Source organism: Paenibacillus sp. ALJ109b (assembly GCF_010747435.1).
Taxonomy (GTDB): domain Bacteria; phylum Bacillota; class Bacilli; order Paenibacillales; family Paenibacillaceae; genus Paenibacillus; species Paenibacillus taichungensis.
The window spans coordinates 1-57,671 of sequence record NZ_JAAIFP010000031.1 but is presented as its reverse complement, the minus strand read 5'-3'; the positions used below and the strand labels follow the sequence as shown (position 1 = coordinate 57,671).

47 protein-coding genes, 1 tRNA gene, 1 rRNA gene and 2 other annotated features (1 of these 51 running past the window's edge) are annotated in these 57,671 nt (G+C 46.9%); of the genes, 47 read left to right on the top strand and 2 right to left on the bottom strand.

Annotation, left to right across the window (positions count from 1 at the left end):
* A protein-coding gene (locus G3352_RS31510) for a S8 family serine peptidase (protein ID WP_275898461.1) crosses the window boundary here: on the top strand, nt 1-3,943 show its 3' portion. 584 nt of this gene lie to the left of the window's left edge; 3,943 of the gene's 4,527 nt are visible here — the last part of the coding sequence; its start codon lies off the left edge, out of view; the stop codon is at nt 3,941-3,943.
* 91 nt (nt 3,944-4,034) lie between these two features.
* Here the strand turns inward: G3352_RS31510 and G3352_RS26310 are convergent, their stop codons facing one another.
* Together G3352_RS26310 and G3352_RS26305 are read right to left on the bottom strand one after the other, a co-directional pair.
* On the bottom strand, nt 4,035-5,270 hold the full coding sequence (locus G3352_RS26310; protein WP_163761114.1) for a CynX/NimT family MFS transporter: 1,236 nt from the start codon (nt 5,268-5,270) through the stop codon (nt 4,035-4,037).
* 293 nt (nt 5,271-5,563) lie between these two features.
* Nucleotides 5,564-5,637, bottom strand: a tRNA-Arg gene (locus G3352_RS26305).
* A 190-nt stretch (nt 5,638-5,827) separates the two neighbouring features.
* Here G3352_RS26305 and G3352_RS26300 point away from each other — a divergent pair.
* From G3352_RS26300 to G3352_RS26075, 46 genes are all read left to right on the top strand, one after another.
* Entirely contained in the window at nt 5,828-6,805 is a 978-nt protein-coding gene (locus G3352_RS26300) for a hypothetical protein (RefSeq protein WP_375165357.1), read from the top strand.
* A gap of 135 nt (nt 6,806-6,940) precedes the next feature.
* Nucleotides 6,941-8,269: a trigger factor gene (gene tig / locus G3352_RS26295; RefSeq protein WP_163761113.1), complete on the top strand. Its 1,329-nt coding sequence runs from the start codon at nt 6,941-6,943 to the stop codon at nt 8,267-8,269.
* A 376-nt stretch (nt 8,270-8,645) separates the two neighbouring features.
* Nucleotides 8,646-9,236, top strand: coding sequence for an ATP-dependent Clp endopeptidase proteolytic subunit ClpP (gene clpP / locus G3352_RS26290; RefSeq protein ID WP_024633993.1), 591 nt, complete (start codon nt 8,646-8,648; stop codon nt 9,234-9,236).
* 12 nt (nt 9,237-9,248) lie between these two features.
* Nucleotides 9,249-10,502, top strand: coding sequence for an ATP-dependent protease ATP-binding subunit ClpX (gene clpX, locus G3352_RS26285; RefSeq protein WP_063566713.1), 1,254 nt, complete (start codon nt 9,249-9,251; stop codon nt 10,500-10,502).
* 123 nt (nt 10,503-10,625) lie between these two features.
* On the top strand, nt 10,626-11,723 hold the full coding sequence (gene ispG / locus G3352_RS26280; RefSeq protein WP_076290795.1) for a flavodoxin-dependent (E)-4-hydroxy-3-methylbut-2-enyl-diphosphate synthase: 1,098 nt from the start codon (nt 10,626-10,628) through the stop codon (nt 11,721-11,723).
* Nucleotides 11,724-11,892: 169 nt separating this feature from the next.
* Nucleotides 11,893-13,647 carry an ATP-dependent protease LonB gene (gene lonB, locus G3352_RS26275; protein ID WP_076290794.1) on the top strand — a complete coding sequence of 585 codons (1,755 nt, stop codon included), beginning with the start codon at nt 11,893-11,895 and terminating at the stop codon, nt 13,645-13,647.
* Nucleotides 13,648-13,733: 86 nt separating this feature from the next.
* Entirely contained in the window at nt 13,734-16,073 is a 2,340-nt protein-coding gene (lon, locus tag G3352_RS26270) for an endopeptidase La (protein ID WP_163761112.1), read from the top strand.
* 155 nt (nt 16,074-16,228) lie between these two features.
* Complete coding sequence (yihA, locus tag G3352_RS26265) at nt 16,229-16,882, top strand: ribosome biogenesis GTP-binding protein YihA/YsxC (protein WP_076290792.1); 654 nt, start codon at nt 16,229-16,231, stop codon at nt 16,880-16,882.
* Nucleotides 16,883-17,145: 263 nt separating this feature from the next.
* Nucleotides 17,146-17,736 carry a non-ribosomal peptide synthetase module gene (locus G3352_RS26260; RefSeq protein ID WP_163761111.1) on the top strand — a complete coding sequence of 197 codons (591 nt, stop codon included), beginning with the start codon at nt 17,146-17,148 and terminating at the stop codon, nt 17,734-17,736.
* A gap of 571 nt (nt 17,737-18,307) precedes the next feature.
* Nucleotides 18,308-19,696 (top strand): glutamyl-tRNA reductase, encoded by a 1,389-nt coding sequence (hemA, locus tag G3352_RS26255; protein WP_076290790.1) that lies wholly within the window; start codon nt 18,308-18,310, stop codon nt 19,694-19,696.
* A 14-nt stretch (nt 19,697-19,710) separates the two neighbouring features.
* On the top strand, nt 19,711-20,538 hold the full coding sequence (gene ccsA, locus G3352_RS26250) for a cytochrome c biogenesis protein CcsA (protein WP_449011010.1): 828 nt from the start codon (nt 19,711-19,713) through the stop codon (nt 20,536-20,538).
* Nucleotides 20,539-20,543: 5 nt separating this feature from the next.
* Complete coding sequence (locus tag G3352_RS26245) at nt 20,544-21,194, top strand: precorrin-2 dehydrogenase/sirohydrochlorin ferrochelatase family protein (protein ID WP_163761110.1); 651 nt, start codon at nt 20,544-20,546, stop codon at nt 21,192-21,194.
* 2 nt (nt 21,195-21,196) lie between these two features.
* The gene (hemC, locus tag G3352_RS26240; protein ID WP_099858122.1) at nt 21,197-22,153 is read left to right on the top strand and encodes a hydroxymethylbilane synthase; all 957 of its coding nucleotides are present in this window, start codon (nt 21,197-21,199) and stop codon (nt 22,151-22,153) included.
* A 4-nt stretch (nt 22,154-22,157) separates the two neighbouring features.
* Nucleotides 22,158-23,720, top strand: a complete 1,563-nt coding sequence (gene cobA / locus G3352_RS26235) for a uroporphyrinogen-III C-methyltransferase (protein WP_163761109.1) — start codon at nt 22,158-22,160, stop codon at nt 23,718-23,720.
* Between the two features lie 107 nt (nt 23,721-23,827).
* Complete coding sequence (hemB, locus tag G3352_RS26230; RefSeq protein WP_163761108.1) at nt 23,828-24,829, top strand: porphobilinogen synthase; 1,002 nt, start codon at nt 23,828-23,830, stop codon at nt 24,827-24,829.
* A 112-nt stretch (nt 24,830-24,941) separates the two neighbouring features.
* Nucleotides 24,942-26,246 (top strand): glutamate-1-semialdehyde 2,1-aminomutase, encoded by a 1,305-nt coding sequence (gene hemL, locus G3352_RS26225; protein WP_076290785.1) that lies wholly within the window; start codon nt 24,942-24,944, stop codon nt 26,244-26,246.
* Nucleotides 26,243-27,151 carry an RluA family pseudouridine synthase gene (locus G3352_RS26220; RefSeq protein WP_163761107.1) on the top strand — a complete coding sequence of 303 codons (909 nt, stop codon included), beginning with the start codon at nt 26,243-26,245 and terminating at the stop codon, nt 27,149-27,151. Before hemL ends, G3352_RS26220 begins: the two co-directional genes overlap by 4 nt.
* 135 nt (nt 27,152-27,286) lie before the next feature.
* Nucleotides 27,287-28,762 (top strand): LysM peptidoglycan-binding domain-containing protein, encoded by a 1,476-nt coding sequence (locus G3352_RS26215; RefSeq protein WP_163761106.1) that lies wholly within the window; start codon nt 27,287-27,289, stop codon nt 28,760-28,762.
* Nucleotides 28,763-28,919: 157 nt separating this feature from the next.
* Nucleotides 28,920-29,199 (top strand) — a binding site (T-box leader).
* Between the two features lie 58 nt (nt 29,200-29,257).
* Complete coding sequence (locus tag G3352_RS26210) at nt 29,258-31,924, top strand: valine--tRNA ligase (RefSeq protein WP_163761105.1); 2,667 nt, start codon at nt 29,258-29,260, stop codon at nt 31,922-31,924.
* A 77-nt stretch (nt 31,925-32,001) separates the two neighbouring features.
* Nucleotides 32,002-33,378, top strand: a complete 1,377-nt coding sequence (locus G3352_RS26205) for a bifunctional folylpolyglutamate synthase/dihydrofolate synthase (protein WP_163761104.1) — start codon at nt 32,002-32,004, stop codon at nt 33,376-33,378.
* A gap of 56 nt (nt 33,379-33,434) precedes the next feature.
* Nucleotides 33,435-34,754 (top strand): UDP-N-acetylmuramate--L-alanine ligase, encoded by a 1,320-nt coding sequence (gene murC / locus G3352_RS26200; RefSeq protein WP_240343237.1) that lies wholly within the window; start codon nt 33,435-33,437, stop codon nt 34,752-34,754.
* A gap of 119 nt (nt 34,755-34,873) precedes the next feature.
* The gene (locus G3352_RS31635; protein WP_163761102.1) at nt 34,874-36,073 is read left to right on the top strand and encodes an SPOR domain-containing protein; all 1,200 of its coding nucleotides are present in this window, start codon (nt 34,874-34,876) and stop codon (nt 36,071-36,073) included.
* Between the two features lie 145 nt (nt 36,074-36,218).
* The gene (locus G3352_RS26190) at nt 36,219-36,461 is read left to right on the top strand and encodes a DUF4321 domain-containing protein (protein ID WP_024633972.1); all 243 of its coding nucleotides are present in this window, start codon (nt 36,219-36,221) and stop codon (nt 36,459-36,461) included.
* Between the two features lie 92 nt (nt 36,462-36,553).
* Nucleotides 36,554-37,165: a Maf family protein gene (locus tag G3352_RS26185; RefSeq protein ID WP_163761101.1), complete on the top strand. Its 612-nt coding sequence runs from the start codon at nt 36,554-36,556 to the stop codon at nt 37,163-37,165.
* A 35-nt stretch (nt 37,166-37,200) separates the two neighbouring features.
* A complete protein-coding gene (radC, locus tag G3352_RS26180; RefSeq protein ID WP_024633970.1) occupies nt 37,201-37,890 on the top strand; it encodes a RadC family protein in 690 nt (229 codons plus the stop codon).
* A 192-nt stretch (nt 37,891-38,082) separates the two neighbouring features.
* Nucleotides 38,083-39,117, top strand: a complete 1,035-nt coding sequence (locus G3352_RS26175) for a rod shape-determining protein (RefSeq protein WP_076290777.1) — start codon at nt 38,083-38,085, stop codon at nt 39,115-39,117.
* 188 nt (nt 39,118-39,305) lie between these two features.
* The gene (gene mreC, locus G3352_RS26170) at nt 39,306-40,178 is read left to right on the top strand and encodes a rod shape-determining protein MreC (RefSeq protein ID WP_163761100.1); all 873 of its coding nucleotides are present in this window, start codon (nt 39,306-39,308) and stop codon (nt 40,176-40,178) included.
* Nucleotides 40,178-40,711, top strand: a complete 534-nt coding sequence (locus tag G3352_RS26165; protein ID WP_163761099.1) for a rod shape-determining protein MreD — start codon at nt 40,178-40,180, stop codon at nt 40,709-40,711. The genes mreC and G3352_RS26165 overlap by 1 nt, the downstream gene beginning before the upstream one ends.
* Nucleotides 40,712-40,784: 73 nt before the next feature.
* Complete coding sequence (gene minC, locus G3352_RS26160) at nt 40,785-41,447, top strand: septum site-determining protein MinC (RefSeq protein ID WP_099858127.1); 663 nt, start codon at nt 40,785-40,787, stop codon at nt 41,445-41,447.
* A gap of 3 nt (nt 41,448-41,450) precedes the next feature.
* Nucleotides 41,451-42,245, top strand: a complete 795-nt coding sequence (gene minD, locus G3352_RS26155) for a septum site-determining protein MinD (RefSeq protein WP_053783092.1) — start codon at nt 41,451-41,453, stop codon at nt 42,243-42,245.
* A 226-nt stretch (nt 42,246-42,471) separates the two neighbouring features.
* On the top strand, nt 42,472-43,356 hold the full coding sequence (locus G3352_RS26150; RefSeq protein WP_163761098.1) for a M23 family metallopeptidase: 885 nt from the start codon (nt 42,472-42,474) through the stop codon (nt 43,354-43,356).
* Nucleotides 43,349-44,209 (top strand): M50 family metallopeptidase, encoded by an 861-nt coding sequence (locus G3352_RS26145; RefSeq protein WP_163761097.1) that lies wholly within the window; start codon nt 43,349-43,351, stop codon nt 44,207-44,209. The genes G3352_RS26150 and G3352_RS26145 overlap by 8 nt, the downstream gene beginning before the upstream one ends.
* Nucleotides 44,210-44,315: 106 nt before the next feature.
* Nucleotides 44,316-45,566, top strand: a complete 1,251-nt coding sequence (locus tag G3352_RS26140; protein ID WP_163761096.1) for an Rne/Rng family ribonuclease — start codon at nt 44,316-44,318, stop codon at nt 45,564-45,566.
* A 56-nt stretch (nt 45,567-45,622) separates the two neighbouring features.
* Nucleotides 45,623-45,707 (top strand) — a sequence feature (ribosomal protein L21 leader region).
* Between the two features lie 14 nt (nt 45,708-45,721).
* A complete protein-coding gene (gene rplU / locus G3352_RS26135; protein WP_062328098.1) occupies nt 45,722-46,033 on the top strand; it encodes a 50S ribosomal protein L21 in 312 nt (103 codons plus the stop codon).
* 13 nt (nt 46,034-46,046) lie between these two features.
* On the top strand, nt 46,047-46,376 hold the full coding sequence (locus G3352_RS26130; protein WP_079347324.1) for a ribosomal-processing cysteine protease Prp: 330 nt from the start codon (nt 46,047-46,049) through the stop codon (nt 46,374-46,376).
* 23 nt (nt 46,377-46,399) lie between these two features.
* The gene (gene rpmA / locus G3352_RS26125) at nt 46,400-46,711 is read left to right on the top strand and encodes a 50S ribosomal protein L27 (protein WP_024633959.1); all 312 of its coding nucleotides are present in this window, start codon (nt 46,400-46,402) and stop codon (nt 46,709-46,711) included.
* Nucleotides 46,712-46,862: 151 nt separating this feature from the next.
* Nucleotides 46,863-47,600, top strand: coding sequence for a Spo0B domain-containing protein (locus G3352_RS26120; protein WP_063568125.1), 738 nt, complete (start codon nt 46,863-46,865; stop codon nt 47,598-47,600).
* A gap of 17 nt (nt 47,601-47,617) precedes the next feature.
* Nucleotides 47,618-48,928 carry a GTPase ObgE gene (gene obgE / locus G3352_RS26115; protein WP_163761095.1) on the top strand — a complete coding sequence of 437 codons (1,311 nt, stop codon included), beginning with the start codon at nt 47,618-47,620 and terminating at the stop codon, nt 48,926-48,928.
* Nucleotides 48,929-49,160: 232 nt separating this feature from the next.
* Nucleotides 49,161-49,598, top strand: a complete 438-nt coding sequence (locus tag G3352_RS26110) for an ACT domain-containing protein (RefSeq protein WP_024633956.1) — start codon at nt 49,161-49,163, stop codon at nt 49,596-49,598.
* Nucleotides 49,599-49,692: 94 nt separating this feature from the next.
* Nucleotides 49,693-50,979: a homoserine dehydrogenase gene (locus tag G3352_RS26105; RefSeq protein WP_076290955.1), complete on the top strand. Its 1,287-nt coding sequence runs from the start codon at nt 49,693-49,695 to the stop codon at nt 50,977-50,979.
* A gap of 126 nt (nt 50,980-51,105) precedes the next feature.
* Complete coding sequence (thrC, locus tag G3352_RS26100; RefSeq protein ID WP_064635832.1) at nt 51,106-52,176, top strand: threonine synthase; 1,071 nt, start codon at nt 51,106-51,108, stop codon at nt 52,174-52,176.
* On the top strand, nt 52,173-53,141 hold the full coding sequence (gene thrB, locus G3352_RS26095; protein ID WP_163761094.1) for a homoserine kinase: 969 nt from the start codon (nt 52,173-52,175) through the stop codon (nt 53,139-53,141). Before thrC ends, thrB begins: the two co-directional genes overlap by 4 nt.
* A complete protein-coding gene (gene pheA / locus G3352_RS26090; RefSeq protein ID WP_163761093.1) occupies nt 53,138-54,019 on the top strand; it encodes a prephenate dehydratase in 882 nt (293 codons plus the stop codon). Before thrB ends, pheA begins: the two co-directional genes overlap by 4 nt.
* A gap of 139 nt (nt 54,020-54,158) precedes the next feature.
* The gene (gene ilvE, locus G3352_RS26085; protein ID WP_163761092.1) at nt 54,159-55,043 is read left to right on the top strand and encodes a branched-chain-amino-acid transaminase; all 885 of its coding nucleotides are present in this window, start codon (nt 54,159-54,161) and stop codon (nt 55,041-55,043) included.
* A 204-nt stretch (nt 55,044-55,247) separates the two neighbouring features.
* Complete coding sequence (locus tag G3352_RS26080) at nt 55,248-56,864, top strand: LysM peptidoglycan-binding domain-containing protein (protein WP_163761091.1); 1,617 nt, start codon at nt 55,248-55,250, stop codon at nt 56,862-56,864.
* Nucleotides 56,865-57,404: 540 nt separating this feature from the next.
* Nucleotides 57,405-57,671, top strand: a 16S ribosomal RNA gene (locus G3352_RS26075); the annotation flags it as partial.

Genomic DNA, 57,671 nt, shown 5'->3' with positions numbered 1-57,671 from the left:
TCTGGGATACAAAGGAAAAGGCGTCAAAGTTGGAGTTATTGATACAGGAATCGATTATGAACATCCTAATTTGCAAGACGCCTACAAAGGTGGATGGGATTTCGTTGAAAATGACAATGATCCTTATGAGACAACACGTGAAGAATGGAAAGTATCTGGCGCACCTGAATTTAATGCCAATGGAAGCGCCTATTACACATCCCACGGTACTCACGTAGCCGGTACCATTGCTGCTCGTGAAGCAGGGGACTACGGCATTGTCGGGGTTGCTCCTGAAGCCGATGTCTATGCATATCGTGTTCTTGGGCCCTACGGAAGTGGTCAAACTTCATGGGTGCTTGGTGGAATTGACCGTTCCGTTGCCGATGGCATGGACGTAATCAATCTCTCGTTGGGTAACGTTGCCAATGATCCAAGTTATATCACTTCAGTTGCACTTAATAATGCCATGCTGTCTGGCGTGACTGCAGTTGTGGCAAGTGGTAATGATGGTCCGAATCGTTATACATTAGGTTCTCCAGGAGCATCGGCTATGGCAATCACTGTAGGTAACTCCACGGGGCCTAGCCAAAGCATTACAGCCAACACTCATTTCTGGATTGGTGAGGAAGGTGAAGGTACGCTTCCTGAAGAACAACCTGTCCCTGAAGTTGAGCCGTCTCCTGAACTGGGAACAGCACCGGGTGCTGATACTCCTGAAGTTCCGGCTCAAGGTGAACCATCCACCACAACGGAAGATGTGACCGGTGAGGTAGCTCCATCAACAAACGAAGCTGCATTGTCTGAATCAGCATCTGACGATGATACAGCTTTAGATGTGGAAGCCAGCCAATCAGAAGAGGGTATTCAGCCAGCCTCGCCTTCGGCACCAGTCGAAACCTCTCCGGAGGTTGCACTTGTGAAAGAAGAGCCTGCGATTGCTCCAACTGAAACGGAGCAAAATCCATTGGCTGTTACTGAGTCGGTGTACCGACTTGATGTAATGGGCTGGAGTCTTTCAGCAGATCCCGAATCGGTTTTGACGGAACAATATGATCTTGTATTTGCAGGATTGGGTAAACCGACCGATTTTGAAGGCAAGGATTTTACAGGCAAAGTGGCTTTTGTACAGCGCGGTGAGCTGGCATTTGTAGAGAAAGTAGCCAACGCCAAAGCTGCTGGTGCAGTTGCTATTATCGTATATAACAATATTCCAGGCCCGATCGGTGTGAGTTTGGGAGATAATTTTGAACTTATTCCAACCTTGAGCATGTCGAAGGAGGATGGAGAAAGTATCAAGGCTGAGCTGGATGCCGGTCAAAGCGTTGAAGTGAGCTTCAGTGACTTCGTTAAAGGTCAAACGGCTGGCGATGAAATGAATCCATCCAGCTCCCGCGGACCAGCCAAGGTGACTCTGGATATCAAACCGGATATAGTTGCACCGGGTACCAGCATTCTGTCTACTGTTCCTGCCTATGGCAAGGACGAGCCTGAAGCAGATTATTCACAGGCTTATGATCGTAAATCAGGTACAAGTATGGCCACACCTCATGTTGCCGGACTAGTTGCCCTATTGATTGAGAAGCACAGTGACTGGACACCATTTGATATTAAAGTAGCACTCATGAACAATGGTAAAGTGCTCGACACAACCAATTACGATGTGTTTGATCAAGGTGCAGGACGTATTCAAGCAGTGAAAACGATTGATCCTGCTGCATTTGTTAAAGTATTGGATGTAACGAAATATACAGAGAATGGCGTGGCTGTCGAGAAACCAAATGTTACAGGTAGTGTCAATTTTGGCAACTTCCTCAGCACGGACGAAAAAAACGTCAGCAAAACGATCAAAGTGGAGTCGCTGAATGGCAGCGGTGGAAACTACACTGTAAGCGTGAATCCAACACGTACTATCCCTGGTGTATCCGTTGCGGTGGACAAGAGCTCTTTTACACTGAATGGTGAGGAAGAGTTACAGGTTACTATTACAGTTCCAAAAGGTGTTACTGCGGTAGCAGAAGCGCAAGGATACCTTCAGTTGTCTAATGGAACGGACACATTTAGTGTTCCATATGTCGCACATTTCAATCTTACATTGGCAGGCGTTAAATACATTGAGACTGTGAAAGGTACAGAAAAGAACCCGTTCCATTATCCATTGAAGTCTGATGGTACGTTGGATAAACTCAATGTAGCTATGGAATTCTACAATCCTATGAATTTTGCCCTTATTGAGATCTTTGATGGCCTTAACCCGGATGGGGGCTATTATGGAGATGGATATATTGGATCTATTTTTGGAAACTACTATAGTTTCGCTGCTAACACAAGATATAATCTGGAGTGGGATGGACAGTATGCAGACTACACTACCGACGAGGTAACAAATATTCCAGATGGTCTTTATACGGTTGACATCACTACAATCGGTGTTGATGGCAAAACGTATATCGAAGATACTTCTCCATTTTTGGTGAAAAAAGCAGCGCCTGTTGTAACAGCACCAGATAAGTTGGAAGTGGTGCAGGCGGACAAAGAAGCTTTGACAGGTAATGTTGATGATCTTTATATCGTAGCCGCTCCAGCGCTAAAAAATGGATGGGATACTGAACTTGATGTAACAGCTTCATTGAAGGCTGGGTACACTGTGAAAGATACATCGAATAAGAAGATTGATGAAGGTGCCTTTGAAGTTGAAACAGACGGTTCATTCACTCTTAGACTCGGCAAGTTGTTAGCTGGGGAGTACATTGTGGAAATGTCTGTTGAGGACTTACAAGGTTTGACTGGAACAGCGTCTACATCACTTCTGGTGAAAAAAAATCCTGATCCGGAAGTTCCTAATCCTGGTACACCATCACCGGGCTCTGGTTCAGGGTCTTCAGGCGGATCGAGTTCTTCCAATTCTTCTCCATCACCTGCACCAACGCCTACAATTAAAGGTGACGCATCTATATCTGAAAAGAAAAACGCTGACGGAACTACACAAGCTACAGCAGCGATTTCCGAAACGGTAATCAATACACAGTTGCAGGATGATAAGAGGGAAATCAAGCTGGATTTATCAAGTGTTGAGTTTGACAAATATAGTCTAGTAGATCTGACAATCAGTAAGGCCACTGCATATAAAATTCAAGCCTCAGGTAAAAATCTGATTATTGAGGGCAAAACGTTCAATGTGAATATTCCTGCTGCTTCTTTAACGGATTACGTCACAGATACAGGATTTAGCTTGAAGTTGCATGTTGCAGAAGGTAAGGATAGCAAACAAAACGAGAACATTGTTTCTCAAATTGTGTCTATTGATCTTGATGCTGACAAATTCAAGCACAATATTGGACTTACTTTGAAGTATGATGTGAAGTCTGTAAAAGACGTACGTAAAGTTATTGCTTATCATCAGACAACAACAGATACTTGGCAGCCTGCATCTTTGTCCAATGCGTCTCAAAAAGGACAATTGGAATTCAATGTAACACAACCAGGTTCTTATGTTGTTGTAGAAAATGCTGTAACTTTTGGAGACATCAACAGCCACTGGGCTAAAGATGAAATCGAAGTTATAGCCTCTCAACAAATTGCTAAAGGTATTAGTGCTAGCACATTCTCACCGAATAGTACCATTACTCATGCAGAATTTGCGACGTTGCTAGATCGTATTTTCGAAACGGGAATCGATTGGGAAACACGTAGTAAAGAAGCGAATGCGCAGGACCAATTGACACGCGAAAATATGGTTTTGATGATTGCAGATGCTTTGGAAATAAAACAAGGAGTAACATCCATTGGATTCAAAGATGAAGATCAAATTTCAGATGGAGCGAAATCAGCTGTTCATTTTGCTGTAGAGAATGGTTTGGTAAAAGGTATGTCTGGCAACAAGTTTGCTCCAAAAGCTACATCAACTCGTGCTCAAGTATCTGTCGTTCTATACCGTCTACTTGAATATCTGGATAAGCTTTAATAACTATTCTGATCACAGTGTGAGTTTATCAAAAAAAGAGACCTTTCCATTAGAAAGGTCTCTTTGCTTATATAATGGAAGGGCCTATTCATCATGAACCAATCAAACGGTTGGCACTTGCTTTCAATCCCATGAAAAGTAACAGAACAGCAAGTGTAACTTGCAAAAGCAATGGAAGGGTCCATCCTTGTGTCCAATCATGAAGCACCCCGAACAGCAACGGCCCGACGGCTGCCAGCATATACCCAAAGGATTGAGCCATACCTGAAAGTCCCGCAGCCTGTCTTGCATCAGACGTACGCAGTACAAAAAACATGGTTACAAGTCCGAACGAAGCCCCGGCTCCAACGCCGGCCAAAGCAACACCGACGGTTACGAGAGAGGAGATGCCGCTCAAAAGGAATGCGTACCCCAGAATCAGACATGAACCTGTAATTGCTGTCAGCCCACGTTGATCTTTCATTCGTCCAGCCAGAATGGGAACGATGAACGTTACCGGAACACTAACCATTTGCATCAGGGATAACATCCAGCCCGCTGAAGAGGAACTGAAACCCTGATCAGATAGAACCTCTGGCAGCCAGGTAATTGTAGTGTAAAAAATTAAAGATTGCAGTCCCATGAACAATGTGACATACCAGGCTAAGGAAGATGTAATAAGGCGAACCGGCTTCGCTTCCGTTTTCGAAGCCACGTAAACTTCGCCGCGACGTCCAGAACGGACGTGAGGCAGCCAGAGAATGAGGGCCAAAATGGACAGTATAGCCCACATGCCGAGTGAAGCATGCCAACCCATGGAGGTTAAGCCTGCCGCAGGAACGCTGATTCCTGAGGCGATAGCGCCCCATATATTCATGGACACAGAATAAAGTCCGGTAACGAGCCCCACTCGCAATGGGAAATCCCTTTTGATTAGACTGGGCAGCAATACGTTGCTCAGGGCAATGCCACATCCAAGGATCGCTGTTCCTGCAAAGAGAACGGGTACAGAGGGCATAAACCGGAGGGATACGCCTATGGTCACGAGGATTATGGCAGTTAACAGAGCGGTTTCTAGTCCGAATCTTCGCGCCAATTGTGGAGCGAACGGAGAGATTGCCGCGAAGGCAAGCAAAGGAAGAGAGGTGAGTAAGCCTGCCAATGTATGACTTATTCCTGTATCTGTACGGATCAGTTCCACAATGGGACCTGTTGCCGTAATAGGTGAACGCATTGTTGCTGCGATAACGATAATGCCTGCCAGCAAGAGCCCAAGTTTCATGGATGCTGACGATGAATTATCGACTGCAGAGCGGTCAGGTGAGTTTTGACGTAAAGATGATGGCATGGTAAATCTCCTATAGTTTATTTGTCTAATATGTATACTTTGATACATACATATACATAAACAAGCATAACATCCCGTGTCAACATCAGCCGATTAACGTATTCAATCATCCCCAGAACGCAAAAAAAAGCTTCCCGAAGGAAGCTTTTCTTTAATTACGTCCCAGGAGGGATACTCTCCTTGCAGTCGAGACTGCGAAGTAATCCTACCGAAGTTTATGCTCCGACGAACCATCGGGGTTTTCATCCCCAGAACGCAAAAAAAAGCTTCCCGAAGGAAGCTTTCTTTAATTACGTCCCAGGAGGGATTCGAACCCCCGACCGACGCCTTAGAAGGGCGTTGCTCTATCCAGCTGAGCTACTGAGACATGAAATTTTTCAAGCAAAATTGATTTTATCATAAATAATGATGAATATCAAACATTTTATTATAATATATTTTTCGTATATGATATTTGGCGGCGGTAACGTTTTTTTCATTATAATTAAGGTTATGTTAGAATATCAGAAGAACTCAAAAAATAGATCGACTTTCGTTTAATATACATCTATTTATGGTTGATTGCGACTGGAGATTCAGGATACAGAGGAGGTGCTCCTATTAAGGAATCCACGACCCCGGAAACCGAGCACAGTAACAATATCGTGCTGTTTCCTAAGACGCTGGACTATTACCAGATTCAATTGACGGTTATGCTAGAAAATGAACGATATGGTGAAGCGATGGACCTGCTTCGCTTTTTGCTGCAATGCCAAGGGCAGGAAGAACGGCATTACGACGAATGGCGAGCCCTGCTCGAATGGCTTGAAGCTGCATTCCCTCATTATGGGGAAGATTTACCCGAGGTTCGTGAAGAGCGTGAGGAAGAGGAAATCAGCGAAGAGGACATGGCACGTCAACATGCCCGATCCAAGCTTGAGCAGGATGACGGCTATGCGGATAAACTTCTTCGTACCGTGATGGAGGAACCTTTATCTGAACAAACGATGCTGGCGCTGGAGCAGCTTGCATATCTCGATCGGCCAGAAATTGATGATTCGCTTACCGGTTGGCTCAAAGACAAGACACTGCATCCTTTACTTCAGTTCCGTGTGCTTCAGACATTACGACGCCGAGGTGTTCAAGGCATTATTGCGTTTACTCGTGGGGAAGAGCCGGTTGAAGTGGAGATTGATACAGTTCCGCTGAGACCTGAGGATTTCCCGATTCAGATCGTTCAGATTCTTGAAAGGGTAGCAGATCAGACGGAGGTTCATGAACCTACGCTCTTTTATTTTGCACAAGAACTGTGGATTCAATATGTCATGGCCGTGTACGGAACCCGTGATTACCTGTCCATGCTGGAAGAAAATGATTCCATGACAGATATATGGGCAGCTGCTCTACATATGACCGTTGCAGACAGTCTGGGCGGTTCGCATGACGAGGAAGATACTCGCTCAATGTATGCTGTGACAGGGGCGATGCGCTTTCGTCTGGAGCAAGCATATCGATCGATGAAGCAGTTTGTTTCTGCCGGTTTGGATGGTCAATAGGACCCGGAAACGTTTTCCTCAAACCGTATCAAGGGATTCCCCTTGAAAAAGAATCTAATCTTGTTTATACTAAAATGGTTATTTTGTACGTGATTGCCTACGTGAACATGCGAATTTTGGAGGGGAAAGTATACAATGAAAGCAACTTGGGAAAAGATAGAGAAGAACCTTGGGGTTCTTGAGGTTGAAGTGGGTGCAGATCGTGTAACTGCAGCACTCGACAAAGCTTTTAATAAAGTAGTTAAACAAGCAAACGTACCTGGATTCCGTAAAGGTAAAGTTCCACGTTCGATCTTCGAAGCTCGTTTTGGTGTGGAAAGCTTGTATCAAGAAGCAATTGACATTTTGCTTCCTGAAGCTTACACAGAAGCAATCGACCAAACGGATATCTTCCCGGTTGATCGTCCTGACGTAGATGTCGAGCAATTCGCTAAAGGACAAGTATTCAAGTTCAAAGCGAAAGTAACCGTTAAACCTGAAGTTACACTGGGTGACTACAAAGGCGTTGAAGTTGCTGTAGCCAAACATGAAGTAACGGATGTAGAAGTGACTGAAGAGCTCGAGCGTCTTCAACAACGTCACGCAGAACTCGTTGTTATCGACGAAGGTGCTGCACAAAACGGCGACGTTGCTGTAATCGACTTTGACGGTTCCGTTGATGGTGTACCGTTCGAAGGCGGACAAGCTGAGCGTTATTCCCTGGAACTTGGTTCCAACACATTCATCCCAGGATTTGAAGAGCAGGTTGTGGGTCTTTCCACAGGCGACTTCAAAGACGTTGAAGTAACTTTCCCAGAGAGCTACCATGCAGCTGAACTGGCTGGCAAAAAAGCGGTATTCAAAGTGAAAGTACATGAAATCAAACGTAAACAACTTCCTGAACTGGACGACGAGTTTGCAAAAGATGTTAGCGAATTCGATACGCTTGAAGAGTACAAAGCTGACCTGAAAACGCAATTGGAATCCCGCAAAGCAGATGAAGCCAAAGCAGCTCAAGAAAATGCTGTTGTAGAAAAAGTGGCTGAAAATGCTGAAGTGGATATTCCTTCTGCAATGATTGACAGCGAAGTACAAAACATGATGCGTGATTTCGACAACCGTCTGCGCAACCAAGGTATGAACCTGGAAATGTTCCTGAGCTTCTCCGGTCAAACACAAGCTGACCTGAGAGGACAAATGCAGGAAGATGCTTCCAAACGTGTTCGTAACAACTTGGTTCTTGAAGCAGTTGGTAAAGCGGAAAACATCGAAGTGTCTGACGAAGAAGTTAACCAAGAACTCGAAAAAATGGCTGAGTCTTACAAGCGTCCTGCTGAAGAGATTCGTGGCATTCTCGAGGGTAATGGTTCCCTGGACAGCCTTCGTGACGAAGTGAAACTGCGTAAAACGATCGATGTTCTCGTTGAGAACAGCAAAGTCGTTGAAGCTGTTGAAGCTCCAGCTGCAGAAGCTGACGAAAAATAAGACAAGCTGTTATGTAATGAACAGCTGAATAAACGATAAGGCACGTGAATCATTGCGTGCCTTATTTTTAAATTATGGCATCCATTTTATAGAGGATTCAGTAATAATATGGATGGGATTCGTTGTGACATTGGTTATGCACATTCAACGTCCTATGGTTCTCCTGCAAATAAAAAAAGGTGAAACGGCATAGGATTGCTCCGATTTGCACATACATAGAAAACATGGTTAAATATGATCAGGCAAAAAAGTAAACTCACTCTGTCTTGACACCACTTGTGAAAAATGACATTGTCACAGGAACGTGTTAGAATGAATTTGGGTTTGCTTTACAGGTAGCCTATGTCTAATTACATGTAGAAAAGAGGTTGGTCTCATGAGTCTGGTGCCAATGGTTGTTGAACAAACCAATCGAGGCGAGCGGTCTTACGATATATATTCGCGTTTGCTGAAGGATCGCATTATCTTTTTAACCAGTGCGATTGATGACGATGTAGCCAATCTTGTCATAGCGCAGCTTTTGTTTTTGGCAGCCGACGATCCTGAGAAGGATATCAGCTTGTACATTAATTCACCTGGTGGTTCTGTCACCGCAGGGATGGGTATATACGATACGATGCAATATATCAAGCCGGATGTATCGACCATTTGCGTAGGTATGGCAGCAAGCATGGGCTCGTTATTGCTGACAGCCGGTGCTCCTGGCAAACGATATGCGCTGACTAACAGCGAAGTGATGATTCATCAGCCGCTTGGCGGCGTTCAAGGACAGGCTGCGGATATCAAAATTCACGCAGAATGGATTATTAAAACACGTCAGAAACTGAATCAAATATACGTCGATCGTACAGGTCAACCCCTTGAGAAAATCGAGCGGGATACAGACCGTGACTTTTTCATGAGTGCTGAAGAAGCCAAAACGTACGGCATTATTGACCAGGTGCTCAGCAGACCGATCAATTCCTAAAGGGGTGGTTTCATGTTTAAATTTAACGATGAGAAAGGGCAATTGAAATGCTCTTTTTGCGGTAAATCTCAGGAACAGGTGCGCAAGCTGGTCGCTGGACCGGGCGTTTACATTTGTGATGAATGTATCGAACTGTGCACTGAAATCGTAGAGGAAGAGCTCGGTCATGACGAAGAACTGGACCTCAAAGATATTCCAAAACCGAAAGAAATCCGCGACATCCTTGACCAGTACGTCATCGGACAGGATCAGGCGAAGAAGTCTTTGTCTGTAGCGGTTTACAATCACTATAAACGGATCAACACACAAAGCAAGATTGAGGACGTTGAATTGCAAAAAAGTAACATTTTGCTGTTAGGACCTACGGGTTCTGGTAAAACGTTGCTTGCGCAAACGATGGCCAAAATCCTTAATGTTCCTTTTGCTATTGCTGATGCAACTTCATTGACGGAAGCAGGTTATGTCGGCGAAGATGTAGAGAACATTCTGCTCAAGCTGATTCAAGCTGCTGATTATGATGTGGAAAAAGCAGAGCGCGGCATTATTTATATCGATGAAATTGATAAAGTAGCGCGTAAATCCGAGAACCCATCCATTACACGTGATGTATCGGGTGAAGGTGTTCAACAAGCGCTCCTGAAAATTCTGGAAGGAACTGTAGCTTCTGTACCGCCACAAGGTGGTCGTAAGCATCCACATCAGGAATTCATCCAGATTGATACCACCAACATCTTGTTTATTTGTGGCGGTGCCTTCGATGGTCTCGAGCAAATGATCAAACGCCGGATCGGTAAAAAAGTCATCGGCTTTAACACCGTTGCGGAACAAAAAGATCTTAAACCAGGTGAATATCTGGGTATGGTATTGCCGGAAGACTTGCTGAAATTCGGTCTGATTCCGGAGTTTGTAGGCCGTTTGCCAGTTATCTCCACTTTGGAGCCGCTGGACGAAGATACACTGGTACGGATTTTGTCCGAGCCAAAAAATGCGCTTACGAAACAATACCAAAAATTGCTTGAACTGGATAATGTAAATCTGGTGTTTGAACCAGGAGCATTACTGGCGATTGCGAAGGAAGCCATTAAACGAAACACGGGTGCACGTGGTCTGCGCGCAATCATCGAGGGCATTATGCTTGAGATTATGTACGAAGTACCTTCCCGTGATGATGTTACGAACTGTGTCATTACCGAAGAAGTCGTTGAGAAGAGAGTCGTGCCTGAACTAAGCCAATCCAAGGACGACAAGCAGGAAGAAAGTGCCTAACTAAAGGTTAATATTCCGTTTCAACACTGAAATATAGACTTGTCAGTTCTCCACTCCTGGCAGAAGGCGAATTCATGTCTCTGTCAGGGTGGAGCTTTGACGTTGTGGGGAGAGAAATCACTCATGTTTTTAAGACAAGATACACGACCCGTAAAAGTGGGTAACTTAACGATTGGTGGCAGCAACGAAGTCATCATCCAGAGCATGTGTACAACGAAAACGGCAGACGTTGAGGCGACCGTGGCAGAGATTTTGCGTTTGGAAGAAGCAGGCTGTCAAGTGGTGCGTGTAACGGTGAACAATGAGGAAGCTGCAGCAGCCATCAAGGAAATCAAAAAACGGATTAATATCCCGCTCGTAGCGGACATCCATTTTAATTATAAACTGGCGCTCCTTGCGATTGAGAACGGCATCGATAAAGTACGGATTAATCCCGGCAATATCGGTAAACGTGCAAAAGTAGAGGAAGTCGTGAAAGCTTGTAAAGAGAAGGGTATTCCGATTCGAATCGGGGTAAACGCAGGATCTCTGGAAAACCATTTGCTTGAGAAATATGGTTACCCAACAGCTGATGCTATGGTAGAAAGTGCACTTTATCACATTGGTATTCTGGAAGAACTTGATTTCCATGATATCATCGTGTCTCTCAAAGCATCGGATGTGCCGATGGCGATTGAGGCGTATACCAAAGCAGCTCAAATCATTCCGTATCCGTTGCATCTGGGCATTACCGAGGCGGGTACGTTGTTCTCTGGTACAATCAAAAGTTCTGCCGGTATGGGTGCCTTGTTATCGATGGGTATTGGTTCGACGATGCGGATATCGCTTAGTGCAGACCCGGTTGAGGAAATCAAGGTCGCTCGTGACCTGCTCAAAACCTTTGGTCTAATTTCCAATGCAGCTACGCTGATTTCCTGTCCTACCTGTGGGCGTTTGGATATCGATCTGTTCTCCATTGCGAATGAAGTGGAAGAGTATATCTCCAAACTCAAGGTGCCGATCAAAGTATCGGTGTTGGGTTGTGCCGTTAACGGTCCGGGTGAAGCCAAGGAAGCGGATATCGGTATTGCCGGTGCACGTGGAGAAGGCTTGTTGTTCCGTCATGGTAAAATGATCCGTAAAGTTCCGGAAGAAATCATGGTTGAGGAATTGAAAAAAGAGATCGACAAAATCGTGGAGTCCTATGAAACGACAGGCGTTATTCCTGGCCGCTCGCACTGATTGATTTATATATCGTTATGTAACAGTCCGTCATCATTGACGGGCTGTTTTTTGTTCTCAAACATACAATTTCCCGATCACCCGTTTACGTCTCGGTGAAAAGGCTATACTACCAAGTATTAGCATGATCTCATATGAGAATAGGGATAGAACAGGAGGATGTTGAGACATGGAATTTGGTATGGTCATAATGATGATTCAGTTATTTTTTGGTGTGGTGATCGGTTTGTATTTCTGGAATTTGCTTCGTGGGCAGAAAACGAATCGCGGTGCGGTTGAGCGTGAATCCCGCAAGGAACTGGAGAAGCTGCGGAAGTTGCGCTCCATTTCACTCACCAAGCCCCTGTCAGAGAAGACACGTCCGGCAACCATTAATGACATTGTAGGGCAAAAAGACGGACTTCGCGCCCTTAAAGCCGCACTATGCAGTGCTAATCCTCAGCATGTCATTATATATGGACCTCCAGGGGTAGGTAAAACAGCTGCGGCAAGGGTGGTTTTGGAAGAAGCCAAAAAGAATCCGTCATCTCCCTTCAAGGCCGATGCCAAATTCACGGAACTCGACGCCACAACGGCGCGTTTTGATGAACGGGGTATTGCTGACCCTTTGATTGGTTCAGTGCATGATCCGATCTATCAGGGAGCAGGAGCGATGGGCGTAGCTGGTATTCCTCAGCCGAAACCCGGTGCCGTTACGAAAGCGCATGGAGGGATGCTTTTTATTGATGAGATTGGTGAATTGCATTCCATCCAGATGAATAAACTGCTGAAAGTGTTGGAGGACCGCAAGGTCTTTTTGGAAAGTGCGTACTATAACTCGGAAGACACGCATACTCCTGCTTATATCCACGATATTTTTCAAAATGGTCTGCCAGCCGATTTTCGTCTTGTCGGAGCGACGACTCGTTCGCCCCATGAACTGCCTCCAGCCTTGCGCTCGCGGTGCATGGAGGTCTATTTCCGTCCATTGCTGCCCGAAGAGATTGGGCAAATCGCAGAAGATGCTGTTCAGAAAATCGGATTCAGTCCGTGTCCAGAAGCAGTGGATGTGGTTAAGCGCTATGCAACCAATGGTCGTGAAGCGGTGAATATCATTCAGCTCGCTGCTGGGCTGGCATTGACTGAAAAACGTGAAACGCTGCAGGCTTCGGATGTGGAATGGGTCGCTGGCAGCAGCCAAATTCAGCCCCGGCCAGATCGCAAGGTGCCTTTGCGGCCGCAGATCGGTTTTGTGAATGGCTTGGCCGTATATGGACCGAATATGGGCACCATTCTGGAGATCGAAGTATCCGCTGTTCCGGCTCTTCGAGATCAGGGACGAATTAACATCACGGGAGTTGTGGATGAAGAAGAGATTGGAGGCGGTTCGCGCACGCTCCGGCGAAAAAGCATGGCTAAAGGCTCGGTTGAAAATGTGTTAACCGTATTAAAGGCCATGGGTATTCGTCCTAACGATTATGATTTACACGTCAACTTCCCAGGTGGAACGCCAATTGATGGACCATCTGCAGGAATTGCTATGGCGACAGCCATTACATCAGCCATCCAAGGGCGTCCGATTGACCATGAGACAGCGATGACTGGCGAGATCAGTATTCATGGGCGGGTAAAACCGATCGGCGGCGTACTTGCCAAAGTGGAGGCTGCATTCCAGGCGGGTGCGAAGACTGTCATTATTCCGGCAGAGAACTGGCAGTCCATCTTTGAAAATCTGGATGGCTTACGTGTTATCCCGGTCGATACTGTTGAAGACGTATTCCGAGAAGTATTTGACTGGGTGCCTAATGAGGAGCAAGCCAAACAAATCAACCTTGCGGAGGAGACAGCGACACCTGCACCGGAGATTTTCCCACCGGCATCCGCATCCTATTTACGTGCTGACTTGCCCCGTCCAGGACAGGTTACAGATTCGGGAAGCTGCTAAGCGCTTCCCTTCATTGGTTTTTTATGTGAACATTTGATAGAATAATGAATGACTACAACCTGAGAGCCATTGGAGGTGCGAAAGCGATGGGACCGAGCAAAGCGAAAGGTCGTCGTTTTCCTTTACTGCCTTTAAGAGGACTTCTCGTCTACCCGAGTATGGTACTGCATCTCGATGTGGGCCGGGAGAAATCGGTCAAGGCTTTAGAAAAAGCGATGGTAGAAGAACATTTGATTCTCCTATGTTCCCAAGCCGAGGTAAATATTGAAGAACCAACACAAGAGGACATTTTCAGAATCGGAACCGTTGCCAAGGTCAGACAGATGCTGAAGCTTCCAAACGGGACGATTCGTGTACTTGTGGAAGGCTTGGAACGGGCTGAAATCATTGAATATACGGACAACGAGGAATACTATGAGGTTCTGGCTCAAGAGCTTCCTGAAGAGGAGAACAGTCATCCAGAAACGGATGCGCTGATGCGTACAGTTCTGAACCAGTTCGAAAATTATATTAATCTGTCCAAAAAGGTTACACCTGAGACACTTGCGGCTGTGTCCGATATTGAAGAACCAGGTCGTTTGGCCGATGTTATTACCAGTCACCTGTCTTTGAAGATCAAGGACAAACAGGAGATTTTGGAGACCATCGATGTTCGTGAACGGCTGGAGAAGTTGCTGGACATCCTGAACAATGAGCGGGAAGTGCTGGAGCTTGAACGTAAGATCAGCCAGCGCGTGAAGAAACAGATGGAGAAAACCCAGAAAGAATATTATCTGCGTGAGCAGATGAAGGCGATTCAAAAAGAGCTGGGTGAGAAAGAAGGCCGTGCCGGGGAAGTTGAGGAACTCCGAAATCAAATGGAGGCTCTTGACTTGCCGGACAAGGTGAAGGAAAAGGTTGAGAAAGAAATTGATCGTCTGGAGAAAATGCCATCAAGTTCTGCCGAAGGCGGCGTTATCCGCAACTATGTGGATTGGCTACTGGGACTGCCTTGGACGCAGATGACAGCCGACGATCTGGATATTCAAAAGGCCGAAGATGTGCTAAATGCAGATCACTACGGTTTGGAAAAACCGAAAGAACGTGTGCTTGAATATCTGGCTGTTCAGAAGCTGGTGAAAAAGCTTAAAGGACCGATCCTCTGTCTGGTTGGACCTCCAGGGGTAGGGAAAACGTCACTTGCCCGCTCTATCGCCAGATCCCTTGGACGCGAATTCGTCAGAATATCGCTGGGTGGCGTGCGAGATGAAGCAGAAATTCGCGGTCATCGTCGCACCTATGTGGGTGCAATGCCAGGTCGTATCATTCAGGGCATGAAGACAGCGGGTTCACTCAATCCGGTGTTCCTGCTGGACGAGATCGATAAAATGGCTTCGGACTTCCGCGGAGACCCTTCCGCAGCGTTGCTCGAAGTTCTTGATCCCGAACAGAACAACACGTTCAGTGATCACTTTGTAGAGTTGCCGTTTGACTTATCTAACGTTATGTTTATTACAACTGCCAACACAGTGCATAACATTCCACGTCCGCTTCTGGACCGGATGGAAATGCTCAATATTCCGGGGTATACCGAGCTGGAGAAGCTGCAAATCGCCAAAAACTATTTGCTGCCGAAGCAGAAACAGGACCATGGCCTTGAAGAAGATCAGCTGAATATCGGGGATGACAGCTTGCTGCGTGTCATTCGTGAATATACACGAGAGTCCGGCGTACGGAATCTGGAACAGCAGATGGCTTCGTTGTGTCGGAAAGCGGCCAAAAACATCGTGTCTGGTGTAGAAGGTCAGATTAACATTACACCAGATGAAGTGAAGGATTACCTTGGTCCGGGTAAATTCCGCTATGGTATGGCCGAACTGGAAGATCAGATTGGTACGGTGACGGGACTGGCGTGGACTGAAGTGGGTGGAGATACCCTCGTGATCGAGGTTACTGTTGTACCTGGTACAGGCAAGCTGACGTTGACAGGTAAACTGGGCGATGTCATGAAGGAATCAGCTCAGGCTGCATTCAGCTACACACGATCCAAAGCTGCACAGCTTGGCATTCCGTCCGACTTCCACGAGAAGAACGATATCCATATCCACGTTCCGGAAGGAGCCATTCCGAAGGATGGACCATCTGCCGGAATTACGATGGCGACTGCGTTGATCTCTGCTCTAACAAACAAACATGTCTCCAAGGACATTGCCATGACTGGCGAAATAACGCTTCGTGGTCGTGTGTTGCCGATCGGCGGACTTAAGGAAAAATCACTGGCGGCTCACCGTGCTGGTTATAAAAAAATATTATTGCCCAAGGATAACGAACGGGACCTGCGGGATATTCCGGACAGCATCAAAGAAGATGTGGAATTTGTTCCTGTAGCCCATATGGATCAGGTGCTGCAACATGCGCTTGTGGAACAGGCAGGAATAAACCTGTAGTCCGTTAAACGAGGGATCGTATGAAGAGTAAACCGTTCTGCGGAAGCTTTGGCGTCCGCTGGAACGGTTTTTTTGGTATGATAGAACAATCCATGGCATAATACCAACAGCAGCTCTAATTAAGAGCACAGGATTCAAGAGAGGACAGATACATTATGAAAGTAAATCAATCCGAATTTATTATCAGTGCCGTTCGGCCTGAACAATACCCCGAGGACGGCCTGCCCGAGATTGCCTTGGCGGGGCGGTCCAATGTAGGGAAATCATCTTTGATCAACCGTTTGATTAATCGCAAAAACTTGGCCCGGACAAGTTCTACCCCTGGTAAGACACAGCAACTGAACTATTATAAGATCAATCAGGATCTCTACTTCGTCGATTTCCCGGGATATGGCTACGCTAAAGTTTCCAAAGAGCAACGCTTTGCCTGGGGCAAAATGATGGAGAAGTACTTGTTGGGACGCGAGGAATTGAAACTGGTCATGCAGATGGTGGATATGAGACATGAGCCATCCAAGGATGACAAGATGATGAATGAGTGGCTCCGCCATCATGGCTTGCCTCTGGTAGTGGTTGCGACGAAGATGGACAAGATTCCAAAAACGCGTAGAGCCAAACATATTAAAGTCATCAAAGAAGCTTTGGATCTTCGTCCTGGCGATCTGTTTGTACCGTTTTCATCAGAAGAAGGTTTAGGTAAAGAAGAGTTATGGGAGATCATCACTCGTTTTGCCGGAATCGGTCAAGAAACAGTGGAAGAAGAGTCACAGGCTGAGAAAAATCACGAAGACAACGAAATTAACGGATAACCGGGATTACGCCATTTTGATGCAGGGAAGCGAGCAACTGGGGTGGATCTTTGATGCGATCAAGGATTAATCCATATTTTATGGATTTTCGTGAACATTCATTGTTTTATTTTGAGGCGAAATAGCTATACGGTAGTGTATAATGAGTATAGGTGCAATCGTAACAGTACCAAAGTAGCGGCCTTGCCGACCTGAAGAATTTTGAGATCACTGCCACATGTGCAGGAAACAAAACAATCGGGAAAGAATTGAGGAGATTTTTTATGGCTCAGCGATTAGCTACAGAGTATGTTAAAGCCACTTTGAAATTGTCAGAACCCCAGATGCATCAGTTTTTACGCATGACAGAAGATGGCCGGATTCATCAACGAGTGAAGGTGATGGAGAATGGCTGCCAGGAAATTGTGCTCGTAGATGTGAGTGGAGAAGAAGTTCATTTCCCTTTTGACCGTAGGGAAGGGTTTTACATCTGTGAGTTATCTTGCCGCCTGGTAAACCATTATCTGACGAACGTAGTCCGGAAGCTCTTTATGACCTTTAAGGGTGATGGCGTTGTTCATCGCATTTATGAGGAGTTCACCATGACGTATGTTTATACTCAGGGCGTTGTCCGTAAAATTGTGGAGCAGACCGGCGAGAATACCCGTGTCATCTACGAATACAAAAATACGTTGCTTGAATTGCAGCGTGTGTTCCAGGCTCGAGATATTGAACGCGAGATAAACAGGTTATACGCCGAGGTTGATTCGTTACTCGATTCAAGATTGGATGCCTATACTTCTGATCAAGTCCAGCAGATTGATGAAAAGCTTGCGCGCCACCAGAAACGGCTGTTTGAGCTTGAAGCCTACTGACCCAAAAGAGTGAATTATACAAGTACCCAACTAACCATCCCCTAATGCTCTGATCTGGCATATTCCAGGCCGAAGCGAAAGGGGATTTCTTGATTTTGGGAGCTTGATGGACACGAATCTTTTATTTTTTGATCTTCCTAAAAGGGGTTGCATTCCCTTTGGATAGATGTTATTTTTAATCTCGTTGAAATGGAAAGAATATAGGAACCAAGTACGCAAAGAAACGTGATTGAATAACGACAGCATGAATAATGTTCACATATCGGGATGGAACGAAGATCATCCCAAACCTGAATAGTCATGGAGCCATCCATGGCTATTTGTTTTATATGGGATTTTCCTGAATCTTTATCATTAAAACAAGTATTTAACGCATAACGGTGAAGATTGGTGAGACACTACAATAAATGACAATGCATAAGATGATTTACATGGGGATTTCATAAACATTTCATAAAAATGGCCCAGTCATACTATGGATGTGTGATATAATTAACCATGTCAATCATAAATGGATGAACATATGTAGAAAACACTTTGATTGGAAATTTATTAGGCAGGTGAACTTGCAATGCACATCGTTGTCGTTGGTTTGAATTATCGCACGGCGCCTGTAGAGGTTAGGGAACGATTCACATTTGCAGAAAAGGACTTGTCTGAAGCGCTGCAGCAGCTCAAGCTGACCAAGAGTGTATTGGAAGGTGTAATCGTAGCCACATGTAACCGTACCGAGTTGTATGTTGTGGTAGACCGTCTTCACATGTGTGGTTATTTTATTCGGACGTTCATGGAACAATGGTTTAATGTTCCGCGGGAAGAATTTACGCAACACTTATATATATATGAAGATGATCAAGCCATGCGCCATTTGTTCCGTGTCATTTGTGGGCTGGACTCGATGGTTATTGGCGAGACTCAGATTCTTGGACAGGTGAAACAGGCTTTTTTCAAAGCACAGGAAGAGAAAGCTACTGGGACCTGGTTTAACATGCTGTTCAAACAAGCTGTTACATTGGGTAAACGGGCACATTCGGAGACTTCGATCGGAGAGAGTGCGGTATCTGTAAGTTATGCTGCTGTAGAACTAGGCAAGCGTATCTTTGGTATGTTCACGGATAAGAAGGTGCTGATTCTGGGTGCCGGCAAAATGAGTGAACTTACAGTAAAACATCTATATACCAACGGAGCCTCAGAAGTCATTGTGGCGAATCGGACACTTGCGCGAGCTGAGGAATTGGCAGCGAAGTTTCGGGGGACCCCTTGTACGATGGAACAGGCACTAGAGCGACTGAACGAGGTTGATATTGTCATCAGTTCGACGGGGGCCGAAAGATATGTACTGGATGCCACTGTTGTTCGAGAAAGCATGAAGCGTCGTCAATCGCGTCCACTGTTCCTGATTGATATTGCTGTTCCGCGGGATATTGATCCGGCGATCGGCGAGTTATCCAATGTATTCCTTTATGATATTGATGACTTGGAAGGAATCGTGGAGAGCAATCTGGAGATGCGTAAGGTGGAAGCTGCCAAGATCGAGAAAATGATTGAACTTGAGATGGAAGATTATTATCAATGGCTCAAAACCTTGGGCGTTCGTCCTGTTATTCGGGCATTGCAGGAAAAAGGTGCTTCCATTCATGAAGAAACGATGGATAGTTTGTTTAATAAGTTGCCTGAACTGGATGAACATCAGCGTAAAGTTATCCGCCGTCTGACGAAAAGCATCGTGAATCAAATGACGACAGATCCGATTAACCGGATTAAGGAAATGGCTGGTACCAAGCACGGTGATGAAGCGCTGCGCATGTTTACTCAGATCTTTGCTCTGGAGGATGCAGTAGAGGTGGCCGCTGAGAAAGTAAGTCAGAGTGATGCGACGGCTCTGCGCAAACCGGATGCCGTTCATCTTAACGATTCCCGGCAAGACCCCGTGCCGGCTTATGCTCCGGCAGGCGTATAAGGCGGGTGGGCAGCTTGACCCTAGCTGAACAAATCTATGAAGCTTTAATTTATATGTATGCCCTGAGCCTACTGTTCTATTTCTCGGACTGCATTCGACGCAATGCGGGGGCGAAGCGGACAGGCACAGGGTTTCTTGTTGTTGTGTGGGCGCTTCAGGTATTTCATGTCATTTTACGCATGTTAACTGAAGGGCATTTTCCAATCTATACCACGTTTGATTTTTTGTTTATCTTTTCATTTAGTATTGTGTTGATGTCTCTGGTAATGACTCGGATTCAGCGTTCCGAATTTGTCATTTTATTGCTGAACGTGGTTGGTTTCTCGGTTACGGTGTTGAATCGGTTGTGGTTTACAGCAGGTGAGATATCTCTGCATAACTGGCAGACTGTGCATGGATTGCTTATTATGCATATTACGTTGGCCAATCTTGGTTTTGCGGCTCTGACGGTGGGTGCTGTATTTGCCTTGTTATATCTGTTCTTGCACCGTAAGCTGAAGAATAAGAAATGGAATGATACCGTACGTCGTCTGCCGAGTCTCGAAGTGATCGGCAAATATATGGATGGTGCTACACTGATAGGCACACCTCTTCTTGGTGTTTCTATCATACTCGCGGTATTGTCCATTGTAGCTGAAACGCGCTGGAGCCTGCTCTTGGATCTCAAGGTTATTGCAACGGGACTTGCCATAGCCATCTATGTGGGATACTTCATCTTTAAGAGAAGAAAACAGTTTTCCACAGTCATTATGGCGAGATGGACGCTGATCGGATACGGCTTTGTCATTATCAGTTTTTTATCCAATGCGTATTCAGCGTTTCATCGTTGGACGGGAGAGTGAAGGGGATGGAACGGTACACGCCAATATTTGTGGATATATCAGGGAAATCCTGCTGCGTGGTTGGAGGCGGACGTGTTGCTGAACGTAAAATAAAAGGTTTGCTTCATGCGGGAGCGCAAATCAAGGTGATTAGTCCGGAAGTTACGCCAACGTTACAACAATTGCATCATGATTCCCGAATTCAATGGCTAGCCCGGTCCTACCGCAATGGAGATTTGCGGGGGGCCTTTCTCGTATATGCAGCAACGAACCAAGGTGAAGTGAACACAGCTGTTGTCCAAGAAGCCGAAGATGCGGGTATACTGGTTAATGACGCCATATCTTCTGAGCGAAGCACCTTTATTACACCAAGCGTGGTCAGGCGTGGCAGACTGAGCATTGCGATATCAACCGCTGGAGCAGGACCTGTGGCCGCAGCAGAAATTCGTGACACCTTGGAGCAGCAATTCGGAGATGAGTACGAAACATATATTGAATTTTTGTATCAGATGAGGACGGAAGTAAAGGCACGTGTATCTTCTTCAGGTGTCAGAGCTAAATTACTTCGTCGTTTAACCAAAATGAATGTGCTGGAAAAGATCCGTACAGGTCAGTTCAAGTGGTGGACCGAAGAACAAATTGGGGACTGGATATCCCATAATCAGGAGGACGTGTAGACATGCGGACAATTAAAGTGGGAAGCAGACAAAGCGCACTTGCTTTGACCCAGACAGGCCATGTAATTCAAGATTTACGTGATATTTGTGAACGGGAAGGATTAGCTTTTGATTTTGAAGTACATAAAATTGTTACAAAAGGAGATTTGATTCTCGACGTAACCCTGTCCAAAGTCGGAGGCAAAGGACTATTTGTCAAAGAGATTGAACAGGCGATGATGGATCGCACGATTGATATGGCTGTTCATAGCATGAAGGATATGCCTTCTGAGCTGCCTGAAGGGTTGACGAACGGTGCTGTTCCACGCCGTGCGGATCCTCGTGATGCACTGATTTCAAATGGTGGACTCACATTGGATCAATTGCCAGAAGGTGCAAGAGTGGGGACGAGCAGTCTGCGTCGATCCAGTCAACTGAAAGCATACCGTCCGGATTTGCAACTCGAATCGCTTCGTGGCAATATTGATTCCCGTCTGCGCAAGCTGGAGACAGAAGGTTTGGACGCTATTATTTTGGCTGCCGCTGGTTTGTATCGAATGGGCTGGCAGGATCGGATTACGGAGTATCTGTCAGAGGAAGCTTGTCTTCCCGCAGTTGGTCAGGGTGCACTCGGCATTGAATGCCGTGAAGATGATGCCGAACTGCTCCATCTGTTGCAGTTGTATAACGATCCGGAAACCGCATTTCCTGTGTTGGCTGAACGTCGCTTCCTTAGTGTGTTGAATGGGGGCTGTCAGGTTCCGATTGGAGCTCATGCCGTATGGGTGCCACAGCAAGATGCAGATTCCCCGAATGGACAAAACACGTTACAATTAACAGGTATGGTCGGTACGCCAGACGGTGGACTGATTCTTAAAGAAGCGATGACGGGCAAAGATCCGGTTCGTCTTGGAGAAGAAGTGGCTTGGAGATTGATTGAACGGGGAGCAGAGCAGATACTGGCAGAAGTTAGGGGATGAAGACATGGTGGGGAAGGTCTTTTTGGTTGGTGCAGGTCCAGGTGACGCCAAGCTGATTACGGTAAAAGGCTGGGAATCGATCGGTCGAGCGGATGCTGTTGTTTACGATCGGTTGGCTAGTCCAAGATTACTCAAACAAATGAAGCCCGGCGCGGTTAAGATATATGTGGGTAAACGGCCGGATCGACATACGATGAAGCAGGAAGAAATCAACCAGCTGCTGGTTGATCTCGCACTGGAAGGCAAAGTTGTGGTCCGGCTTAAAGGGGGAGACCCGACGATATTCGGACGCGTGGGTGAAGAGGCTGATCTGCTGCGCAAAAACGACGTTCCTTTTGAAATCGTACCTGGTGTAACCTCAGCAATAAGTGTACCTGCTTACGCTGGAATACCTGTGACCCACCGCGACTATGCTTCCTCTATTTCCATCATTACGGGGCATGAGAGTCCGGACAAGCTTGACCGCAGTATTCATTGGGATAAAGTGACGAATGCAACAGGCACACTGGTATTTATGATGGGCGTCTCCAAAATTGGATATATCAGCGAACAGTTGATTCGTCACGGACGCCCTGCGCAAACACCAGTGGCATTGATTCGCTGGGGCACAAGAGCAGAGCAGGATACGATCACAGGTACGCTTGAAGATATCGAAGCAAAAGTCATCGCTGCGAATTTTCAACCACCCGCTGTCATTGTTGTTGGTGAGGTGGTGAACCAGCGCGAACAGTTGAAATGGGCGGAAGCACTGCCGCTGTTTGGCAAACGCATTTTGGTGACGCGAGCACGCAGTCAGGCTAGTGAATTGGTGAACCGGATCGAGGAACTTGGCGGTGAGCCTTACGAATTTCCGGTAATTGAGACCGTGATGCCATCAGGGGAGTCGGCACAGGAAAGTGTCAAACAGGCTTTTGGTGCGTTAAATACATTTGACTGGGTATTTTTCACGAGTGTAAACGGGGTGGAATTCTTCTTCCGTCATTTGCAGCAACAGGGGAAAGATATTCGCTCCATTCATCAAGCGAGAGTTGCTGCGGTGGGGCCTTCCACTGGGGATGCTTTGCGTAAGTATGGTATCGTAGCGGAAGTCATCCAAGGACCATTTCAGGCCGAAGGTATGCTTGAAGCTTTTGAAAGTGAACTGAAGGAAGGGCAAAGGGTACTTTTACCGCATGGAGATCTCGCACGCTCCTGGTTGCCTGAACAGTTAAGGGAACGAGGGCTTCTCGTTACCGAGGCGATTATCTATGACACCATTCTGGCTGGCGAGGATGACGATGAACTGCTGAAGCTGCTTGAAGAGGGCGGCATCCATGCAATGACCTTCACAAGTTCATCTACCGTCACCAATTTCATGAGCATTCTGAAACGGATGGGATTGCAGGACCCCTTGCCTTTATTGGAAAATGTAGAGGTTGCATGTATCGGGCCTGTTACAGCGAAGACGGCAGAAGCAGCAGGCTTGAAGGTCACAATGATGGCGGAAGAAGCAACCATTGAGAGTCTGATTTCTGTGTTGTCTGAGTGGAAACGAAAGCCTGCCACAGAAGCTGTATTTCCCCGTTAAACATATAAATTGAACCGCAATCGATAGATGAAGCGTGCTGAATTCGTTACGATACCGGCGCGCTTCGCTTTTTGCTCCACATCACTATTCAGGGAGGTTTCACACGTATGAGTTTTCCAATTGTGCGGCATCGCCGTTTACGTCAATCCACAGGTATTCGCAATATGGTGAGAGAGACCCATTTGACTGTGGATGACTTTATCCAACCCATCTATGTTACTTATGGTGAAAATGTAAAATCCGAAATCAAATCCATGCCGGGCGTATTCCGCTTCTCGCTGGATCGTCTGCAGGAAGAAGTGAAAGAGATTGCCGAACTGGGTATTCCGGCTGTGCTCTTATTCGGTATTCCCGAAACCAAAGACAGTGTTGGTTCGTCTGGATTTGCTGAAGATGGCATTGTACAGGAAGCAACGAAGCTGATTAAGTCCTGGTATCCTGAGCTGCTGGTTGTTGCTGATACCTGTCTGTGCGAATTCACTGATCACGGTCATTGTGGTATGGTGCACACCGTGGAAGTGGACGGTCACATTTGCGGAGATGTTCTCAATGACGAATCACTGGAGCTGCTCGTGAAAACTGCGGTATCCCAGGCTAAAGCTGGAGCAGACATCATTGCACCATCCAACATGATGGATGGATTTGTCCAAGCGATCCGTGCCGGACTGGATGAGAATGGTTTTAGTCACATTCCGATCATGTCCTACTCCGTAAAATATGCTTCGGCATTCTACGGTCCATTCCGCGAAGCTGCGGATTCCACGCCACAATTCGGAGATCGCAAGTCGTATCAGATGGACCCGGCGAACGCTCGTGAAGCATTGCGTGAAGCCGAAACCGATGTGCTCGAAGGAGCGGACATGTTGATGGTGAAACCTTCACTGTCCTATCTGGATGTCATGCGTACGATCAAGGACCAATTTGATCTTCCACTGGTTGCTTACAACGTAAGTGGAGAGTATGCCATGGTGAAGGCAGCGGCGATTCAAGGCTGGATTGATGAGAAGAAAGTGGCTATGGAAATTCTGCTGAGTATGAAACGTGCGGGAGCAGATATGATTATTACGTACTACGGAAAAGACGCTTCACGCTGGTTGGCCGAAAAATAATAGCTTGCTCCCATAACAGCTAGGATGAACAAAACGGATTAACGTTTTTCAAAATTATATAAAAGGCCTCCTCCAATAGGTTTGGGGGGCCTCATCACTAAGGAGGATGTTCATGACTGCACAACAAGGAACTCGTCGTAATGATGAGCGCTCACGCAGCGCATTTGAAGAAGCCAAGCAGTACATACCTGGGGGTGTGAACAGCCCCGTTCGGGCGTTCAAATCGGTCGGGCTTACACCGATCTATGCAGAGCGTGGCGAAGGCTCCAAAATTTATGATATAGATGGCAATGTTTTTATTGATTATGTGGGATCCTGGGGTCCGCTTATTATGGGACATGCGCATCCTGACGTTGTAGAAGCTTTGCGGGAGACAGCCCTTAAAGGAACAAGTTTTGGTGCGCCAACACTGCTGGAGACAGAGATGGCTAAACTCGTCTGTGAGCGTGTGCCTTCGATCGATATCGTACGAATGGTGAATTCCGGTACAGAAGCAACCATGAGTGCGATTCGGCTGGCACGTGGTGTAACTGGACGCAGTAAAATTTTGAAGTTTGAAGGATCATACCATGGGCATGCCGATAGCTTGCTGATCAAAGCAGGATCTGGTGTAGCAACACTGGGTCTGCCTGACAGCCCGGGTGTTCCTGAAGGTGTGGCTATAAATACGATTACGGTTCCATATAATGACCTGGAGTCCGTGAAGCTTGCTTTTGAACGTTATGGTGAAGAACTGGCTGCTGTCATTGTGGAACCTGTTGCAGGTAATATGGGAGTTGTGCCACCCGTTTCAGGTTTTCTTGAAGGCCTACGCAATTTGACGTCGCAATACGGCAGTTTGCTCATTTTTGACGAAGTCATGACTGGTTTCCGTGTAGGATTGAATTGTGCACAGGGACGATATGGCGTTACACCTGACCTGACTTGTCTGGGTAAAGTAATCGGTGGCGGGCTTCCGGTCGGCGCTTATGGCGGCAGACGTGATCTGATGGAACAGATTGCTCCGACCGGACCAATCTATCAAGCAGGTACACTGAGCGGTAATCCGCTGGCTATGGCAGCAGGTTATACCACACTCAAATTGTTGACACCGGAGGTCTATGATCGTCTGGAGACATTGTCTGCACGCTTGCAGGCTGGGTTTGAAAAGAATGCAGCGGAGACCGGCGTAGCCATAACAATTAACCGTGTTGGTTCGATGGTATGTCCATTTTTCAGTGCAGTTCCAGTTACGAATTATGATATTGCCAAAGAAAGCAATCTGGATCAATTCCGTCGTTACTTTGCGGCCATGATTGATCAGGGTGTAAGTGTCGCACCTTCCCAATACGAAGGCATGTTTGTCTCTGGCGTGCATACCGAGCAGGATATTGACGATACGATTGAGGCGAACCGTAAGGCTCTTCAATCATTATGACCATTAAAAGTTGGAAACGCCGTGGGGAATGGCTTGAGCTAATGCCAGGCAAAGCGGTGACAGGCAGTTCAGACAGGCAAACGGCTGCAGAGCAATGGCTCTTGTCTGAGCTTCAGTTACCAGAGAAAATGTTGCGTCAGCTAAAGACGAACCAAGGCATACAACTCGCAGGGGACCGGCTTCGGCTGGCCCTTTTTGCGTCTCAGCCGATCGATGTTGAACCGCGTTGGGCGGATATCGATGTTCTGTATGAAGATGACTTCTGTCTGGTTGTGCACAAACCGGCCGGAATGAAGCTTCATCCCGATGGAAGCCGGGCAGATCAAGCAATTACGCTGGATCACGCGGTGGCCTCCTATTACGAAATGAATGGGATTCAGGCGAATGTACGCCATGTTCACCGTCTGGATGAGGACACAACTGGGCCTGTTTTATATGCCAAAAATGCTTTTGCTCTCACCAAACTGGATGAAGCCATGCGGCGTAAAGACATTGGACGCCATTATGTCGCCATTGCAGGCGGTAAGATATCCACGGAGCTGAATACGATTGATGCTCCGATTGGGAAGGACAGGCATCACAAGCAACGCAGACGTGTCTCTGAAGGTGGGCAGGACGCTGTAACTCACGTGGAGATCGTGGAGGTGTGGGATAGGGCGACCCTTGTCCGGCTGACACTGGATACAGGGCGCACACACCAGATTCGGGTGCATTTAAGTTATGCAGGCCATCCCCTCGTCGGAGATGAGTTATATAGAGGCAGAAGGGATTCTATTGGTCGGCAGGCACTCCATGGTGAGACACTGAGTTTTGGTCATCCACTGACTGGGGCACGAATTGAAGTGGCAGACCCTTGGCCGCAGGATTTCGAACAACTGGCCCAACGGGAAGGCAAGGACCAATAAACTGGGAAGGTTTGCATAAAAGGTGGCATGCTCATCTCATTCAAGGCATATAGATGGGTAACGAAGGATTTGGACCATGGATCAGTCCCATGAGAAGGATCATGGTGAACATATGCCGAAAGGAGGACGCCACCTTTGTTGAATCAACCTTATGGTTTGCGGTTCGATATTTATGAGCGCGTTCATTTGTCAGAGGGAGTCCCTGCAATTGAGGAACTGGAGGAAATTGAGTTATATCCCCGCATTCAGGTGATAGGTCAGGATGATCATGCAACATTGCGAGGCCATCTTTTGCTAACAGGTGCGTATCGGGGAGAGAACGAGATCTCGGAGGAACTCAAACATTTTATTCCGGTGGAGATCACGGTACCCCTGAACCGGGTAAGATCGCTTGAGGATATTTCCATTGAGATCGAAAATTTTGATGTCGATTTGTTATCCAACCGAAGTCTAAACATTACAGGGGTATTGTCACTTCGCGGTATTGAGGGCTTTCCGGTGGAGGAACCGCAGGTCTGGTCAGCAGATGAGTTTACCGTTGTTCATTCGCCCGACCCTCAGCAGGGCGACCGTTCCGCTGAAACAGAGCAGACAGGCAGCTACCCCAATGCTTTTGCTCAGGAGTATCTGCTTCAACGGAGCGAAGAGGAGCTGCAGCAGGAACATCTATTTCAAGCTTCTACCGAACAGTTTCAGTCCTGGCAGCAAGGGGATGGGAACGCGGAGCAAAGCAAAATAGTAGCTGAAAACGAAGAGTCCTCGTCCTTGAGGGACAAGGAGGATGAAGCGCAAGCGAATTTGTTGTCCGATACGCCTTCTCCAGTTTCGTCTTTTTTGGCGGAGACAGCCGACAGGTTGGCTTCTTATCCTGAATCTGAGCCTTTGCTTCCTCTGGCTGAAGAGCCGTCTGTCTGGTCCGAGCCTTCCGTCGAGACCTTACATACGAACTTAAGGAATTCGGAGCAGGCCGATTCCAAACTGGAACTGCAGCATTCGGATGAACAGGCAGCACCGGACGTATGGCATTTTGAATCTGCCCGATCTGAACCAAAGCAGGAGGAGCACGCAGTTGCAGATATTCCGGCAGGTTCGCAGTCAGAGAACTGGCAGGATGTCTTTGCAGCGTCTGAACCGGAAATTTCGGAGGATGACAGACCTCCTCTTGAAGCGGTAGAGACGAATGAGCCCGCTGAAAAAGAATCGTTTATCCCTGAACCTGTGGCTGAGACGGAAGACAAGCCGGAGCTTAAGGTTGCTTTTGGCAGCAAGAGAGAATCTGCACCCAAACAGGAAGAGGGCGTAGGCATCTCCTCCCTGTTATCCTCTGGCAGAGTAACACGGGAGGCGGAGGCAGAACGAGAGCAAGAGGCACTTGCTGGAGTCCAGCAGGAAGAAGCATATCAGCCTGATGATGTCGAGTGGAAGAACCTGTTTCTGGGCACCATTGTCGATCAGACCCCGTTCCGTAAAGTAAAGTTATGCATTGTACAGCGTGAAGAGACGCTCGATACCATTGCAGACCGATATCAGTTAAGTACCCGAGAGCTCCAGTTGTATAACCGATTATCTGAACAGGTTGTGGAAGAAGGACAGATTCTATATATTCCTTAATCTGTGGTAGGTTTAATGACCATTTCGACCCGTGATCCCTTGAGGATGGCGGGTTTTTGCTTTGTCTGCCCTTAACCTGCATTGCAGCGCGCTTTTTCCGCTGTTGTCAGGTTGACTATCGGGCACGGGCAGGGTATGATGTGTTTAGGTTTTTTGAAGAACAACATGGATCGGGAGTAGTAGACAGTATGACCTTTCAGAGAGCGGAATTGTAGCGCTGGGAAATTCCGTAGGAACCAACTGATCGAAGTCGCCCGGGAGTTGCCTGTTTGAATACAAGGGATGAGTAACTTTAGTATCATTCATTCCTAAGGTAGGATGGGCCGGTCGCAGCCGTTATCTGCTTGAAGTGTCACGTAAGTACAGAAGGGGTAGTCTGTCTTTCTATCTGCGTGAAACAAAGGTGGTACCGCGAAAGCTAACCTTTCGTCCTTTGATGGATGAAAGGTTTTTTTGTTTTTTGGCGATGATGAATAAGTAACGGAGGAATGACACATGTCTGAACAAAAAAATTCAGCTGCAACAGAAATGCCAACCACATATGATCCGAAAGCTGCGGAGCAAAAATGGTATTCCACGTGGATGGAAAATGGATATTTTAAGGCTGGCCAGCGTAAAGATGCTGAACCCTATACGATTGTAATCCCCCCCCCGAACGTAACCGGAATGCTCCATATCGGGCATGCGCTCGACTTCACACTGCAGGATATTCTGATTCGTACTAAGCGGATGCAGGGCTATGATGCACTGTGGCTACCGGGTTCTGACCATGCAGGTATTGCTACCCAAACCAAAGTAGAGCAGAAATTGCGTGAAGAAGGTCAGACTCGTTATGATCTGGGACGCGAAAAGTTCTTGGAGAAGGTATGGGACTGGAAAGAGCAATATGCAACAACCATTCGTCAGCAATGGGGCAAAATGGGCTTGTCGCTCGATTACTCGCGTGAACGTTTTACACTGGACGAAGGTCTATCCCAGGCTGTACGTAAAGTGTTTGTTCAACTGTATGAAAAAGGCCTCATTTATCGAGGCAAACGAATTATTAACTGGGACCCGGTGAACCGGACTGCACTGTCCGACATCGAGGTTGAATATAAAGAAGTTCAGGGTCACTTGTACCATCTGCGTTATCCGCTCAAAGACGGAAGTGGGTATGTTACAGTAGCGACAACTCGCCCGGAAACGATGCTGGGAGATACGGCAGTTGCTGTTCATCCGAAGGATGAGCGTTACGCAGATATGATTGGCAAGGTGCTTGTTCTGCCTATTATCGGACGCGAAATTCCGGTTATTGCAGATGAGTATGTTGATAAAGATTTCGGAAGCGGGGCCGTGAAAATTACGCCTGCTCATGATCCGAATGACTTCGAAGTGGGCCTTCGTCATGATCTGCCACAGATTACGGTGATGGATGAGACGGGTACGATGAATGCCGAAGCAGGCAAATATCAGGGACTGGATCGCAGCGACTGCCGTAAGCAGATTGTTGCCGACCTGCAAGAACAGGGCGTATTGATCAACATCGAGGATCATACGCATCAGGTTGGACACAGCGAACGTACAGGAGCTGTTGTTGAACCGTATTTGTCGACACAGTGGTTTGTTGAGATGAAGCCACTCGCGGAGAAAGCGATTGAGAAGCAACAAAGCGGTAAAGGCGTTCATTTTGTTCCGGATCGTTTTGAGAAAACGTATCTGAACTGGATTGAGAATGTTCGTGACTGGTGTATCTCTCGTCAATTGTGGTGGGGTCATCGTATTCCTGCCTGGTACGACGAGGAGACTGGAGAAGTTATTGTATCTGCTGAAGATCCGACAACATTGCCAGAATACGCTGGACGCAAGCTGAGACAGGATGAAGACGTTCTGGATACATGGTTCAGCTCCGCATTATGGCCATTCTCTACATTAGGCTGGCCGGAAGACACGGAAGATCTGAAACGTTATTACCCGACAAGTGTACTCGTAACAGGGTATGACATTATTTATTTCTGGGTGGCGCGTATGATCTTTACCGCTCTGGAGTTCACGGAAGAGGTTCCGTTCAAGGATGTGCTGATGCACGGTCTTGTTCGTGATGCAGACGGACGCAAGATGTCCAAATCGCTAGGCAATGGTGTTGATCCGTTGGATGTGATTGAGAAATATGGTGCGGATGCAATGCGTTACATGATCTCTACAAGCAGCACTCCGGGTCAGGATCTCCGTTTCCGCTGGGAGCGGGTTGAACAGGCTCGTAACTTTGCCAATAAAATCTGGAATGCATCGCGCTTCGCTTTGATGAATCTGGAAGGGTTCACCTATGAAGATCGTGATATTAGTGGAGACCTTGGAACAGCGGATTACTGGATTTTGCACCGCCTGAACGAAACTTCTCGTGATATTACGCGTCTAATCGAAGCATATGAATTTGGAGAAACAGGCCGTTTGCTGTATAACTTTATTTGGGATGACCTGTGTGACTGGTATATTGAATTTGCGAAGTTGTCCTTCTATGGAGAAGATCCGGTTGCCAAGAAGAAAACACAATCGGTGCTTGCTTATGTGCTGGATCAGACTATGCGCCTGATTCATCCGTTCATGCCGTACATTTCGGAAGAGATCTGGCAGCATCTGCCGCATGAAGGCGAGACGATTACGTTGGCTTCCTGGCCGGTGTATGACCCTGCGTTGGAGAACCCAGAAGCGGTTGCCGAGATGAACCTGCTTATGGATACCATTCGTGCAGTGCGAAACATCCGTGCAGAAGTAAACGTACCAATGAGCAAGAAAATCGAATTGATGGTGAAAGCGAACAACACAGAGACATCCAGCATCATTGAACGCAACAGCCATTACATCAAACGTTTCTGTAATACGTCCGAGTTCGACAGCGGCCTGGATCTAAGCTCACCGGATAAAGCAATGACTGCTGTCATTACTGGGGCTGAGCTGTACTTGCCGCTGGCGGGTCTTATTGATATTGATCAGGAAGTGGCTCGTCTGGAGAAAGAGTTGCAGAACCTTGAGGGCGAAGTACTTCGTGTGGAGAAAAAGTTGGCGAACGAAGGCTTTGTTGCCAAGGCTCCTGCCAAGGTTATTGAAGAAGAGCGCGCCAAGCAAGCGGATTATTCCGATAAACGGGATAAGGTGATTGCACGAATCAAGGAACTGAAAGGTTAATATATTCGGGTCGGATGGAGTGCTTCTGCGCCATCCGGCCGCTTTTTTCAACCAAACTCAAACCAAAGGTGAATCATATGACGGAACTTAACGGGACAGAAATAGCATCTCCTTTACTTACCTATGACGAGGCCGTGAACTGGATCAATGGCCTTATTCCTTTTGGCATCCGACCTGGATTGGAACGAATCGAGGGATTGATGTCATTGCTGGGCAATCCTCACCAGCGTCTCAAATTTATTCATGTCGCGGGAACGAACGGCAAAGGTTCGACTTGCGCTTTTTTGACGTCAGTGCTTCTTCAGGCGGGATATGATGTTGGAACGTTTACATCCCCTTATATCACCAAATTCACAAACCGTTTTCAGTACAACGGTGAGGATATCCCGGAAGAAACGTTGCTCAAACTTTCAAACCGCCTGTATCCATTGGTTCAAGAGATGGCTTCAACTCCCCTTGGATCACCTACGATGTTTGAAGTATCTACAGCAATCGCCCTTCTGTATTATGCGGAAGAGTGCTACCCGGACATTGTGGTATGGGAGACAGGGCTCGGGGGAAGGATGGACGTAACGAATATTGTTACACCCGTGGTATCGGTCATTACTAATATCGGTATGGACCATACGGATGTACTGGGAGATACGATTGAGGCGATTGCTGGAGAGAAAGCAGGCATTATTAAGGCGGGGGTACCCGTTGTTACCTGTGCCACGCAGCCAGAGGCTGTGAAGGTGATCCAGGAGACGGCAGAGCGGCTGCGTTCAACCGTGTATCTGGCGGGAGATCGTTTCTCCTATCATAGACTGGACAGTGATGAGAACGGACAATCTTTTCACTTTACAGGACCGTTCCGTGATCTGGATGCTCGTATTCGCATGCAGGGCGTACATCAATGCGACAATGCAGCGGGCGCAGTTATGGTACTGGAGTTGCTTCGCCAATACATGGCATTTATGCTGGATGATGAAGATATTGCACTTGGACTGGAACATGCCTTCTGGGCAGGACGGTTCGAGAAAGTGGTTGATCAGCCCCGCGTTGTTCTGGATGGTGCGCATAATCCGGAGGGGGCCGAATCACTGGCCAAGAGCATTATCGAAGTATATCCTCACAAAAAGTTAAATTTGATGATGGGCATGCTGGCGAATAAGCATCACGAAGCGTATTTGCAGCATATACTGCCACTAGTGGATACGCTGATCCTGACCGAGCCAGATTTCCGACGCAAAATGGATGCAGCCGAATTGCTGCAGATCGTCGAACGGGTACGTCCCGCCATTGCGAAACCGGAGCTGGAAATCATCGTCGAGCCCGAATGGGCAAAGGCACTTGATCTATTGAAGTCACGGACGGAAGCGGAAGATCTGGGGGTGGTGTCCGGCACATTGTACCTGATTGCAGATGTGCGGGCAGCCCTTTTGCATCAAACCGATTCTGAAAAAGGTTGGTGAAAGTTTTGTTAAATACATCGGAACACGTTCATTTTATAGGGATTGGCGGATATGGCATGAGTGCCATCGCGAGAGTTATGCTTGAGATGGGATACACCGTTACCGGATCGGATGTCGCTTCACAGGAGTTGACCGAGAAGCTGGCAGCCAAGGGAGCGAAAATATATATCGGACATACGGCAGAGCACGTAAATGGGGCAGACCTGGTTGTCTACTCTACGGCAGCTCCAGCTGATAATGTGGAACGGGTGGCAGCTGAAAAGCTGAACATCCCGATTTTGCATCGCGCCCAGATGCTCGCACGTTTGCTGAACGAGCGCAAAGGTGTGGCTGTAGCCGGGGCTCATGGCAAAACAACCACGTCATCCATGATTGCACTTGTTATGGATAAATGTGATACAGACCCGACATACATCATTGGCGGGGAAATCATGAACGTGGGTACCAACGCGAAGGCAGGCCAAGGCGACTGGGTCGTTGCCGAGGCAGACGAGAGCGACGGTTCATTTTTGCAGTATCACCCTTGGCTCGGTATTGTAACGAATATTGAAGCAGATCATCTTGAGAACTACAACAGTGATTTTGAGGAACTCAAAAAGGCTTATGTGCAGTTCCTGAGTCAGATTCGTCCAGAAGGCACGGCCATTGTGTGTGCTGACGACGAGAATGTTCAAGCCATTTTGCCTGATCTGAAATCACGGGTAACCACATACGGCATTGATTATGCTGCTGATTATACGGCAACAGATATCGTGCTTGGCGACCGCCGAATTTCCTTCACGATGAGCCATCAGGGCAATGTGTTGGGTACGGTGGAGTTGTCAGTTCCAGGTAAACATAACGTTTATAATGCAATGGCTACGGTTATTACCTGTTTGGAAGCAGGTATTCCCTTTGAGAAAATTACAGCCGCCATTATCCAGTTCCATGGAGCGAAACGCAGATTCCAGGTGCTGGGTGAAGCGCGTGATATGTTGATTATTGATGACTATGCTCATCACCCGACTGAAATTGAGGCTACAATCAGTGCGGCCAAAGCAACGGGGAAACGTATTATTGCGGTATTCCAGCCTCAGCGTTACACACGTACGTTCTTCCTGCTTGATGCGTTCAGTCGTGCCTTTGCAGAAGCGGATGAGGTTCTCATTACCGATATCTATTCCCCTGCGGGTGAAAAACAGATTGAAGGTGTTCACTCGGCTAGACTGGTTGAACTCATCGTTCAAAACAGTAATGCTTCTGCACGTTATCTTCCGACAAAGGAAGAAGTTGTTGCAGATTTGCAGAACCGTCTTCAGCCAGGCGATCTTGTGCTCACGATGGGTGCAGGTGATATCTGGAAAGTTGGCGATACACTTGCCAAAGGGTTGAAATAATTACGATGGTAAAACCGTCTGACTTCATTGCGAAGCAGGCGGTTTTTTGCATGAAATGGAATGTTTCAGACTCTCTCCGCATATAGCTGTTATAAATGGGACAAAGGAGAGGGTACGGGGTGAGCAATGCTAGAATGACGTTTCGCTTTGGGGATAACGAGTCGGACAAGCCTGAAAACAAGGGGATGTCCACATCCAGCACATTTGCAGTTTTGAGTGAAGAAATTCCGCACAGTCCAACGCCAACACCAACGCAGTTGAATACAACGCCTTCATGGACACCAGAGGATATTCCCGGTGACTGGGGAGAGACGATGCTGACAGGCTCCACTGTACCTGAACCTTACCAAAGAACGGACAAGGATTCGAAACTCGATGAGCCCGGATACAGTTATGATCATCTAACTGCGTATCCGGGAGATGAGGACGAGAACAGGTCGGATGAGAATTATGGAGGTCATGATTGGCTTGCAAATAGTGAAAACTACTCTTATAAGCGAAATCGTCCCCCGAGGGGCTGGAAAATGATTGGTTCAGTAACGGGTGCACTTGTAACCGGGGCCCTCTTCGGCATGGTTATTCTTTCTTTTTTTAATCGGGAAGGGGCTGTAGATCCTGGGAGCAAAATCCCCGCCAATCAGGCGGTATCGGCCGTAACAGGTCAGCAGGGGGTGGCAGGTTCGGAACAGCAGCTCCAGGCAACAACTACAGGCGGCAGCTATTATGCACTGCAATATGGTGTATTCAGTTCTCCTGAACGCGCTGAACAGGCGAAGGTGGAACTGTCCCAGGCAGGCATTGCGGCAGGCTCCGATCCGGAGGATGGTAATCGGGTATATGCAGGCATTTCGGCTGACCGTGAAGAGGCCAAGCTGCTCAGCTCAAGGCTTAAGGCCGAAGGTGTGGAGCTGTACGTCAAGGAAATCGTCAATCCTGAAGTGAACCCGGCAGTATTCGGCGGAAAAGCAGAGGATGTGCAGCATTTCTTCGCAAGTGGGTCGGCTTTGGTTGAACAGCTGTCTACCCTTTCGATCCAGCAACTTGGTCAGTCTGTTCCTGAAGCCGTATCAAACGAAACGATGACCTCATTACAGAACCAGCATGAGCTCTGGCTGACCGGTATGAAAAGTATTGCACCAGGTCTGAGTGCAGACGTACAACCCTATGTATCCGCGATGGAAAAATCGATGACCAGTGCGGTAACGGCAATTACTGAATACAACAAAAATCCGGCTAATGTGCATATGTGGTCTGTACAGTCCGATCTGATGGAATATGTATTACAGCAAAAAAAATGGCTTGAAGCGATAAAACAGTAATCACCGCTTTCCCATAACACGGCCTTGAAATACCTATCCGGCAAGGAACTGGAAATAGTTCCCCTTGCCGGATTTGTGTTTGTATTGACGTACAAAACCCCGTATAATAATGTGGGTGTCAAAAAATGGCGAGGGAAGATCACCGATGAAAAAAAACTTCGGCATGTTATTGCTGTTTCTGCTGCTCGGCTGGCTGGCCGGTGCGTGGATCGCCAAGGCACTGCAGCCTGTAAAGGCCGTTGCCTTTCTAACGAAAGCCACGACCATTCGTTGGTCGCCGCAGGCTGATCTGGATATTATCAGTTATGATATTTCACTTCAATTTCAAATGAGCCTCCTTAGTCTGATCGGTATTATCGCTGCTGTATGGCTGTATCGCAGGTTATAGGAGAATGACGAATTTTGACGAAGAAACTAAAAAAATGATATCTACTAGCGTGATCCGACAGGATGTCGCCGTAGCATAAGGGGCCGGTTATTTTGGATAAAACACAACAGCGTCGCATTATTCTGGCTTCCACCTCGCCGCGGCGTAAAGAACTGATCGCATCACTCCATCTAGCTTTTGAAGTAATACCAAGTCACGCTGATGAAGATACACCCCCGGAATGGACTCCTGAACAGACGGTACAGGAGCTTGCGATGCGTAAGGCGCTTGCCGTTTATCGCGGGCTGGAAGGCCGTGAACAGGATGCTGTTATCGTTGGTAGTGACACTGTTGTCGTTCTGGACGGTGATATTCTTGGTAAACCCGTAGACGAAGCGGAAGCTGAACGAATGTTATCTCGTCTACAGGGGCGTGTACACCGTGTTTTCACGGGAGTAGCTTGTATCGATGCAAGTAATGGACAATCCATGGTTCAGTATCGGCAGACTGATGTAACGATGAAGGAACTATCTGAAGCTACGATTCGTGCGTATGTTCAGACTGGAGAGCCTTCGGACAAGGCAGGATCATATGCCATTCAGGGCATTGGTGCTTCATTGGTAGAACGTGTTGAAGGATGTTATTTCAATGTGGTGGGCTTACCATTGTCTTTGCTTAGCGATATGCTGGATGGATTCGGCGTACATGTACTGCCACGTACATGAAATTCCGCAATTGACGATCTGAAAAGAGGGAACATATGGAGTCGCCTCAATATATGATGCGCGACATCCCCCAGGAAGAACGCCCGAGAGAACGCATGATGGAATACGGGGCGGGCGCCTTAAGCCATGCTGAATTGCTGGCGATCTTACTTCGAACAGGTACAAGACAGGAATCCGCAGTGCATATGGCACAGCGGATTCTGACCGAAGCGGGTGGAATTCGCTCGTTGATGGATTTGAGCCTGGAAGAATTGACTGCAATGAAGGGAATCGGCATGGCCAAGGCTGTACAGCTGAAAGCCAGCATTGAGCTTGGTCATCGAATTGCGAAGAGCAGACTTACACAGTCAACTTCAATTCGTACCCCTCGTGATGCGGCCGACATCCTTACTGAACAATTGCGTTACTTGCAGAAAGAACACTTTGTGTGTCTTTTCCTAAATAGCAAAAACCACATTATTGCCCAGGAAACACTCTCCATGGGTAGCCTTAACGCTTCGATTGTTCATCCGCGTGAAGTGTTCCGGGCTGCCATCAAATGCAGCAGCGCCTCTATTGTGTGCGCACACAACCATCCCAGTGGTGATCCTACGCCTAGTCCAGAGGACATCCAAATAACCAAAAGACTGATCGAGGCCGGTGCAATTGTTGGCATAGACGTGCTGGATCACATTATTATCGGAGATGGAACGTACGTAAGTTTGAAGGAGAAGGGCTTAGTATAATATAATGGTTGGCGTTGATGTTTTCCTATGAATGTTGACGGCGTTGTCCGTAGAAGATAGGTTCACTTACTAATGCAAAACAATGCAACACAAAACAAATGCGAATATTAGCTCCACCACTATGGTGGGAATGAAAATGAAACGCTCTTGATTCACTGGGCGGCTATATGAGGCAGAAAAGGAGATTACGTCATGTTTGGTGGTTTTACGAAAGATTTGGGTATTGATTTGGGGACAGCGAATACGCTGGTTTATGTACGTGGAAAAGGAATTGTGGTGCGGGAACCTTCGGTTGTCGCTATACGGACAGATACAAAAAGCATCGAGGCAGTAGGTGAATCCGCCAAAAAAATGATTGGACGTACACCAGGTAACATTCGTGCCATTCGTCCAATGAAAGATGGCGTTATTGCCGATTTCGATACAACGGCAACGATGATCAAATATTTCATCCGTGAGGCGCAGAAACAACGCTCCATGTTCCAACGTCATCCTAACGTGATGGTATGTGTACCATCCGGGATTACTGCAGTAGAACAACGCGCGGTTGAAGATGCAACCAAACAGGCTGGAGCACGTGAAGCCTATACGATTGAAGAGCCTTTTGCAGCTGCCATTGGTGCAGATCTGCCTGTATGGGAACCAACGGGTAGTATGGTTGTCGATATTGGTGGCGGTACAACGGAAGTGGCTGTCATCTCTCTTGGCGGTATTGTAACAAGCCGTTCGGTTCGTGTAGCGGGTGACGAGATGGATGAATCCGTGATTCAATACATTAAACGCCAGTATAATCTGATGATCGGTGAACGTACATCGGAGCAGTTGAAGATGGATATTGGATCAGCTATGCCGCTTGAGCAAGTGGAAACAATGGAAATTCGCGGACGCGACCTCGTTACAGGCCTGCCGAAGACGATTACGATTACTTCGGATGAAATCAGCGAAGCGCTGGCGGATACGGTGAATGCCATTGTTGAAGCTGTAAAAGTAACCTTGGAGAAATGTCCTCCTGAGCTGGCAGCAGATATTATGGACCGTGGTATTGTTCTCACAGGTGGCGGCGCATTGCTTCGGAATCTGGACAAGCTGCTTGCTGGTGAGACAGGAATGCCTGTTATCGTAGCAGAGAACCCGCTCGATTGCGTTGCAATCGGAACAGGTAAAGCGCTTGAGAATATTCATTTGTTCAAGAGCAGAAGCAGTTCGGCAGTTCGTTCCAAACGTTAATTGATATATGCTATGCTTGGCTCGTTTATCGACCAAGGGGCATGATATCAACGAAGAGGACCCGGTTAACCCCGGGAGAGCTATTACCCGCATACCCGGGGAGAATCGGATGATATTCTCGATGGGACTATAAGTCTGACAGTCTCCCCGCCGGGCATGGCTCGGAAGAGAATAATGGATGTTAGAGGGTGGTCGAACTGTTTAAACTGCTGGGTAACAAAAGACTTTTTGTTTTGCTGGTGGGCCTTGTTACATTTATCGCGTTAATGGGCTTTACGCTCGGTCCGCGAACCGCTCTATCCTGGCCGGAGAAATTCCTGAAGGATTCAGTCGGATTTGTACAATACGTATTTTACAAGCCCGCTTCTTCTGTAGCGGGCTTTTTCAAAGATTTGGCGAACATGCGTACGGTATATCAAGAAAATGAAGAGCTTCGTATTGCGATGGGTCACTATACCCGGGATCGGCTGAAATACAATGATATGGAGCAGGTGAATGAACAGCTCCAGAAAGCCCTCAATTTTACCGAAGAACAAAAGAATCGGTATAACTACGGTTCACGAATTGCTCAGGTCATCAGTGCTAACTCTGACCCTAACAGCAGAACGATTAATATCGACATTGGTGAAAATGCGGGAATTAAGGCTGGAATGGCTGTTACTTCGCAAGAGGGGCTGGTTGGGGTTGTCAGTCATGTCAGTTCATACACGTCAACCGTTAATCTGTTAACATCCATGGACGCGAATGATCCTACTTCCAATGCCATTGCAGCTACAGCGGTTGGTAAAGAAAAAGTGTTTGGTATGATTGAGAGTTATGATCCAAAGACCGGCATGCTCAAAATGACCAAGATCTCGGAAGATTCAGATATCAAAAAGGGTGATGAAATCATCTCCTCCGGGATTATCAACAATTTTCCAAAGTACATGCGTATCGGAGAAGTGAAGAGTGTTGAGAAAAGTGAATATGGTTTAACACAAACAGCTACAATTAAGCCATATGCAAGCTTTCTGGACTGGAAAGAGCTGATTGTCATCATCCCTCCTGAGGTAAAAGAATAATGATAACGCGCAAGCAAGTCTTATTCCTGTTACTGTTCGTTTTGTTCATTGTTGAAGGAACGATCCTTCCGCTGCTCATTCCTTCGGCCTGGCAAATGCGTATTTCTGCCAACCTGGTCTATATCGTGATTTTGTTTATTGCTGTATATCATCATCGGCACACTGCGTTGGTGCTTGGCATATTATTTGGACTCTTACACGATGTCGTATTTTACGGCGAAATGATTGGACCATACGGATTCTCGATGGGATTATCGGCATATATGATGGGACTTATTTTTCAAGCGCCACGCGCACCACTGCCGGTTATGGTTTCCGTCGTCCTTTTGGGAAGTCTGCTGAATGACACCATGTTATTCTTTCTGTACAAGCTCTTCCAACTCAATCATGTGACATTTGACTGGGCACTGCTTGAATACATGATTCCCAATTTGTTCATTCATTTTGTGTTCGCGCTGATGATTTATGTTCCTCTTCGGAAACAACTGGAGCGGATTGGTAAGAGAAAGAGCAAAGCACAAGAAGCTTCTTGATACATTTATGGAGTGAGAAGCAGGAACTTGGGGACCCGGGCACGAAATGTAATGAGATGGGAGGGACAGGCTTATGACGGTAAAATCGAATCACGTAACGATTAAAGGCATCCGAGACGGCCTGGTTTTCCTGTTGGACGATCAATGTGAATTCGAGGAATTGCTCTACGAGCTCCGCTATAAGCTGGAACACAGCCATCAAAATATTTTGACCGGACCGATAGTTCATGTGGATATCAAACTGGGCAACCGGGAAGTGACGGAGGACCAGAAAGAAGCAATTCTTGATATATTGAAACAAAAAGGGAATTTGCTCATTCGTTCCATAGACTCACCGGCCCTTAAACCAGAGGTTAAAGGGCCGCCGCCGATTGTAACCATGTGTGGTATGGTACGTTCGGGTCAGGTGCTTCATCATGAAGGTAATCTACTGTTTCTTGGTGATATCAATCCGGGGGGCACAGTAACGTGTACCGGAGATATATATGTTTTGGGTTCACTCAGAGGCATGGCTCACGCTGGAATTGGTGGGGACGAAGACTCGATCATTGCAGCTTCGGTGTTTGCACCAACGCAGCTGCGGATCGCTGACATCATCAGCCGTCCTCCCGATGAGTGGGAGAGCCGAGAGACCGGTATGGAATTTGCTTATTTACAGGACAATCAGATGCAGATCGACAAGATGAGCAATATCGTTCGGTTGCGCCGAGATTTTAATGTGTTTAAAGGAGTGTAGCTCATGGGAGAGGCGATCGTGATCACTTCGGGTAAAGGCGGCGTGGGTAAAACAACCACCTCGGCAAACATCGGGACAGCGCTGGCGCTGCTCGGCAAAAAGGTTTGTCTGGTAGATACCGATATCGGCCTTCGCAATCTGGATGTCGTGATGGGACTCGAAAACCGGATCATTTATGATCTGTGCGACGTTGCAGACGGCCGCTGCCGACTGAATCAGGCTTTGGTCAAAGATAAACGTTTTGAAGAATTATATATGCTGCCTGCAGCACAAACGAGAGATAAGAACTCTGTGTCACCAGAACAGGTGAAGGACATTATCCTCGAATTAAAAAAAGATTTTGAATACGTCATAATTGATTGTCCAGCCGGAATTGAGCAAGGGTTTAAAAATGCGGTTGCAGGAGCTGATCAAGCGATTGTGGTCACTACACCAGAAAATGCAGCTGTGCGTGATGCGGACCGTGTCATTGGTTTGCTGGAGAGTTCGCACATTCAATCACCAAAATTGGTTGTGAACCGTATCCGCAACAATATGGTCAAATCAGGCGACATGCTCGACATTGACGGTATTTTACAAGTACTTAATATTGATCTGATCGGGATCGTTCCTGATGATGAACTTGTCATTAAGGCAGCCAACTCGGGAGAGCCCACAGTAATGAATCCGGATTCACTTGCGGCCATTGCCTATCGTAATATTGCCCGTCGTATTCTGGGAGATACCGTTCCTCTGATGCAATTGGAGCAAAAAAAGGGTGCTTTCACACGTTTTAAGAAATTTTTTGGAATGGGTTAACACGCTCTTTCTCATCACATTAATGTATGATAGCCGTGGCCCTCAAGCCCGGCTTTTTGAATATTATGGAGCTTTTTATTAAAGGCGTCTTGTATAAAACAGGATATGTACTTCACAGGAGGACTCCACGTTGTGGGGTTATTTTTGCTTCCAACCGAAGCTTGTTCATATTATGAACGAGCCCCTCATAGGATGTAGTAAACAAGCCTCGGCGGGAGGACATTCCATGAATACGAAACTCAGAATCAAGCAGAGAAGAGAAGAACGCATTCGGCGGTTAATGGATGGTGCCACGGAAGAAATTATGCAGCAGCGAGAAGCGGGCTCGGTATTCGACAAGCGTACATCTACGCAACGTAATCCCTTCTCGTCTATGGATATACAAGAAAATCTACGAACGGCAAGATCTTCGTTGGCAGAACCGGAAAGAGATCCGGAATGGCTCTGGAAAAAAGAGAACGGACATTATGGTCCTGGCGGTCATCCGCGTTTTAATCTGATGAAGTCATTCGTGGGACGAACGGTGGTTAGCATTTTATTATTTGGCGGTGTCTGGGGATTGTTTCAGTTGAACACTTCGTGGACGACACCTGCCAAAACCGTAATAGCCGATATGCTGCATCGGGACATGGATTTTGCCTATGCTGCTGCCTGGTACGAACGGCATTTTGGCGGACCACCATCATTCCTGCCTGTTCTTGGACATACCACCGATCCTGTGAACAGCTCAGGTATTCGACACCTGCTCGGCAAACCGATCTCGGGAACCGTCGTTCAGCCTTTTGCACTGAGTATGAAAGGCATTGAGATTGTTCCCGAAGCTGGCGGTACGGGACTTGTTCAAGTAATCAGTTCAGATGCCGGACGAGTACTTCAAGTATTGGATGATCCGGAAAATGGGACAACGGTTGTAATTCAGCACTCTGGTCAAGTCACAGCCATATACGGACGTTTGAACGAAAGTGAAGTCCAGGTGAATGATTGGGTAGAAGCGGGTGACGCGGTCGGCAGCCTAAAGAAGACTGGAAATGATCAACCTGCCACATTGTATTTTGCTGTAAAAGAGGGCGAGCAGTACGTAGACCCTGCGGAAGTGGTTGCCCTTGATTAGGTTGTGGGGTGTTCGTATCTCGTTTCATCCTTTTTTTGTAATTATCATGATGGCTTCCCTGTTGACCGGAAATTTTATTGAACTCATCACATTGTTCGCCATCGTTTTTATTCATGAATGTGGACATGCTGCAGCGGCAGCCCTTCTGGGCTGCCGTGTCCTTTCGATACAGATGCTTCCTTTTGGCGGCGTCGCCGTTATTGAGGATGCCGGAAATATTACAGCGCGTCGGGAGATCATTATCGCTTTGGCAGGTCCCTTTCAAAATATGCTCATGGTTGGAGTTGTTTTGTTGCTGAAGTACGGAAACCTGGGAGACCCGCTTTTTTTGGATTATATTATACAGGGGAATCTGCTGATTGCCCTATTTAACCTGCTACCCGTGTTGCCGCTGGATGGCGGTAAAATTGTACAGGCACTCGTTAGTCTTGCTGCTCCCTACTATACGACATTGATGTGGACTTACAGGATCAGCATTCTGTGTAGCGCAGGGGTTATCTTGGTTGCCATCGGTCGCTGGTTTACCGGTGATTACGGGCTGCCGTTAAATATTCTGTTGGTCGGAATTTTCCTATTCTATTCCAATGTGACTGATTACCGAAATATCCCATACCGTTTTATCCGATTTCTAATGAATCGTGAAAATGCATTCACCCGACATGCAGCTACAGGCAGTTTGGCGCAGCCGATTATCTCATTTCCGGCGAAACCTTTGGAGACTATTTTGCGTCTATTAAAGAGAGAAAGATACCATATGATATATGTGATGAATAGACAGGGAAGAATCATGGCCGTTTTGCCTGAGCAGCGGATCATCGGTTCTTATTTCAAACAAGACACGGATAAGTTGTAGCATCTTGGTGGATATGTCCTGAATTGGGTTAATACATGTACAATGAGTATGGCAATGATACAGAATGGATGTGGATGAAATTGAATTGTCTTCTAGAGGTGAAGCCATGAAACAAATGATTGTACATAATGAACATAACCTCATGCAAATGGCGCTTCTGGAAGAAGGCAAAGCTGTAGAATTCATGGCAGAGCGTACACGCGAGCGTGGACTGCTGGGTTCGTATTTCAAAGGACGGGTAGTGAACGTGTTACCAGGTATGCAAGCTGCTTTTGTGGATATCGGTCAGAAAAAGAATGCTTTTCTGTATGTGGACGATGTATTGCATCCCAATCTGGAGAAACAACCCAAAGTGAAGCCTTCGATTTCGGAGCTGCTTCGTCCAGGTCAGGATGTGATCGTCCAGGTCCTGAAGGAGCCAGTAGGAAGCAAGGGAGCCCGGGTGACGACTCATTATTCGCTGCCGGGCCGCTGGCTTGTCTACATGCCTTTAGCGGACTATGTAGCCGTCTCCAAAAAAATTGCCCGTGAGGGTGATCGATCCCGCCTCAAAACACTGGGTGAACAACTGAGACGGAACGAAGAGGGGCTTATCATACGAACCGTATCCGCAGAGGAACAGAGGGAAGCCATTCAGGCAGACCTGGAAACATTACGTGAGCAATGGCGTCTGATTCGTGAAAAAGCGGATAGTTTGCCTTCACCAAGCCTGCTACATCGAGACCACAGTATGGTTCAGCGGATCATTCGTGATGTGTATACGCCTGGCAGCGATGAAGTCATTACGGATAATGAAGCACAAGCCCGTGAATTGAGTGCTTTGCTGGAGGAGATCTGTCCGGGCCATCAACCTAAAGTACAGGTGTACAAGGGAGAAGAATCAATTTTTGCTGCTTATAGAGTGCAGGAGCAGTTGAACAGGGATTTCGCCCGTAAGGTATGGCTGCCTGGTGGCGGCTATATCGTCATTGATCATACCGAGGCGCTCACTGTAGTCGATGTCAATACAGGCAAGTACACGGGAGCAGGCGGTGACAGTCTGGAAGAGACAGTAACGGAGACGAACATGCAGGCAGCGGTTGAGATCGCCCGTTTAATGCGTCTTCGGGATATCGGCGGCATGATTATTGTGGACTTCATTGATATGGAGGAAGCGATGAATCGGCATGAAGTTGCGGCAACGCTGGAAAATGAACTTAAGAAGGATCGAACCAAGGCTTTTGTAATGGGGTGGACCAAGCTGGGGTTGCTCGAACTTACCCGTAAGAAGGTACGAGAAGAGAGCACGCTCCCTTACGTGGAGCCGTGTTCTTCCTGTCATGGGACAGGCAAAAGATATATTTCGCCGTTGCATTGATTTTTAGTATAGTTGGTGGTATAATCATCAGGTATGTGTTTAGCCTATTGGTCTTGCACATGCTGTAACCGCACTGGCCGGGTACAAGAACAGTTCCGTAAGGACACTGTCACCTGAGACCGGGCGAGTCTGAGACATGAGGAGGTGCAAGGCAAATGTACGCAATTATTGAAACAGGTGGCAAACAGTACAAAGTCCAAGAGGGCGATGTTCTGTTCATCGAGAAATTGACTGCGAACGATGGCGAAAGCGTAACGTTCGACCGTGTCCTGGCTGTATCTAACGATCAAGGTTTGACAGCAGGTACACCATTGGTTTCCGGAGCAACTGTAACGGCTAAAGTGGAGAAACATGGCAAAGGACAAAAGGTTGTTGTATACAAATACAAACCTAAAAAGAACTACCATGTGAAGCAAGGTCACCGTCAACCGTATACAAAAGTAACTATCGAAGCAATCAAAGCGTAAGAAGGTGCGATAAGTGATTATCGTTCAAGTCTTTCGTAATGATGACGGGAGCATCGATCGTTTCTCCATCAAAGGGCATGCTAATTTTGCCAAGCGAGGAGAAGACATCGTATGTGCCGGGGTATCCGCTGTTACAGTGGGTACGGTGAACTCGATTGAAACACTGACTGGTGTCGAAATGGACGCCAAGATGAAGAATGGCTTTTTAAGCGCTTCTTTACCGGTGCTGGAGAAAGACGGAACCTGGTCCCAGGTACAATTGCTACTCGAATCCATGGTGCTTATGCTCACTGATATTGCAGAGTCATACGGAAAGTATATTCAGATAGAGCAAGTCAAATAATTAAAGAAGGAGGACAACCAATCATGTTGAAATTAAATCTTCAGTTATTCGCATCGAAAAAAGGTGTAGGTTCCACGAAGAATGGTCGTGACAGTAACGCACAACGCCTTGGCGTTAAACGTGCTGACGGACAAACAGTAACTGGTGGTAGCATTCTCGTTCGCCAACGCGGAACGAAAATTCACCCAGGTACTAACGTGGGTATCGGTAAAGATGACACTTTGTTTGCGAAAGTTGACGGCGTTGTGAAATTCGAACGTTGGGGACGCGATCGTAAAAAAGTAAGCATCTACCCTGTGAATGTTGCTCCAGTAGCAGCTGCAGTAGAAGCATAATATCGGCATTCCGCCTAAGGAGCCTTCGGCATTTTTGCCGGAGGCTTTTTGTATTTAAAGGTTATTCGATAATGAACTGGCAGAAAAGACATGTTATACTTGGTTACGGTGGGGTTTAAACCAACCGAGTTTTGTAGAACGGGGAGAAGCCATGAAATCTTGGAAAAGAGTGCCCTGGATTGCGGCATGTTCACTTCTGATTCCTTTGGTTTTCGTTATGCTGTATCCAGTGATTATTTCAATTGCTGTATACGCATTGTGGTCCGTCGCGGTGCTTTTTGTTTCTGTGAATGTGATGAAGAGACAGGCAGAGGCGGAACGCAGAACCATCATACAATCTATGGAAAAGACAGCAATTGCATCATTAAATCATCATAGGCATGATTGGATGAACGATCTTCAGGTATTGTATGGATATCTTAGACTGGGCAAACTTGATAAATCAGTGCAATGTGTGGAAAGAATAGTAGAGCGGGTTAACGAAGAAAGCCGAATCTCCAGATTGGGTATTCCTTCACTCGTATTTTATCTTCAATCTTTCCGGACCAGTGGAGTCGCTCTGGAATTGCATGTGGTCGTAGAGGAAGAGTTGCAGCTTAGTGCTCTGGTCTCTCCCGAGGATGGCGAGTCGCTTACGGGGGCGATTGCCGATGCGATTCGAGCCTATCAATATGGCGGCGGCCGGTCGTCTTGGGGAGAGGTTCGCAAACTGACCTTGAACTTCGGACAGGATCACGGAGATGTGGTTGTCCGACTGGATGGGGATCAAACACCCGATCCGGAAACATTGCGGCAGCTCAATGCCGTACTCAAAGGAAAAAAAGTCAGAACGGAGCAGCTTCCGTCTGAGGATACGTTTATACAATTCAGAATGCCTTGCGGAATATAGGAAGAAGGGGTTAACCAATGTTTGTAGATAAAGCGAAGATTTATGTGAAAGCCGGAGACGGAGGGGACGGAATTATTTCGTTTCGTCGTGAGAAGTATGTACCGAACGGCGGACCTGCCGGGGGTGATGGAGGCAGAGGAGCTGATATCATTTTCCGTGTGGATGAAGGTCTGCGTACGTTGATGGATTTCCGTTACCAGCGTCACTTCAAGGCCCCTCGTGGTGAGAAGGGACGTAATAAAAGTCAGCATGGCGCGAACGCTGAGAACATGATTGTACGTATTCCACCTGGAACCGTGATTTTGGATGAAGACAGTGGAGAAGTACTGGCTGATTTGACACGTCATGGTCAACAGGTTGTTGTTGCTCGTGGTGGACGAGGCGGACGGGGAAACATTCGTTTTGCCACGCCTAACAATCCAGCGCCAGAACTGGCCGAAAATGGCGAAGAAGGTCAAGAACGTTACATCGTACTTGAGCTTAAGGTCATGGCAGATGTCGGTTTGGTTGGTTTCCCAAGTGTCGGGAAATCTACACTGTTGTCTGTTGTTTCGGCAGCCAAGCCAAAGATTGGAGCATATCATTTTACAACCATTACTCCTAACCTGGGTGTTGTTGGTGTGGGTGAAGGTCGCAGCTTTGTTATGGCCGACTTGCCGGGCCTGATTGAAGGTGCTCACGAAGGTATTGGGCTTGGACATGAGTTCTTGCGTCACGTAGAACGTACACGCATTATCGTTCATGTTGTTGACATGTCTGGTTCAGAAGGACGTGATCCGTTCGAAGACTGGCAGAAAATCAACGAGGAACTCAAATTGTACAATCCTGTCCTCGCTGAGAGACCACAAGTTGTAGCAGCCAATAAAATGGACATGCCGGATTCCGAAGCTAATCTGGAAGAGTTTTTGCAGAAGGCTCGTGAAGTTCAACCGGATATTGAAGTTATGCCTATCTCGTCCCTGACACGGAAAGGCATTCAAGAGCTCTTGTATCGTGCGGCTGATCTGCTGGATCAAATTCCGGACGAGCCAATGGTTGAAGAAGTTGCTGACTTATCTGAACGCAAAGTATACAGCTTGGACAAAAAAGAGGACGATGGCTTCCGTATTGTACGGGAGAATGAAATCTTCGTTGTCGAAAGTGCCAAGATTGAACGTATGATGAAACGGATGCAGCTGAATTCACATGAAGCGATTCTCAAATTGGCGCGCACATTGCGTCATATGGGTGTGGATGCGGAACTGCGTAAACGCGGAGCTGAAGAGGGCACCATTGTGCGCATTGGCGAATTTGAGTTCGAATTTGTGGAAGGTAGCAGCTACTATTAAGATAGAAGTGCTACCCTTACGAATATAAAGGATTAAAACATATACGCAGAGTAGTGGGAGATAACCCGCTGCTCTGCTTTTTTTTATTTTTCCTTACCTGCGCGCGGGATAAACTTGTATACTGTTAGGAATAGTTTTTCAAAAATAGACATGTGCGGTATTGCCCTTTTGAGATAGATCCTATATAATGTCCACTATATGAATACATGAGTCTTTGAGGAGAGGACGTTCTGTGAATGAACGCTATTATTTAGTACGGGAAGACATTTTGCCAGAGGCTGTGGTGAAGACCATGCAGGTAAAAGAACTGCTAGCTTCCGGGGATGTCAAAACAGTTCATGAGGCTGTTGAGCAGGTTGGATTAAGCAGGAGCGCTTTTTATAAGTACAAGGACGGCATCCATTTGATCAATCAGCTTGAACGGGAGCGAATTGTAACGATCTCCATTGATTTGGAGCATCAGTCAGGAATATTGTCTCGTGTGCTCGGACATGTAGCTGGTTATGGAGCCAACGTGCTAACCATTAATCAGAGTATCCCGCTCCAGGGAAGAGCCAATGTCGTCATTTCAGTGGAGACATCACATCTTCATGGGGAAATCGGAGAAATGCTCGATCGGATGCAGGATATGCCCGGAGTTCGGCGCACACGCATTGTTGGCCAAGGCTAATTCGACGTTAACGTAAAACGTTTAGGAATAAGTTGTATGTATGGTTAAATCGTACAGGGGTGAAGGAGAAAAAGACATTGGGGGTAGATCGTTAGTGAAACCAGTAAAAGTGGGACTGTTGGGTCTGGGCACGGTGGGTACAGGGGTCGTTCGCATCGTGGAAGGAAATCAGGAGGATCTGAGCAGTCAGGTTGGATCACCGATCGTTATTGAGAAGATTGCAGTGAAGAATACGGAAAAGGATCGTGTCATTGCTGTAGACCGTGCGAAGCTCACTGAAGATCCTTGGGAAGTCATTCGTCACCCGGATATTGATGTTATCGTGGAAGTTATGGGCGGCATTGATCAGACCAAAGAGTACATTCTTGAAGCGCTGGAGCGTGGCAAGCATATCGTAACTGCGAACAAGGATTTAATGGCTCTGCACGGTTCCGAGATCTTGGCCAAGGCACAGGAAAAGCAATGTGATGTATTCTACGAAGCGAGTGTGGCTGGTGGCATTCCGATTATTCGCACGCTGATTGAAGGTTTCTCATCCGATCGGATTACCCGCATTATGGGGATTGTGAACGGAACAACGAACTTTATTTTGACCAAAATGAGCCAGGAAGGTGCCTCATATGAAGAGGTTCTTGCAGAGGCTCAAGCACTCGGATATGCAGAAACCGATCCAACTTCGGATGTCGAAGGACTCGATGCAGCTCGCAAAATGGCGATTCTGGGTACTTTGGGCTTCCGCACCAATGTGGAACTGAAAGATGTGACCGTTAGAGGCATTACTTCCGTAACCCGTGAAGATATTACGTATGCCAAAAGACTTGGTTATGAAATGAAGCTGCTGGGTATCGCAGATCGTCGAGATGATGAGATCACCATAAGTGTTCAGCCGACGATGGTAAGACAGAATCATCCAATTGCTTCCGTCAATGGCGTGTTCAACGCAGTGTATGTACATGGCGAAGCTGTAGGTGAGACGATGTTCTACGGTGCGGGTGCAGGTGAGCTTCCGACGGCAACTTCTGTAGTGGCGGATATCGTGGCTGTGATCAAAAACCTGAAGCTGGGCGTGAATGGTCTCAAAGCGATTGTGCCTTATAAACAGAAGCGTCTGCAAAGTGACGAACACATTATGTCGAAAAACTTTATTTTGCTTCATGTGGATGACAAGGCAGGGGTACTGGCGCAAATTACCCAAATCTTCGCTGAGTACGAAGTCAGCCTGGCTTCAGTTGTGCAACAGCCGAACGAGCACAACCCGGATGCCGAGATCATCATTGTTACGCATAACGCTAGCAAGGCAAGCATGGATAAAGTATTGAAACACTTTGAATCACTTGCTGTCATTCGTCGCATTAAGAGTGTGTACCGGGTAGAAGGATAATTCGTCCCCAAATTCCGGTTTGAATTTCAGGTCTAAGCTAAGTTTAAGATACACGCCTAACCATATTGAGGTATGCAATCATATTAATCATATTCGGATTATTAACGACAAAGGAGTTTACCCACAATGAGATATCAAGGATTACTGCAAACGTATAGAGAGCACCTTCCGGTTAATGAAAACACGCCCCTGCTTACGCTTCATGAAGGAAACACACCCCTGGTTCATGCGGAGAATCTGTCTGAGGAACTTGGATTGAATTTATATTTCAAATATGAAGGTTTGAATCCGACTGGTTCATTTAAAGACCGCGGAATGGTTATGGCTGTTGCTAAAGCGATGGAAGAAGGCAGCCGCACGATCATGTGTGCATCGACAGGTAATACTTCGGCGGCAGCAGCAGCCTATGCGGCTCGTGCTGGTCTGAATTGTATCGTATTGATTCCGAATAACAACATTGCGCTGGGAAAACTGGCTCAAGCCATGATCTATGGAGCAAAGGTAATTGCGATTAATGGCAACTTTGACCGTGCATTGGAAATTGTACGTGAAATTACAGCCAAACATCCAATTACGCTCGTGAACTCCGTGAATCCGTTCCGGATTGAAGGACAGAAAACGGCTGCGTTTGAAGTCATTGAACAGCTTGGTCAAGCACCTGATGTACTCGCCATTCCAGTGGGTAACGCAGGGAACATCTCGGCTTACTGGAAAGGGTTCAAAGAGTATAAAGAAGCAGGCAAATCGAATTCCCTGCCACGTATGGTTGGTTTTGAAGCGGAAGGCGCAATGGCAATTGTCAAAGGTGAACCGATCCTTGAGCCTGAAACCGTAGCAACGGCTATTCGAATTGGTAATCCTGCAAGTTGGAAAACTGCTGTAGCTGCAGCTGAAGAGTCTGGCGGACAGATTAATTATGTAACTGATGAAGAAATTCTGACAGCATATCGTACGATCGCCGCTCGTGAAGGGATTTTTGCTGAACCTGCATCCGCTGCATCCGTTGCTGGTGTATACAAACTGAAGAGTGAAGGGTACTTTAAAGGCGGAGAGACTGTGGTTTGCGTTCTGACAGGACATGGTCTAAAAGATCCTAATATTGCAATCAAAACGGTAGCGACTGAGCCACTTGTTGTGGAAGATTCTGAAGAAGCGGTTATGGCGGCAATTGCACAATTGGAGCAACAATCCGTATGAGTTTGCAGCAAAGGGTAACTGTTAAGGTACCTGCAAGTACAGCCAATCTGGGTCCAGGGTTTGATACCCTGGGCATGGCATTGTCTCTGTATGCATGGCTTGAGATGAAACCGTCTGAGCAGACAACATTCCATTTACATGGAGATCATCTGACGGGTTTGCCAACAGATAAATCCAATTTGATATATGAAGTCGCGCAGATGGTCTTCAACGAAGCCGGAATCTCCGTGCCGGAGTTGGAGATTTCCATGTATTCCGATATTCCGCTTACTCGGGGACTGGGAAGCAGTGCATCAGCCATCGTGGGCGCGTTGGCTGCTGCTAATGCTTTAATTGGCACTCCTTTATCTGATGCCAAGCTTCTGGACATGGCTACGTCGCTGGAGAAACATCCGGATAATGTAGGAGCTTCCCTATATGGAGGTATCATTACAGCAGCGTGGGATGGCAGTCGGGTAGACCATATTCGCATTGAGCCGCATCAGGATTTGCAGACTTTGGTCATCGTACCGGACTTCGAGTTGTCCACTTCGAAAGCAAGAAATGTAATTCCACAGCAGTTTGACAAGTCTGATGTCATTCACAACATAAGCAGATCATCCTTACTCGTTGCAGCTTTGGCAAGTGGGAGATTGGACATGATTCAAAAGGCGATGTCTGACCGGATTCATCAACCCTACAGGGCATCCTTGGTCCCCGGTATGGCTGAGATCCTGGAATATGCGGTCAGTCATGGAGCCCTGGGGGCTGCATTGAGTGGAGCCGGACCTACCGTTTTGACGTTGGTAGATCGTCATGATACTCGTAAGCTTGAATTGGAGCAATATTTGATAGACACAATGAGCCGTGAAGGCATCACTGCTTCTGCATTGTGGTTGGATCCGGATCTGGACGGTGTTACCGTACTGCCTGATCAAGATGAAAGTCCTTTTATGGACAGAGTTAAAGGGGAAGTTAACGCATGAAACGAATTGCAGTATTACCTGAAGGTTCAGTTTCTCATGAAGCAGTAGATTTTCTGTTTAATGGGGAGCCTTTGGAATTGCTTCATTCTAAGCTGATTTCTGATGTTTTCCGGGCTACGGATAGTGGAAAGTCCCAGTACAGTGTCATACCCATTGAGAATACGATTGAAGGCTCCGTTAGTTTGCATATGGACTGGCTGGTTAACGAAGTTGATATTCCGATGCAAGCAGAATGGGTTTATCCATCCATTCAGAATGTCATTGGACATGGCTCCGAGTTCAGGGCAGAGAGTGGTGAATATGATTTCGGGAAAATTACGAAGATCATGTCCCATCCTGTAGCGATTCCGCAGTGCCAGAATTTTATTCGCTTGCATTCACCTGGAGCAGACCTTGAGGGTGTAAACAGTACAGCGGAAGCTGTAGAAATTGTGAAAAAAAATCCTGGAAAAGGCTGGGTCGCGATTGGCACCAGGCTGGCTGCACAGAAGCACGGTTTGGACATTATGGCTGAACGGGTTACCGACCATGACAACAACTATACTCGTTTTGTGCTAATAGGTCATGAACCTGTTCAGATACCACGAGAGCCTGATCATGTAAAAACCAGTTTGCTCGTTACATTGCCTGAAGATGCACCGGGTGCATTGCATCAGGTGTTGTCGGCTTTTGCCTGGCGGAAGCTGAACCTGACCCGACTGGAATCTCGTCCAACGAAGAAAAGGTTAGGGAGTTATTATTTTTACATTGATGTTGAGGAAAGTGCAGATTCAGTATTGCTTACCGCAGCCATGGCTGAGATTGAGGCTTTGAATTGTCAGGTACGCGTTCTTGGCAGCTATCCGTGTTATACATATCCTTCGTTGAAAACGACCTGAATCAGGACGTATATTGTTGAAGGTTGTCATAAGACTGGGTAAAATGAGCAAGAAATAGCTTGTCATTTGTTGTACAATGAACGAGATAAATGTAGTTTCGGAATCTAGGAATGGAAATTTTATGGAGGTGCAGTCATCGGTGTCAGAACAATGGATTTATTTGGATGGTCAATATGTGACCAAAGAGAACGCAACCGTTTCGGTATATGATCATGGATTTTTGTATGGAGACGGTATTTTCGAAGGTATTCGGATTTATAACGGTAACATTTTCAGATGCAAAGCGCATTTGGATCGTTTGTACGATTCAGCTAAATCCATCAGTCTGAACATTCCGCTGTCTTATGATGAGATGCTGGAAGTGATGGCTGAAACGGTACGTCGCAATGATATGCGTAACGGCTATATTCGTCTGATCGTTTCACGTGGACCTGGTAATCTGGGTCTTGATCCGCTGCGCTGCCCTAAAGCATCCGTTATCATCATTGTAGAGCAACTGGCAATCTATCCGGAGGAAGCGTATCTTACTGGGCTAAAAGCCGTGTCTGTATCCCAGCGCCGAAACATCCCGGATGCACTTAATCCAAAAATTAAATCATTGAATTATTTGAATAACATCCTGGTTAAAATTCAATCCAACTATTCAAATGCTGGTGAAGCGATTATGCTGAATTCCCAAGGTTACGTTACTGAGGGCTCAAGTGATAACATCTTCATCATCAAAAATGGTGTAGTTTATACGCCACCTTGTTATCTTGGTGCATTAGAGGGAATTACACGTCAGGCCATTATCGATCTGTGCGGTGAGCTGGATCTTGAATTAAAAGAAGTGCCATTTACGCTACATGATGTGTACATTGCCGACGAAGTCTTTTTCACTGGAACAGCTGCAGAAGTTATTGCTGCTTATGAGGTGGACGGCAGGACGATTGGAACGGGTGTTGCAGGTCCTGTAACCTTGAGGCTGCTGGAAGCATTCCGTCAAATTGTCGACAAAGATGGTTACAAAGTTTGGGAAGATTAATTGGAAAGAACTGAATAGAACTGAATAGGGAAGCAGGAAATCCTTTTTGTCTCAGAAACTCAGCATACCTGGAGTATGCGGTTTTTGGGGCGGGAAGGATTTTTTTTGCTTAGTTGATGTCATTGGCCCAATTTCTGCATAGGATGTAGTAACGGTATGGGCGAATGCACTGCCCAAGTATCACGTCTAGGAGGTTAGTTCCAAGTGAAAATACACATGGTGAAAAAAGGCGACACATTATATCTGCTGTCCCAAAAATATAATGTAGCGTTGGACAAAATTATCGCAGCTAATCCGCAAATTTCAAATCCTGACAAGTTGGAGATCGGCATGAAGGTCAAAATTCCTGCGGAGCCTGTAACACCAAAGCCAGAAGGCGTGTTGCACAGTCATAAAGTCCAGCAAGGCGATTCATTATGGAAGTTGTCACAGGCTTGGGGAGTTCCGTTGAAAGATATGATCAATGCGAACCCGCAATTGAAAAATCCTAATGCTCTTCTTGTAGGGGAGACCGTGTACATTCCATCAGCGAATGCACCGGGGAACGTGGCTTCAGAAAATGGTACATCATCCAATGTTGCTCATGAGAAGCTGTCTCCTGAAGGGAAGGAATACACGGGAGTCAAAGAAGAAACGGCTCCAGTCGTCCCAGTACCTGAACCAGCACCTTTACCGGAAGTCTCCAATGCGGTTCCGGCTCCTGTACCTGCAAATCCGGTCGTACCTAATATCAAGCCAGAAGTGGAAGTGTTACCACAGTTACCTGAAATTCCTGAAGAGAAGCCGCAGAAGGAAGCTCAGAAGAAAGATAATACCAAATCCGAAGTGCAATTAAAACCGATAACTGAAGCGCCGACGTATACGATGCCTAATATCTCACCTGAAGTCCTGCCTTTACCTGTAATACCTAACAACACGGAATGGCCTACAGAAGTAGCTCCTGCGACCAAAGCTCCATGTGGTTGCGGCAGTAAAATGCTGCATGCTCCTGCCGAGCATCCCTATGCCCAAGTTCCTGTACCTGCACAAGAGGTATACATTGCTCCACAAAACATGTATACGGCTGGGGCGAACGACAATGCTACATTCCCAGGTATACCTGAAGTGAGTCCATACTCCATAGGTCATACATCCAACACGCCTTGGACCGGCACGGAGTATAATCATAACAACGCTATGCCGAACGTATCTGCTGAGATGCAGAACAACACATATCCGATCGCTCCATCAGGTCAAGTGAACAGCCCATACCCTCCATTTGCGGCCAATGAGCATATAAACCACCAACCGCCTCATATTTCTCCTTACTCTATGCTTCCGTACCCGCCATGCGGATGTGGCAACCATCATATGCCCAACCATCAATACGCACATCCCTCACATAACTACCAGAACCCAGCGTGGGGCACATACAATCCTTATGGGATGCAACCTGAAATGACCACATCCATGATGCCTAATCAGCCATTGGAGTATGCCTATCAAAATCCATACCCTACTCAGAACATGGTGCCGCCGTCTCCATTAGGTGCATTTGGTGAACTGTATCCTCCACAAGGTAAGGGGGAAGGCAAAAAGGGTGGACGTGACGAGGCTAACTTAAGCCAGTCTTCTACAGAGAGTGAGACTGAGTTCAATCTGGATGCGAAGCCCAAACAAGCAGCCAAAACAGGAACTGCGAAACGCAGAACAGCCAAACCTGCTGCCAAAGCTAAATCTAAAGTAACTGTATCCGGGAAACAATCAAGAGAACGCACAGGGATAGCCACTAAACGTAGTTCTGACAACAAAAAGCGTAGAAATCCCTGGATACAGCAATAACACTGTAAAGTAACGGAAAACTGTTAATTTTTAAAAGGTCGACTCTGAGAAGAGCCGGCCTTTTAAGTTTTTGTATGGAGAGTAGGGTAATCCTATTGCAGTATGGAAGTGTCACCCTTATAGGGTTCTTTAGTAGATATCAAGAAAGAAAACTCTTGAATGTGGACGGGATTATTGGGGGGAATTCGCTAAAGTTTTAGTGAGGGCACTGGGGGCTTAGAATCTATTAAAAGTTTTTTTGAAAAACTATTGCATTGGTTTCGTCAGTATGATATATTATTTAAGTCGCCGCTGAAACACAGCGCTGACAACGAAAAGAGTAAGACAAACAAGTTTGATCTTTGAAAACTGAACAACGAGTGAGTAACGATCTTGCTTGCAAGATCGACGCTGAGAAATCGGTACACGTCTTCGGACTGTATGATTTCGAAGCAAAATAAATGAGATTTTTAATCTCGTCAGTTTCAAAATGAGCTTATCGCTCTTTTCAATACCACCGATGATTTTCATAGCGTCTAACCACGCTGCTGAAATTCATCTTTATTGGAGAGTTTGATCCTGGCTCAGGACGAACGCTGGCGGCATGCCTAATACATGCAAGTCGAGCGGACTTGAAGAGAAGCTTGCTTCTCTGATAGTTAGCGGCGGACGGGTGAGTAACACGTAGGCAACCTGCCCTCAAGTTTGGGACAACTACCGGAAACGGTAGCTAATACCGAATAGTTGTTTTCTTCTCCTGAAGAGAACTGGAAAGACGGAGCAATCTGTCACTTGGGGATGGGCCTGCGGCGCATTAGCTAGTTGGTG

Coding starts and splice junctions, on each gene's coding strand:
- obgE (WP_163761095.1), top strand. CDS start 47,618: ATGTTTGTAGATAAAGCGAAGATTTATGTGAAAGCCGGAGACGGAGGG.
- murC (WP_240343237.1), top strand. CDS start 33,435: ATGAGTGCCATCGCGAGAGTTATGCTTGAGATGGGATACACCGTTACC.
- yihA (WP_076290792.1), top strand. CDS start 16,229: ATGAAAGTAAATCAATCCGAATTTATTATCAGTGCCGTTCGGCCTGAA.
- lon (WP_163761112.1), top strand. CDS start 13,734: ATGGGACCGAGCAAAGCGAAAGGTCGTCGTTTTCCTTTACTGCCTTTA.
- minC (WP_099858127.1), top strand. CDS start 40,785: ATGACGGTAAAATCGAATCACGTAACGATTAAAGGCATCCGAGACGGC.
- clpP (WP_024633993.1), top strand. CDS start 8,646: ATGAGTCTGGTGCCAATGGTTGTTGAACAAACCAATCGAGGCGAGCGG.
- pheA (WP_163761093.1), top strand. CDS start 53,138: ATGAAACGAATTGCAGTATTACCTGAAGGTTCAGTTTCTCATGAAGCA.
- G3352_RS26190 (WP_024633972.1), top strand. CDS start 36,219: ATGAAAAAAAACTTCGGCATGTTATTGCTGTTTCTGCTGCTCGGCTGG.
- G3352_RS26310 (WP_163761114.1), bottom strand. CDS start 5,270: ATGCCATCATCTTTACGTCAAAACTCACCTGACCGCTCTGCAGTCGAT.
- G3352_RS26120 (WP_063568125.1), top strand. CDS start 46,863: ATGAAATCTTGGAAAAGAGTGCCCTGGATTGCGGCATGTTCACTTCTG.
- G3352_RS26220 (WP_163761107.1), top strand. CDS start 26,243: ATGACCATTAAAAGTTGGAAACGCCGTGGGGAATGGCTTGAGCTAATG.
- ispG (WP_076290795.1), top strand. CDS start 10,626: ATGTTTTTAAGACAAGATACACGACCCGTAAAAGTGGGTAACTTAACG.
- G3352_RS26210 (WP_163761105.1), top strand. CDS start 29,258: ATGTCTGAACAAAAAAATTCAGCTGCAACAGAAATGCCAACCACATAT.
- G3352_RS26140 (WP_163761096.1), top strand. CDS start 44,316: ATGAAACAAATGATTGTACATAATGAACATAACCTCATGCAAATGGCG.
- G3352_RS26165 (WP_163761099.1), top strand. CDS start 40,178: ATGATAACGCGCAAGCAAGTCTTATTCCTGTTACTGTTCGTTTTGTTC.
- rpmA (WP_024633959.1), top strand. CDS start 46,400: ATGTTGAAATTAAATCTTCAGTTATTCGCATCGAAAAAAGGTGTAGGT.
- G3352_RS26175 (WP_076290777.1), top strand. CDS start 38,083: ATGTTTGGTGGTTTTACGAAAGATTTGGGTATTGATTTGGGGACAGCG.
- G3352_RS26260 (WP_163761111.1), top strand. CDS start 17,146: ATGGCTCAGCGATTAGCTACAGAGTATGTTAAAGCCACTTTGAAATTG.
- minD (WP_053783092.1), top strand. CDS start 41,451: ATGGGAGAGGCGATCGTGATCACTTCGGGTAAAGGCGGCGTGGGTAAA.
- G3352_RS26245 (WP_163761110.1), top strand. CDS start 20,544: ATGGAACGGTACACGCCAATATTTGTGGATATATCAGGGAAATCCTGC.
- hemB (WP_163761108.1), top strand. CDS start 23,828: ATGAGTTTTCCAATTGTGCGGCATCGCCGTTTACGTCAATCCACAGGT.
- hemC (WP_099858122.1), top strand. CDS start 21,197: ATGCGGACAATTAAAGTGGGAAGCAGACAAAGCGCACTTGCTTTGACC.
- thrB (WP_163761094.1), top strand. CDS start 52,173: ATGAGTTTGCAGCAAAGGGTAACTGTTAAGGTACCTGCAAGTACAGCC.
- clpX (WP_063566713.1), top strand. CDS start 9,249: ATGTTTAAATTTAACGATGAGAAAGGGCAATTGAAATGCTCTTTTTGC.
- lonB (WP_076290794.1), top strand. CDS start 11,893: ATGGAATTTGGTATGGTCATAATGATGATTCAGTTATTTTTTGGTGTG.
- thrC (WP_064635832.1), top strand. CDS start 51,106: ATGAGATATCAAGGATTACTGCAAACGTATAGAGAGCACCTTCCGGTT.
- G3352_RS26150 (WP_163761098.1), top strand. CDS start 42,472: ATGAATACGAAACTCAGAATCAAGCAGAGAAGAGAAGAACGCATTCGG.
- tig (WP_163761113.1), top strand. CDS start 6,941: ATGAAAGCAACTTGGGAAAAGATAGAGAAGAACCTTGGGGTTCTTGAG.
- cobA (WP_163761109.1), top strand. CDS start 22,158: ATGGTGGGGAAGGTCTTTTTGGTTGGTGCAGGTCCAGGTGACGCCAAG.
- rplU (WP_062328098.1), top strand. CDS start 45,722: ATGTACGCAATTATTGAAACAGGTGGCAAACAGTACAAAGTCCAAGAG.
- radC (WP_024633970.1), top strand. CDS start 37,201: ATGGAGTCGCCTCAATATATGATGCGCGACATCCCCCAGGAAGAACGC.
- G3352_RS26205 (WP_163761104.1), top strand. CDS start 32,002: ATGACGGAACTTAACGGGACAGAAATAGCATCTCCTTTACTTACCTAT.
- hemL (WP_076290785.1), top strand. CDS start 24,942: ATGACTGCACAACAAGGAACTCGTCGTAATGATGAGCGCTCACGCAGC.
- hemA (WP_076290790.1), top strand. CDS start 18,308: ATGCACATCGTTGTCGTTGGTTTGAATTATCGCACGGCGCCTGTAGAG.